Raw genomic sequence first — 56,018 nt, forward strand, 5'->3', positions numbered from 1 at the left:
CCGCCGGTGCACCTGGCGCAGGCGGCGCCGGCGGTGCGGGTGGTGCGGCCTGCACCTGGATTGCCGCACCTACGCTGGTGCGGATCCGCTCGGCGGCCTGGCTGCCCGAGGCGGTCAGCGCCAGCGCGGCGAGCGACACGGTGGTGATCCCGGCCAGCCCCGCGCCGACGCGGATGGGGGAAAGCTTCCGGTGGATCGAGAGCATGCGTAATCTCCCTTTGACGTCGTTGATCGTGTGGAGGTGACAAGCCGCCGAGACCGCGCCCCCATGCGCGGACTTGACGATCGCACGGCCATAGGCATGGCGCAGTGCCTGGGCGCGGCCGGCGAGCACCAGGGCATCGCAGGCCATTTCCTGATCGGCGCGGAAGGCGCGGAACGCCCGCCATGCGACCGGATTGAACCAATGGGCGGCCAGCACGATCAGCGCGGCCCAGTTGGCGATCAGATCGCCGCGCAGATGGTGGCCGAGTTCGTGGGCGAGCGCGAGATCGCGTTCGACCTCGTCGTACCGCTCGGAAAAATCGCGCGGAAACGCGACGTACTTGCGGAAGATGCCGAAGGCGAGCGGCCCGTGCGCGGCATCGGTCTCGATCACCCGCACCCGGCCCTCGGCCACGGTACGATCCACCCGCGCCCGCGAGAGCAGGTGGCGGCAAAAGCGGCGGTGCGCGATCAGGTGATAGCCGAGGAAGATCAGCGCGCCCGCACCCCACAGCGCAAGCACCAGCAGGGTGAGGTTCAGCCCCTCGGCCACCGGCGTCGGCGCAACCAGCGCGGCCGGCAGGTGATGGCCGCCGGCGCTCAGGTCGATGGTGAGCACCGCCCCCTGGTCAAGGTTCGCCGGTAGCTTGTCGGGGTTGAGCACCCCCATCGCCACCGCCGGCGCCTCGGCCGCCTTGCGGGTGAGCGGTGCGAGCAGCGCGCTCAGGTGCCATTGCCCCGGCAGCGGCGGCAGCAGCATCCGCAGGGCGGGCAGCACCCACAGCGCGTAAGCGAGCTGCGGCCCGAAGGCGCGGCGCACAGGGCCCCGCAGGGCGAGTGCCAGCAGCATCAGCAGCGTGCTCGCCAGCAAGGTCTCGATCCACCAGCCGATCATTGCTTCAGCTCCTTCAGGAGAGCTTCGATCTCGGCGATGTCCTGATCGGTGATGGCATCGCGTTCCGCCAGATGCGCCACCAGCGGGGTCAGCCGGCCGCCGAACAGCCGATCGATCAGTTTGCGCGATTCGCCCACCACATAATCGCCCCGCGCGACGAGCGGGCGATAGCGATAGCGCCGCCCCTCTTCCTCATGCGCGATGACGTTCTTGGCGAGCAGCCGCCCGAGCAGCGTCTTGACCGTGTTGGCGCTCCAGCCGCGATCGGCGGGCACCCGCTCGGTCACTTCCTGCGCGGTGAGCGGCGATTCCTCCCACAGAACCTCCATCACCGCATGTTCGGCTTCGCTGATTCGCTCGGTCATACACCCTCACTGACTACGCATGTAATCGTCTCGATTACGTCTGTAGTCAAGTAGGTGAATGCTGGGTGAACGCAGGCGCACGCCGCGAAAAGCGTCGGCCCCGCTTACACCTGCCGACGAAGGTTAACGCTGGTTGACCACCGTGTGGCACGGCAACGGGCAGGTACGCGATTCTGGCACGTCTTCTGCAACCTTCGCAGTACCCCAAAGCGTCCTACCCCAGACGCTTCAGGGCGGGTCGATGGTTCACCGGCATGGCCATCGACCCGCCCGCACCGGCCTCCCTTTCAGTCCCAGCCGCTGTCATTCCGGCGAAAGCCGGAATGACGATCGTTAGAGTCGTGACGTGACGTGCCGACAAACGAAAAGGGCCCCCGCCAACGGCGAGAGCCCTTTCATCGATCGGTACGAGCCCGCGCGTCAGGCCGAAGCCGCGACGCCCTTGTCGGCCATCAGCTGGGTCAGCTCGCCGCTTTCGTACATTTCCATCATGATGTCCGAGCCGCCGACGAACTCGCCCTTCACATAGAGCTGGGGGATGGTCGGCCAGTCGGAAAAGGTCTTGATGCCCTGGCGGACGCCCTGGTCCTGCAGCACGTCGACGCTCTCGAACTCGACGCCGAGATGGTTGAGGATCGCCACCGCGCGGCTGGAGAAGCCGCACTGGGGGAAGAGGGGGCTGCCCTTCATGAACAGCAGCACGTCGCTGCCGTCGACCAGTTGCTGGATGCGGGCCTGGGTATCGTCGGTCATTGCTTACTCCTCGGGCGTCGCTTCGGTGGTCAGCTGGAGCGCGTGGAGCACGCCGCCCATCCGTCCACCCAGCGCCGCATAGACGGCCTGGTGTTGCCGCACGCGCGGCATGCCCCGGAACATGGGGGCGACGACGCGCGCTGCATAGTGGTCGCCGTCGCCGGCCAGATCGGTGATCTCGATTCTGGCATCGGGAATGCCGGCGCGGATCAGCGCCTCGATCTCGGCAGCGGCCATCGGCATGTTACTTGGATTCCATCAACTGGCGGCGCGCCTCGACGGTCTGCTCCTCCAGCGCGCGACGCACGGTAGCATCGTCGATCTCGACATTCGCCGCGAGCAAGTCGCCGAGCAGCTTGCGGATCACGTCCTCGTCGCCGGCTTCCTCGAAATCGGCCTGGACGACCGCCTTGGCATAGGCGTCGGTCTCTTCGGGCGTGAGGCCCATCTTGGCGGCGGCCCACTGGCCGAGCAGCTTGTTGCGGCGCGCAGTGATGCGGAACGCCATATCCTCGTCGCGCGCGAACTTCTCCTCGAACGCATGCTCGCGATCGTCGAAAGTGGTCATCATATGCCCCTTGCTAAACTCGGGCCCGAGATAGGAGGGCGGGGCCGCGCTGGCAACGGGGGTGGTTGCGGATGGCGGGCTTGGCGCGCCGCCCTACTTCACCAAGGCACGGTTTATCGACTTCGACGCCGAGGAGGGGCGGCACCTCCAAACCATCGTCATTCCCGCGAAGGCGGGAATCCATTCGCCTGTGCGCTGGAGGAAAGAACCGCGGCTTCAGCGCCAATGGATCCCCGCCTTCGCGGGGATGACGCGGATATTGCGACGATTGGGCGAGTCCAACAGCGACGGGAAGGATAGAGGTGCGGACGATTGTTGGGGTCACACGTTTAGCGCGATGGCGATGAGCCCGGCAGCAATCAGAAACGGCGCCAGAAACGCCGCAACGCCGCCGAACCAGCCCCATTTCCGGTAGGCGCGCTCGATACCGAACTCCCAGCAGAATTCGAAAACAGCTCCAATGACCTCCGCCATGCCAACGCCCCCGGACCGGGATGAGCCGAACCCAGCCCCGACTAGTTCAACCGACGACAATCAACGCAATGCCGAACAGCGCAAGTCCACTCCAAAACACGGTAGCAGCCCAGAAGGCAACTGGAGCCGATCGCCTCCCGGTATCAATCGCTGGCCCTGCTCCATTGCTGAGATACATGTTACCAGACGCGAATCCTGCTCCCAAGACCATCACGGAAAGAAGGAGAATTGCGGCACCAGCGATGGCGGACATGGACATGCCAGATCATCGCGCGCCAATGCTATGAAGGCAAGCTGGCGACTGAAAATCGGGCGCTGGTTCGCCCCTACTCTCCCACCCGCACCACCACCTTCCCGATCACCGCCCGCGCCGCCATCTTGGCGATCGCCGCGCCGCCTTCCACAAACGGAAACACTTCCGTCACCCGCGGCGCGATCTTGCCGTCGCTCCACAGCCGGAACAGCGTGTCGACATGCGCGCGGTTGGCCCCTGGGTCGCGCGCGGCGAAGGCGCCCCAGAATACGCCGCACACGTCGCAGCTCTTGAGCAGCGTCAGGTTGAGCGGCAGCTTGGGGATGCCCGCCGGGAAGCCTACCACCAGATAGCGCCCCTCCCAGCCGATCGCGCGCAGCGCCGGCTCGGCATAGTCGCCGCCGACCGGATCGTAGATCACGTCCGCACCCTTGGGGCCGACCGCCGCCTTGAACGCCTCGGCCAACGCCTTCGAGGCCTCCTTGTCGAGGGGCCCGCGCGGATAGACGAGCGTCGCATCCGCCCCCGCCGCGCGCGCGGCCTCGGCCTTTTCCTCGGAGGAAACCGCCGCCACCACCGTCGCGCCGAACGCCTTGCCCAGTTCGATCGCCGCGAGCCCTACGCCGCCCGCAGCACCCAGCACCAGCAGCGTCTGGCCGGCCTTCAGCTTGCCCCGATCGAGCAGCGCATGGATCGTCGTCGCATAGGTGAGCAGCAGCGCCGCGCCGTCCTCGAAGCTGCGGCCTTCGGGCAGGCGGTAGAGCTGTGCCGGGCTCAACACCAGCTTCTCGACCAGCCCGCCATGGCCCGGCACCGCGATCACCCGGTCGCCCGGCGTCCAGTCGGTGACGCCCTCGCCTACCGCTTCCACCACGCCGGCGATCTCGCCGCCCGGCGCGAACGGGCGGCGCGGCTTGAACTGGTAGCGATCCTCGATGATCAGCACGTCGGGATAGTTGATCGCACAGGCCCGCACGCCAACCAGCACCTGGCCCTTGCCCGGAACGGGATCGGCCACCTCTTCCAGGCTTAGAGTATCAGGTCCGCCCGACGCCTTCGACAGCAACGCCTTCATGTCCGCCTCCTACAGCGATCCACGGGCGTTCATGCGCAACCGCGGATTCGAATTTCGAAATCGCGGTATCTTGTGCCAGCGTCATGCCGATCTCGTCCAGCCCCTGCATCAGGCAGTCGCGGCGGAACGGGTCGAGTTCGAAGGCGAAGCGATCCTGGAAGTCGGTGGTGACGGTCATCGTCTCCAGGTCGACGGTGATTTCGTTGGCCGTCGCCACCTGCACCAGCCGGTCGATCGCCTCCTGCGGCAGCACCACGGTGACGATGCCGTTCTTGAAGGCGTTGCCCGAGAAGATGTCCGAGAAGCTCGGCGCGATCACCGCCTGGATGCCCATGTCCGCCAGCGCCCAGGCGGCATGCTCGCGGCTGGAGCCGCAGCCGAAATTCTCGCCCGCCACCAGGATCGGCGCGCCTGCATAGCGGGGATCGTCGAACAGGTTCCCCGGCTCCGCGCGCACGCTCTCGAACGCGCCCTTGCCCAGCCCCTCGCGCGTCGTGGTCTTCAGCCAGTGCGCGGGGATGATGATATCCGTATCGATGTTCTTGGCGCCCCAGGGATAGGCGCGGCCCGAAACCTGCTGGATCGGCTCCATCAGCGGCGCTCCGCCGACACGGTGTTCAGATACATGGACACAGCTTTCCTAACGAATGGCCGGCGGCCATCCCCAATTTCCGGCAATCGGCCGCCCGCGTCAGCGCGGTGCGACGACGGTCCGCTCGAGCGCCGGGATGGTCTTGATCGGCGTCTCCGGCCGCGGATAGGCACCCGCATAGGCCGCGGCGACACCGCTCAGGATCGTTCCGGCAATCAATGCGACGAGCGCCTTTTTCACGGCGTCTCTCCCCTTCACTATTACGCCTGGTCCGCCATCAACGCGCGAACGTCCGTCAGGTGCCCGGTCACCGCCGCCGCCGCCGCCATCGCGGGCGAGACGAGGTGGGTGCGCGATCCCGGCCCCTGGCGTCCTACGAAATTGCGATTCGAAGTGGAAGCACAACGTTCTCCGGCGGGAACCTTGTCCGGGTTCATCGCCAGGCACATCGAGCAGCCCGGCTCGCGCCACTGGAAGCCCGCTTCCAGGAAGATGCGGTCGAGCCCCTCTTCCTCGGCCTGGCGCTTGACCAGTCCCGAGCCCGGCACGATCAGCGCCTGGCGGATGCGGTCGGCCACCTTGCGGCCCTGCACCACCGCGGCGGCGGCGCGCAGGTCCTCGATCCGGCTGTTGGTGCACGATCCTATGAAGATGTGCTCCACCGGAATGTCCTGCATCGCGGTGCCGGGGGTGAGGCCCATATAGTCGAGCGAGCGCTGCGCGGCGGCGCGCTTCGAGGGATCGTCGAAGCTCTGCGGATCGGGGACGACGCCGGTGATCGGCACCACGTCCTCGGGGCTGGTGCCCCAGGTGAGCGAGGGCGCGATGTCGGCCGCGTCCAGCGTCACCACCTTGTCGTACACCGCGTGCCTATCGGTCGGCAGCGTCTTCCAATAGGCGACGGCGCGGTCCCATGCCTCGCCGGTGGGAGCGAGCGGGCGGCCCTTGAGATAGGCGAAGGTCTTTTCGTCCGGCGCGATCAGGCCCGAACGCGCGCCGCCCTCGATCGACATGTTGGAGATCGTCAGCCGCCCCTCGATCGAGAGGTTGCGGATCACCTCGCCGGTGAATTCGATGACATAGCCGGTGCCGCCGGCCGCGCCGATCTTGCCGATGATCGCCAGCACCACGTCCTTGGCGCTGACCCCGTGGCCGAGCGTGCCGTCGACGCGGACTTCCATCGTCTTCGATTGCTTGAGCAGCAGCGTCTGCGTGGCGAGCACATGCTCCACCTCGCTGGTGCCGATGCCGAATGCCAGCGCGCCGAGCGCGCCGTGCGCCGAGGTGTGGCTGTCGCCGCACACCAGCGTGGTGCCGGGCAGGGTGAAGCCCTGTTCGGGCCCGACGACATGGACGATCCCCTGCCGCGCATCGAGCGCATCGATATAGGGCACGCCGAACTCGGCGACATTGCCGCGCAACGCGGAGAGCTGGCCGGCGCTGGCAGAGTCCGCGATCGGTAACGCGTTGCCGGCGGCATCGACGCGCGGGGTGGTCGGCAGGTTGTGATCGGGCACCGCGAGGGTAAGATCGGGACGACGCACCTTGCGATCCGCCGCGCGAAGGCCGGCAAAGGCCTGCGGGCTGGTGACTTCGTGGACGAGGTGCCGATCGATATAGATCAGGCAGGTGCCATCGTCCCGGCGCTCGACGACATGGTCGGCCCAGATCTTCTCGTACAGGGTGCGCGGTTCACTCGACATGCGCGGCGCTTTAATCGAATCGTGCGTGGATGCAAGGCTGGGGGACATTTTCTGCTGCCGCCGCCGCGCACCTATCGGCTCGGTCGCCAATGTCGCAGCGCTTTGGGAAGCACAGACAATGGGGCGGCAACATCCCATCGCGCCCCTTGCAAGCGTTGGCGCACCGGTTGCATAGCGTCTCGAATAATCGGAACGGGGGCGGGCCAGTGGAAGACGAAGAAACACCGGCGGATCACGACGGCGCCGCGCTGCTCTACGACTATTTCAAGCATCTCACCGGGCTATGCCTGTTTTCGCTGGGCGGGGTGGCAGCGCTGACCGACAAGGTGGCGGGACGATCGCTGGTGCTGCTGATCATCACCTTTCTCGTGATCGGGCTGGCGGGCCTTATTTCCTTCACGGCGACCGGAAGCATCGTGGACTCGCGCGCCAAGGGCAAGCCGATCCGGCGCGACATCACCTATTGTCGCCATGCGGCGCCGCTGATGCTCTCGGTCGGCCTCGGCATGTTCCTCTACCTGTTCGTAACCGCGCGCGGCCACTGAGCGGCGGGCCCAGGCGGGCCGGTTACTGCGCCGCCCCCCCGCGCAGATAGCGCTGCACCGCCTCCACCTCGTCCGGCCGGAGCGCGTGGAGGTTTTCCTTCACGATCGTCCCCATGAAGCCGACGTTGCGCCCCCCTGCACCGACGCCCTCGTGGAGCAGCCGCTGGAACTCCGCCGGCGCATAGCTGGCCGCCATCGGCGCCAGCGGCGGCACGGTGTTGCCGTCATGGGCACGCAGCTCGGTAAGCGCATGACATTCCGAGCAGAGCACCTGCGTCAGGTACCGCCCCGGATCGGCGGGTCGCTTGGCCACCCCATGCGCCTCCGCCACCACGCTCGGCCGGGTCGCGCCGGTCAGGATCTTCCAGCGGCCGACGGGTCCGAACCAGGTGGTCGCCTGCACGTCGTCGGGCGCGGGCCTGAGGCTGCGGACCCAGGCGATGATCCGACCGACATCGTCGTCGGCGAGATAGGTCATCGACCAGGCGGGCATGAGGAAGACCGTCCGCCCTTCCTTGGTCACCCCCTGACGGATCAGCCGGGCGAGTTCGGCATCCGAATAGCGCGCGGCGCTGCGGGCGATCGGCGGCGGGGCAACCTGGCCCTCGCGCCAGTCGACGGGCGTCCACACCGCGCCCTTGCCGTCGCCATGGCAGCTCTTGCAGCCGGTGAGGGTCGCAAGCCGCGATCCCTCCGCCAGCGACGCCGCGTCGTGCGGCACCGCAATGGGTCCAAGCGGCACGGCATGGCTGCGGCGAAGCACCCATTCGGAGGCGCCGTACAGCCCGCCCGTACCCAGCACCGCGAGCGCCGCCGCGCCCAAGCCACTACGCGCCCAGATCCGCATCGCCATTCCCCTGCCCCACGTCCCTGTCCCGCACGCGGGAGGGGGACAGCGTGGCTATGCCAAAGCGGGGCGGGGTTCGCCAGCGTCGCTCAGAACTTGAACCGCACGCCGGCCCGGTACACCCGGACGATCTGGTCGTAGAGCGCGGGATTGTTGAAGATGGTCGAACGCGCGGGATCGCGATCGAACAGATTGTCGATCTTCCCGTACAGCGTCACGCCCTTCACCACGTCGAAGGTCGCGCCCACATCCAGATAGAAGGCGCCGCGGATGCGCAGACCCTCGATCGGCAGTTCCCAGGTGCCGCCGATCTTCCACGCCCAGACCGTGCCCGAGGTGGTATAGTCGGTCACTCGCACCGCGCCGTTGAGGTTGGCGTGGCCCAGCTTCTCCGAATTGAGGAAGGGCAGGTTCGCCTCGAAGAACGCTTCCTTGACGCTGTAGGCGCCCCTCCCGTTCTTGTAGTTGCCGGCATACCAGTTGTTGCCGGTGCTCAGCAGCACCGGATCGTTCGGATAGTCGCCGCCCGGCGCGGTCGCGTCATAGCCGGCACCGTACGGATCGGCGCGGACCTTGTAATATTCGTGGCGGAACTCGCCGCCGAACGCGATCGACAGCGGCCCCGCCCACAGGTCCACCGGCGAGCCCGAGATGTTGATGCTCGCCACGTCCTGGGTCTGGCGGGTGCGCTGGTACGGGCCCTTTTCGGGCATAATGTAGGACAGCGCCGCAGCCGAGGGGGTGCCCCCGATGATGTTGAGCGGCTGGCAGCCATTGGCCCGCGCGAGCGCGTCGCGGCAGACGATCGCGCCGTTCAGCGTGGTCGCGTCGATCGCCGATTTGAGCGAGCGCCCGGCATCGACATTGCCCGAAAGGTCGCCGCCCTCGCAGAAGCCGGGGAAGCAGCCGAGGATCGTCCCGGCCGCGTTCTTCGCCGGCACGCCGTTGGAGCCATAGCGGAACTGGAAGGGCTGGCCGCTCTGGTCGAAGACGATGCCCTGCAGCGGGCCGGCGGTGATCAGGCCGTATTTGGTGAAGGTGGTCGATTGCGCCCAGTCGCGGACCAGATATTGCGGCGAACCATCGTTGAGCACGCCGCGATTGACCAGCGTGCGCTGGGTGAACCAGGTACGGCCGTTGGCGAGCTTGGTGCCGAACTCGCCGCCGCCGATGCCTTCTTCCTTGTCATATTCGGCACTGCCGACCAGGTGGAGCCGGTCGCCCAGCGCGCTGGTGCCCGCGGCGAGCTGCACCAGCCTGGTGGCATCGTCGCCGTAGGTGGTGATGCCGCCCTGGATGTTGCGGCGAATGCCCTTGAAGTGGGTGTCGGTGATGAAGTTGACCACGCCGCCCACCGCGTCCGATCCATAGGAGGCCGAGGCACCGGCGTTGACGATGTCGACCCGCTTGACCAGCAGCTGCGGAAACAGGCTCACGTCCGGCACACCCGTCACGTTGGCGCCGACGACGCGCTGCCCGTCGAGCAGGGGCAGCGTGCGGATCGTGCCCAGGCCGCGCAGCGAGAAGGAACTGAGCCCCTGTTGCCCGCTCGCGGTGCTGAAGGTGTTGACCTGGGTGCCCGACGAGCCCTGCAGCGACGGCAGCTGGGCGATGGTGGTGAACACGTTGGGCTGCGCATTGGCAGCGATCTGCTCGTCGCCCAGCCCGGTGGTCGGCGTCGGCGCGTTGGAGCCGCGATGCGCGAGCCGGTGACGATGATCTCGCTGGCCTGCGCGTCGTTGGGCGCCTCGCGCATCTGCGGCGGCGGCGGCGCCTGGCTCTGGGCATGCGCGGCGAAGGGCATGCGCGGCGAAGGGTACGCAGGGCAGCCCCGCGGCGATCAGTTGCAGCGATGTCGTGCGCAGCAAGGCGCGGCGGCCGCGCGCCGGGACGAGCGGCGACCTCAGGACATATGCATCCTGTCGCAGTGCAACAGATGCACTACGGCTGCCGAGCGGCTCCTCTCCAGTCCAATCTTTTGCCTCGTCTTCGTGGCCGCACTCCAGGCCGTTCCGAGGTAAGTCCACTCGCCCCGCAACTAGGCCGGGATCGAAGGATGCTCACGTTAACATAGGCAAGCTATTGTTCAACGCTGCGCGAGTCAATAGTCCGTGTAGAGTAGGCGAAAGCGGCATCGCGCCGGTGAGAACTGCGCGCGACCGCGGGGTTATTGGTAGGCGTCAGCCGCCCCGTTCCTTTGTCGGGAGATAGTCCGGATCGTGCACGAAGGGCAGTGGATCGCCCGTACGCAGCGCGTCGAGCACGACGGCGAAGTCGGTCCGGCAGCGAAAGCCCAGAACGCGATCGGCCAGGCCCGCATCATAGACTCGGCCGATCGTCGCCGGCAGCGTCCAGCCCCGCGCGGCGTAGAGGGCCGCCGCATCGGGGAACAGGCGGGCGATCACGCCCGGCGCATCGGCCTTGAGCGCGGCCGCATCGGCGGGCGAGAACGGCGTCGGCGCCGAAACGACGAACACGCCATGGCCGATCGCGGGCGCCCGCTCCAGCGCCCGCAGGTGCGCGCGCGCCGCATCTTCCACCGTCAGCCGGCGGTGGAGCAGTTCGTTCGCCTTCAGATTCTCGCCCGACGGCGTGGCATGAGTATCGTCGTCCTCGGGGAAGAAACGGCTGGTGCGCAGCACCACCGTCGCCAGCCCGTGCTCGGCATGCGCGATCCGGCACAGCCCCTCGGCGGCGAGCTTGGTGACGCCGTAGATGTTGCGCGGCGCGAGCGGGCCGCTGGTCTCGTCCAGCCACACCGCCGAATCGCCGCCCTCATCGCGGATCGCCTGACTGATCATCAGCGAGGTGGTGGAGGTGAAGACGAATCGGTCATGCCCCGCCGCTGCCGCGCATTCGAGCAGGTTGAGCGTGCCGGTGACGTTCACGTCGATAAAGGTCTGGGCGGGGTAGCGAACGATGTCCGGCTTGTGCAGTCCGCCGGCATGGATCACCGCCTCGATGCCGTGCTCGGCGAACACCCGATCGACCAGCGCCCGATCGGCGACCGAGCCCAGCACCTGGGTGTCCGCACCCGGCGCCACATCGAGCCCGATCACCTGATGCCCTGCCCGCCGCAGCATCGGCGCCATGAAGCGTCCCAGCCAGCCCGACGATCCGGTGAGCAGCACCCGCATCAGGGGCGGCCCCCATATTTCCGCGCCAGCACCGCGCAGACGAACAGCTGGAGCTGGTGGAAGATCATCAGCGGCAGCACGATCAGGCTCACCGCGCCGCCGGGGAACAGAATCGTCGCCATCGGGATGCCGCTCGCCATGCTCTTTTTCGAGCCGCAGAAGACGATGGCGATCTCGTCTTCCTTGCTGAAGCCGAGCCTGCGGCTGCCGAACATCGTCACCGCGATCACGATGCCGAGCAGCACCGCGTTGAACGCCAGCACCAGCGCCAAGTCGGTGAGCGATACCCGACCCCACACGCCTGCGACCATGCCTTCACTGAACGCCGCATAGACGACGAGCAGGATCGATCCGCGGTCGACTACCATGGTCAGCGCCCGGTGCTTGAGGATGAAGCCGCCGATCAACGGTCGCGCCGCCTGCCCCGCCGCGAAGGGCAGCAGGATCTGCATCGCGATCGATTCGAGCTGGCCGAGCGAGAAGCCCGCCCCGCTCCCGTGCGGCAGCAGCAGCGCCACCAGCAGCGGCGTGATCAGCACCCCGACAAGATTGGAAAGCGACGCGCTGCACAGGGCCGCCGGCACGTTGCCGCGCGCGATCGAGGTGAAGGCGATCGACGACTGCACGGTGGAGGGCAGCAGGCACAGGAACAGGGTGCCGAGCAAGATGCCTCCCGGCAGCAGCTGCCCTGCCAGCGCATAGGCGCCCACCCCCAACAGCGGAAAGAACAGGAAGGTGCTGAGGAACACGGTCAGCTGCAGCCGCCAGTTGGTCAGCCCCGCCCAGATCGCGGAGGGCGCCAGCCGCGCGCCGTAGAGGAAGAACAGCAGCGCCACCGCGATGGTCACCGCCTCGTCGGCGATGCTCGCCCAGATGCCCCGCGCCGGGACCAGCACCGCCAGCCCCACCGTGGCCAGCAGCATCAGCAGATAGGGATCGATCCAGCGACGAAGGGCAGCCATGCAGGTACTCGCATCAGGGAAACCGCGCCCGCCCATGCGCGCCGCCTTTCCCGGGTGCAAGCGCTCAGGCTGCAGCCGGCATGTGGCGCCGCTGCAACGGCTCGTCTGCGTCCGCCCAGTCGGTACGGCGGCGAACGAAGGGGTTGAGGAACAGGAAGGGCAGCTTCACGAACAGCAGTTCGGAATGGATGAAGCTGTCCACCGCCCGCTCCCACCAGCGCGGTTCGCGCTTGCCGTTGGCGCGCAGCCAGCTGTCATAGGGCGCCCAGTGGCTCGGCTCGTCCTTCTCGATGATGCGGAAGATGCGGGTGAGCACCTTGTCGCCGAGCACCGCCGGATGGTTGAGCAGGATATGGACCTGGCGATGCCCGCGCTGCTCGGTCAGCGAGATCACCCGGCAGAGCTTCTCGAACTGGGCATCGTCCTCGATCAGCTTTTGCGTGTCGAGGGCGTCGATGGTGCGGCGAAACATGATCTCGACGAAGCGATCGATATGGCCGCAGGTCCGGTCGACGGTCAGCGGCATCCGCCCCTGCAGCTCGAACCAGCGCTTGAACATCTGATAGTGCTTGCGCTCGTCGGCGCGGTGCTTCTCGATCGCGGCGATCAGCGCGCGATCGTCCGGCGCGCGGGCGCGGACCGCCTCCAGCACCCGATCGATGCTCGTATAGCCGCGATGCTCGTTGTAGATGTAGATCGATCCCAGCAGATCGAGATAGCGGCGGCGGAACGCGGTCAACATGGCAGGCACGCGATGCACCTGAAATATGGCGGCAATCAGTCGTTCTTGACGAAGAACCGGTCGATCACGTCCTTGGCCAGCCGCGCCGGGCGCTTGGTCTCGGCATCGAGGCAGCACCAGCTGGACTTCACCTCCGCCAGCACCTCGGACCCGCGGCGGATGACCGTCTCGTAAAAGGCGCGCGCGCCCTGCACCTTCTCCAGCAGCACGGTGGCGACCACGTCGTCCTCCAGAAAGGCCGGGCGGCGATAGGTGATCTCGTGCTTGAGCGCGACCCAGAGATGCTCGGCCACCGCCTCCACCGGGGCCAGTGCCTGCCAGTGGCTGACCACCGCCGCCTGTACCCATTTGAGGTAGGAGGCGTTGTTGACATGCCCCATGAAGTCGATGTCGTCCTGGGCGACGTCGACCCGGAATTCGAAGGGAATCGCGGTGTTGCTCACCCTGGCATCATAGACCATCGGGGGCGGACAAGCGACCCGGCGCCAAGGATTTTCCTGCGCCGCCCGATTGCTCGCGCCAGCCCGCGCATGCCGTAGCGGCAGGCGATCAGGCCGGGCCGATTTCCAGCCGCTTGGCCAGCGTGTCGCGGCGCGCGTCGAGTTCGTGCCGGGCGCGTTCGATCAGCTCCAGCTCGGTGGCCTCGAGCAGGTCGTCGACCACCCCGCGCAGGTGCCGCCGCATCGCCGAACGGGCGGCATGCGGATCGCGAGCGTGCAGCGCATCGAGGATCGGGCGATGCTCGTCGACGCGCGGGTTCACGCCGTTGCGGCGGGCGCGATCGAACATGTTGGCGCAAAGCGGCGAGCGGGTGCGCAACTCCCACAGATACTCCACCACGCTGCGGATCGCCGAGTTACCGGTCGCATTGGCCACCGCGATGTGGAAGCGGTGATCGGCATCGAACAGCGTCGCATTGCCGGTCGCAGGATCGGCCATTTCCTTGGCGATCTGGTCGAGTTCGGCCAGTTGCTCCGCGGTGATCGACACCGCCGCCAGCGCCGCCGCCTCGCCTTCGAACAGGATGCGCGCCTCGGTGAGGTCGAACGCGCCGATGTCGAGGTTCAGCGCGTCCTCGCGCAGCCCGCCCGAATTGTCGCGGTGGGTGACGTAGAGGCCCGAGCCGTGCCGCGCCTCGATCCAGCCCTTCATCTCGAGCGCGATCATCGCCTCGCGGATCGTCGGACGGCTGACCTTATACTCCTCGGCCAGATCGCGTTCGCCGGGCAGACGCGTGCCCGGGGCCCAGCGGCCCGCCTCAATGCCATCGGCGATCGACGCGGCCACGCGCTGGTAGAGTTTGCTTCGGTTGAGTTTCATCACCCTGTCTCATAGGCGAGCGGCGGCTTTTCGCAAAGCCTTTGGCCTTACCAATCAGTCCCGGAAACGATCGGGCCGGTAACGGTCGGGATCAATGGCAGGTACCTCGCGCAGCAGCAGCCGGCAGGCCAATAGGCTGGCCGCCGGTGCGGTCTGGATGCCGAAGCCCCCCTGCCCCGCGCACCAGAAGAAGCCGGGCGCGACCGGATCATGGCCATAGACCGGCCGCCGATCGGGGGCGAAGCTGCGCAGGCCTGCCCAGCGATGCTCGAGCGCGGCAACCCGCCAGTCCACCACGTGCTCGAAACGGTGGATCGCAGTCGCCACGTCGATCTCCTCGGGGGCCGCGTCGCAGGGCGTGCTGTCCACCTCGTCATGCGGGGTCAGCCATAGCCGTCCACCCGCCTCGGGCTTGAAGTAAAAGCTGCCGCCCAGGTCGCTGACCAGCGGGCAGCCGGCGGGCGGCGCCGGATCGGTGCGCAGCTGCACCATGGTGCGGCGATAGGCACGGATGCCGACCGGGGGGACCCCGGCAAGCGCGGCGATCCCGTCCGCCCAGGCGCCGGCGGCATTGGCCAGGAGATCGGCCATGAACGTGCCAGCGCGCGTTTCCAGCCGCCAGGCGCCGCCTTCCCGGACCGCCCCGGTCAGCCCTGCCGAGCAATGGAGGACCGCCCCCGCCGCCTTGGCGCGGGCGAGGAAATGCTGATGCAGCGCCGCCACGTCGATATAGGCGCAGCCGGGCTCGTGGACGCCGAGCGTCCAGTCGTCGCGCAGGCCCGGCACCATCGTGCGCGGATCGACGGCGTGGAGCGCGACCCCACTGTTCTCGAACGCCGCGAGAAACATATCAACCTTCGCCTGGTCGCCGCTGCGCGCCAGATGCAGCTCACCCAGCGGATCGAGAAAGCCGCCGTCGCGCAGCGCCGGGCCGGAGGCAGTGGTCAGCGGCTGGATGTCCGGACCGCCATAGGTTTCGGACCAGAAGGCAGCAGAGCGTCCGGTGGCGTGATAGCCCGGCCGCTCCTCCGCCTCGAGCAGGAGCACCCGGGCGTGCGGCGCCAGCGCGGCGGCAAGGCTCGCGCCCGCGATGCCGGCGCCGACGATCGCAACGTCGAAGCGAATCACCGGCGCGCCGCCCGCGTTTCGAGAAAGCCGTCGATCGCGCCCAGCGCGCGGCTGCGCACCGGATCGGCCTCGCGGAGGATTTCATGCGCGCTTTCGGGGCCGAAGCGCAGCAGCTCGGCATCGGGCAGACGCGGGGCGATGCGGAGCGCGGCACGCGGGTCGACCAGCCCGTCCGCATCGGCGACGAGGAGCAGCAACGGCGTCCGCACCGCCTCGATCGGCCCGGCCTCCAGCTCCGCCATCGAACGGAACGCCTCGACCAGCCATTGCCAGGAGGGGGCGCCGGTCAGCAGCGCGGGGTCCTGCGCCTGCCACCACAGCTCGTCGGCATAGCGATCGGGATCATGGGTGAGCAGGTTGGCGCGCGTCTCGGTGGTGTAGGGCTTTTCGTTCCCCTTCCAGGCCGGGCGGCGCTTGTCGCCGAGGCCCGCGAGCAGCCGCGCCATCGTCGGCGCCATCCGCCCGAGCGCACTGCGCACGCCCAGCATCGGCGCGATCAGCACGGCCGCATCGGGGGCGATCGCGCGATCGACCAGCCCGCGCAGCACCAGATGGCCGCCCATCGAATGCCCCATCACCACGTGCGGACCGGGCGTCTCCGCCTTCCACGCGTCCACGAACGCCCGCAGGTCGCCGATATAGGCCGCGAAGTCGCCGATATGGCCGCAATCGCCGCGCGGCGTCAGCCGACCCGAGCCGCCCTGCCCCCGCCAGTCGAAGGCGGAGACCGTCCAGCCCCGGGCATGCCAGTGGGCGAAGCTCTCCAGATACTTTTCGAACACGTCGCCGCGCCCGGTCTGGAACAGGATGCTGCCGCGCCCGCCGGCGGACGGCCAGTGAAAGCGGCGGAGCATCCAGCCATCGGGCGCCGGCCAGCGATCGACGCGCGCATCCGCGGGGATCTGACGGGAAACATTCCGGGAAACTGCCATGCCGCGTGGTTACGGTTTCGTAAGCGGGTCCGTCTACCCATTTGGGCCATGGGGGCGATCTTCCAGGCATGTCTGCTCGGTGCGCTTGCGCTGATCCTGGTCTCCGCCGGGATCGAGGACGTGCGGTTCCGCACCATTGCCAACGCGAAGAACACCGCCGTCGCCCTCGCCGCGCCCCTATGGTGGTGGGCAAGCGGGATGGCGCCGTGGCCGGATGTTGCCATCCAGATCGGATGTGCCGCGCTGGTCTTCGCGTTGTTCGTCGGCGCCTTCGCGCTGGGCATGATGGGCGGCGGCGACGTGAAGCTGATCGGCGCGCTGGCGCTGTGGCTGCCGCTGGCACCGCTGCTGCGCATGCTGGTGCTGATGTCGCTGCTGGGCGGCGCACTGACCCTGCTGATGCTGGTGGACAGCTGGATTCGCCGGCGTGGGTCTGCGGCGATCGAGGTGCCCTATGGCGTCGCGATCACTCTTGCCGCCCTGATTATCCTTTGCGAACCGATTCTTAACCGAATTGGATGATGCTTAACGCCGCCAATACCGGGTCGGCCAATGATAGTGTGAAAAGGCGTGATGCAGGATGGACGCACGTAGGCTCTTGTTGCTCGTAGGTGCGCTGGTGATCGCCGCGATCACCGCGTTCATGGCGCGCAGCCTCGTCGTGGGCACGCCCGCGCCGGTCGCCGGCGCGATGCCGAACGGAGTCGCCGCCCCGCCGCCGCCGCCGGTCAACACCACCGAGGTCCTGGTCGCCAAGCGCGCGCTGCCGGTGGGTACCATCCTCGATCCGACCGCGCTCGAATTCCGCGCCTGGCCCAAGGATCTGGTGCAGGGCGCCTATTATGTCCGCGGCCAGAGCGATCCCGCGAAGTTGCAGGGCACGGTGGTCCGCTTCGCCATTCCCGCCGGCCAGCCGGTGACGCAGGGCGCGCTTGTCAAGCCGGGCGACCGCGGCTTCCTCGCCGCCGCCCTCGGCCCCGGCATGCGCGCGGTGACCGTGCCCGTCTCGGCCCAGAGCGCGGTGGCCGGCTTCGTCTTCCCCGGCGACCATATCGACCTGATCCTGACCCAGACCGTCTCCGGCGACGGCCCGCCGCTGCGCGCCTCGGAAACGGTGCTGCGCAACCTGCGCGTGCTCGCCACCGACCAGCGCACCGACCGGCAGACCGACGACAAGGGCAAGACCGTCGTCATCGGCTATTCCACCGTCACGGTGGAGGCTACGCCCAAGATCGCCGAGAAGATCGCCGTCGCCCAGACGGTCGGCACCCTCTCGCTGTCGCTGCGCTCGCTCGCCGACACGCAGGGCGACCTCGAGGAGGCGATCGCCAGCGGCGCGGTGAGCGTGCCCGACGATCCCGCCAAGGAGAAGGCATTCCTCGCCCGCGCCGCCAGCCGTCCGCAGGACGATGGCGACAGCTATGTCACCGGCGCGGATGTGTCGCGCTTCCAGCGCCGCACGGTGCCGGCCAAGGAGGGGCCCCCTCCGGGCATGGCCTCGGTCGGCCCGGCCCCCGCCCCGGGCTATGCCGCCGCCGCCCCGCAAACGACCGGGCCGATGGTGCGCGTGGTGCGCGGCAGCGATGCGAGCCTCGTCCCCGTGAGCGGAAAGAACTGAGATGCAGCGCACCCTCCCCCTCGGCCTGGGCGCCCTTGCCATACTGCTCGCCGGCCAGCCCGCGCTCGCCCAGAAACAGCCCGCCAAGCCGGTCGCGCGCATGGCGCAGTTGCCCGCCGGCAGCCAGCGCCCGAGCCGCGAAGTGCTGCTCTCGATCGGCGAAGGCGAACTCGTCACCCTGCCCGCCGCCGCCGCCAATGTCTGGACGTCGAACCCCGGCGTCGCCGATGTCTATGTCGCGAGCAGCCGCCAGATCCACCTCTATGGCAAGGCCTTTGGCGAGGCGACGGTGTTCGCAACCAACGCCGCCGGGGCGGTGGTTTATTCCGCCAATGTCCGGGTCAGCCAGAACATCAGCAGCATCGATGCGATGATGAAGGCGGCGATGCCGGATTCGGACATCACCGTCACCACCGTCGGCCAGATCGCGGTGCTGAACGGCACGGTCCGCTCGCCGCAGGACAGCGAGCAGGCGCAGCGGCTGGTCACCGGTCTGCTCAATCCCGGCGTGAACACCAGCGATGCCAATGCCGCGCTGAAGATCGGCGTGGTCAATCGCCTGCGCACCGCAACCCCGCTGCAGGTGCAGCTGCAGGTGCGCTTCGCCGAGGTGAGCCGCAGCTTCGTCAAGAACCTGAACGTCAACCTGACCAACCGCGACCATGGCAGCTTCCTGTTCGGCATCAACCAGGGCAAGCAGGGATCGATCACCACCTGGACCGGCGACACGCAGGATGCCGCCAGCGGCGCGGTGAAGGGCAACAAAGTCTTCACCTTCCCCAGCCCCAGCACCGGCAACACGCTGCTCGGCGCGGCGGGCCATTTCCTCGGCACGGACCTGCTCGCCAGTCTCGATTTCGGCGAGACGATCGGCCAGGTCTCCACGCTCGCCACGCCCAGCCTCACGGCACTTTCAGGAGAAACGGCGAACTTTCTGGCGGGCGGCGAGATCCCGATCCCGATCGCGCAGGCGCTCGGCACGACGACGGTGGAATACAAGCAATACGGCGTCAGCCTGGCCTTCACTCCCACCGTGCTGGCCGATGGCCGCATCTCGCTGCACGTCCGGCCGGAAGTGTCGCAGCTGTCCTCCTCGGGCGCGGTGACCTTGGCCAACACCACCATCCCGGCACTCACCACCCGCCGCAGCGAGACGACGGTGGAACTGGGTTCCGGCGAGAGCATGGTGATCGGCGGGCTGCTGCAGAACACCCACAACAACTCGATCAGCAAGACGCCCGGCCTGGGCGACATGCCGATCCTCGGCGCGCTGTTCCGCTCGAACGGCTTCCAGCGCAACGAGACCGAGCTGGTGATCGTCATCACCCCCTATCTCGTCCGCCCGGTCAACGCGAACCAGATCCGCCTGCCGACCGACGGCTACAAGGCGCCGAGCGACTTCGACCGGATCTTCCTGGGCGAGCTCGCCGGCGGCAAGAGCGGCGCCGAGCGGCCGATGCCGCGCATCGCCCCGCCCAGCGCAGCCCCCGCCGCCGAAGCGCCCGCGCCGATCACCCCGCCCTCTTCCGGCCGCAAGTCCAGGGGCGCCGCCGCCGCGCCGGGCTTCGGCCTGTGATGCGCCCGCTGAGGAGAACCGCGATGTTCCCGCGCCCCGTTCTAGCCATCCTTGCCCCCTCGCTGCTGCTGGCCGGGTGTGCCGGCTATAATGGCGGCCTCGATTCCGTGCACCAGCCGGTCGTCAGCCGGCAGGACCTGACGCTGGACCTGCAGGCAGAGAATGGCCGCCTCGCCGCGGGCGAGGGCCAGCGGCTCGCCGACTGGATGGCGGCCATGGACCTGCGCTACGGCGACCGCATCGCCATCGACGACGGCCTCGACGGCAGCACCGCGCGCACCGATGTGGCGGCCGCCGCCGGGCGCTACGGCCTGATGCTCGCCGATCGCGCGCCCGCCACCCCCTCACCCCGTGCGGCCGGCACGGTGCGCGTGGTGCTGACCCGCACCACCGCCAGCGTACCGGGCTGCCCCGATTATTCGCACCCGAGCATGATGACGGCGGACGCCAGCACCAGCTCGAACTTCGGCTGCGCCACCGCCGCCAACCTCGCCGCGATGATCGCCGATCCGGCGGACCTCGTGCGCGGCGCGCCCGGCGCCCCCCTTTCCGATCCGCAGACCGCGACCAAGGCGGTCGGCGCCTATCGCGCCGCGGTGCCGTCGGGCGGCGGCGGCCGGACGGTGAAGAGCGAATCCGCCGGGGGGCCGAAGTGAACGCCCCCTTCCATCCCGCCCGTGCGGCAAGCCGCGAACCCTTCACCGCCTTTGTCTGCGACGAGGCCACCGCCGAGCTCATGCGCCCGATCGCGGTCGAGCTCGGCTGGTCGCCCGAAAAGGTCAACAAGGGCGGCCTGCGCAACGCGGTACAGACACTCGCGGTCTCGGCCAGCCCCAACGTGCTGTTCGTCGACCTTTCCGAATCCGGCGACCCGCTCAACGACATCAATGCGCTCGCCGAGGTGTGCGAACCCGGCACGATCGTGCTGACCGCCGGCGCGGTGAACGACGTGCGGCTGTACCGCGACCTGATCGCCAGCGGCATCCAGGACTATCTGCTCAAGCCGATCCATCCGGACATGCTGCGCGACGCCTTTCTCCAGGCGCAGACCGCGCTGGCCGCGCCCAAGCAGGTCGAGGCGAGTGTCGGCCATCCGCACTGCACGGTGGCGGTGATCGGCACGCGCGGCGGCTGCGGCGCGACCAGCATCGCCGCCTCGCTCGCCTGGCTGATCAGCGAGCGGCAGGCACGCACCACCGCCCTGCTCGACCTCGACGTCCATTTCGGCACCGGCGCGCTGGCGCTCGATCTGGAACCCGGCCGCGGCCTGACCGACGCGATCGAGAATCCCAGCCGCATCGACGGGCTGTTCATCGAGCGCGCGATGGTCCGCGCCTCGGAACGGCTGGCGGTGCTCTCGGCCGAGGCGCCGATCAACGCGCCGCTGCTCGGCGACGGCGCCGCCTTCTACCAGTTGCAGGAGGAGATGCGCGGCGCGTTCGAGTGCACCGTCACCGATCTGCCGCGCCAGATGCTGGTCCATCACCCGCACCTGATCGCCGACGTGCAGGTGGCGGTGCTGGCCACCGAACTGACGCTGGCTGCCGCGCGCGACGCGATCCGCATCCTCAGCTGGTTCAAGTCCAATGCGCCGCAGACCCAGGTCTTCATCGTCGCCAACAAGGTGCCGCAACCGGCGCTGCTGGAAATCAGCCGCAAGGATTTCGAGGGCTCGATCGAGCGCCAGGTCGATTTCGTCGTGCCGTTCGAACCGAAGATTGCCAGCCAGGCCGCCAAGCTCGGCAAGACCATGGCGGAAGTAGGCCGCACTCAGCGCAGTCTGGCGCCGCTGGGCGAGCTGGCGCGCCTTGTCCTCGAGATCACCGATGCGGGCGAGGACGGCGCCGCCAAGGCGACCGCCAAGGGCGGATCGCTGCTCAGCAAGCTCGGCGACCTCAAGGCGCTGATGGCGAGCAAGAAGAAATAGACCGGCGATGGCACTGCTGCCGCTCCTGATGGTGGGCCTGGGCGCCGCGGCGGTACTCGGGCTGTTGTGGCTGGCGCTGTCCGGCCCGTCCGCGCAGCGGGCCAGCGCGCGGCGGCTCACCTCGCTGCGCGACCGCCATCTGGTGAGCGCGACCGGCTCGAACGCGATGGAAGCACAGCTCCGCCGCATCTCGACCACCCCGGCAAGCGGCCTCGAACTGACGCTCACGCGGCTGCTGCCCAACCGGGAACAACTGGAAAAGCGGCTGGCGATGACCGGCAAGAGCTGGACGCTCGGCCAATACGGCCTCGCCACGCTGGGCGTCGGCGTGGTCGTCGCGGGGCTGCTGCTGGTCGAGGGCACGCCGGTGCTGCTCGCCCTGGTGTTCGGTGCCTTTCTCGGGCTCGGCCTCCCGCACCTTGTGGTGAGCCAGTTTATCAAGCGCCGAATCGCCAGGTTCACCGCCGCGTTTCCGGACGCGATCGACCTGCTGGTCCGCGGACTGCGCTCGGGCCTTCCCGTCACCGAGACGATGGGGGTGGTAGGCCAGGAGGTCGACGGCCCCGTGGGCGAGGAATTCCGCGCGATCATCGACAAGATGAAAATCGGCCGTACGCTGGATGCGGCGCTGCAGGAAACCGCCGATCGGCTGGGCACACCGGAATTCCAGTTCTTCACCATCACCATCGCGATCCAGCGCGAGACCGGCGGCAACCTCGCCGAGACGCTGAACAATCTGTCCGACGTACTGCGCAAGCGCGCGCAGATGAAGCTCAAGATCAAGGCGATGTCGTCGGAGAGCAAGGCATCAGCGCTGATCGTCGGCTCGCTGCCGTTCATCGTCTTCGGCCTCGTCTGGTTCATCAACAACACCTACATGATGCATTTCTTCACCGATCAGCGGCTGATCGTCGCCGGCGGCGGCGGGCTCGTGTGGATGGCCATCGGCGCCTTCATCATGGCCAAGATGGTCAATTTCGAGATCTGACGGCGATGGAACCCACCGGCCCCACCCTGCTCGGCATCGACGTCACCTGGGCGGCGACCATCCTCTCGGCCATCGCCGCCTTCTCGGTGCTGGTCGCCATCTATGCCGCCACCACCGTGCGCAGTCCGATGTCGCGCCGGGTGAAGGCGCTCAACGAGCGGCGCGAGGAACTCAAGGCCGGCATCGCGGCGACGCCCTCCAAGCGCCGGGTCAAGCTGGTCCAGCGCAGCGACACCACCGATCGTATCCGCAACCTGCTGTCGTCGCTCAAGGTGCTGCAGGACGAGCAGCTGACGGTCGCCCAGCTGAAGCTCCTCCGCGCCGGCATCCGGCGCCGCGAATGGGCGGTGGGGGTGATCTTCGGCCGGCTGATGCTGCCGATCCTGATCGGCGGGCCGATGCTCTACTTCGTCTACGGCACCGACGACTTCGCCGACTGGTCGCCGCTCAAGGCCTATGGCCTGGTCGCGGGCAGCTTCCTCCTCGCCTACAAGGCGCCCGACCTCTACCTCAAGAACCGCATCCAGAAGCGAACCGACGCGATCCGCAAGGGCCTGCCCGACGCGCTCGACCTGCTGGTGATCTGCGCCGAGGCGGGCCTGACGGTGGACGCCGCCTTCGGCCGCGTCGCCAAGGAGCTGGGGCGCGCCTATCCGGAGCTGGGCGAGGAATTTTCCCTGACCGCCATCGAGCTCGGCTTCCTCACCGACCGACGCGCCGCCTTCGAAAATCTGGCGATGCGGATCGACCTGGAGGCGATCCGCGGCGTGGTGACCACCATGATCCAAACGGAGAAATACGGCACCCCCCTCGCCTCGGCACTCCGCGTGCTGTCGGCCGAGTTTCGCAATGAACGCATGATGCGGGCGGAAGAAAAGGCCGCCCGTCTGCCGGCGATCATGACGGTGCCGCTGATCCTCTTCATCCTGCCGGTATTGTTCATCGTCATCCTGGGCCCGGCGGCCTGCTCGATCAACGATGCACTGATGCATTGATGCATTGATTCTGCCGGAACCTACACCGGACTAACAGGTTGTGGGCGGGACGCCTGGAGCCCGACCCATGAATGACTTGCCCTACACTACACCGCTGCAATTCATCGGGCTCGCGCTCGCGCTGATTGCGGGGCTGCTGCTGGGGCTGGCCAGCAATCGCAGCGGCCGCCGCTGGCGGGAACGCTACGAGGCCGAGCGCGACGCGCATCAGGCGCTGAGCGAGGAACTCGCCGCCGCCAACACCCGCATCCGCGACCTGGAAGCAGCCAATTCGCGGCTCGAGCGCAGCCTTGCCGATCGCCGCCCCGCGCCCGTCGCCGATCCGGCGCCGAACAAGCGCGATTCGGCGATCCGCAGCTGGTTCTATGGCGGCACCGATGTGCTCGCCCGCATCCGCGGGATCGACGAGCATCGCGAGCGCCAGCTCAACCAGCTGGGCATCCAGCATTTCCGCGACATCGAGAATCTGCCCCGCGAAGACGAGCTGCCGCTGGAAGAGCGACTCGGGCTGGCACGCGGCACGATCGTGGACGAAAACTGGCGCGAACAGGCAGCCCTGCTCCGCGCCGGTCACACTGACGAGCATGCCCGGCGGTTCGGCCACCACGCCTGACACGATAGGAAAAATTTAATCCGATAGGGCCCGGGCATCATGCCCGGGCTCTTTTGCGTGTGCGAAATGCGCCACGTGATTTCGCTTACGAAATCTTAAATTCATATACGATATCATTAGTATTTTCAGTACCTTGCCTGAGTTTCTGAAACTCGGCCTCCCGCCCCACTCGCGCGGCGAAATTTGCCCTCATCGGCCGCTGGATAGTCCGACAAGTTACATAATCACGTCTTGAATAGGTCATAGGTTTGTCTCCAACTGGCTTGACAATTGGTCAGGCCTCTATGACTGTCGCGGCCGTACCGGGCGTTAGTTCCGGACGCACAAAACAGCGCACCACAAGCAGGGTACGCCAATTACTTCGAGGGGTGGTTAGATGCCGTTTCACACACATGTCGGGGCGCGCCGCGCCCGTTCCGGTCGCAAGTTGGTATTGCTCTCCGCAGGCTGCGTAGCCGCGCTCGCACTCGCTGGTCCGGCCTTCGCCCAGACCAGCGATGGCACCGCCGCCGCACCCGCGCAGGACGAACAGGGCGGCGAGATCGTCGTCACCGGCTTCCGCTCCAGCCTCGCCTCGGCGCTCGACGCCAAGCGCAAGGACATCCGCATCACCGACGGCATCTCCGCCGAGGATATCGGCAAGTTCCCCGCCCAGAACATTACCGAGGCGATCCAGCGCATCGCCGGCGTCCAGATGTCGAACATCAACGGCCGTGGCTCGACGATCAGCATCCGTGGCCTGGGCGCGCAGTACGCCCGCACGACGATCAACGGCCAGACCTTCGCCAGCGCCGATTTCAAAGACGGCTTCCGCTACGATATCATCCAGACCGACCTGGCCAGTGCGATCCAGGTGGTCAAGTCGCCGACGGCGGACATGGACACCGGCGGCCTGTCGGGCACCGTCAACATCGATACGGTCAAGCCACTTGCCTATAAGGGCCCGCGCTTCATCGTCGGGGTGAAGGGCTACAACTCCGACTATCGCGGCAAGGAAGTGACGCCAAAGGTCAGCGGCGCCTATATCGACAGCTTCGCCGGCGGCACGCTCGGCGTAATGGCGAACGTCAGCTTCCAGAAGCTGAAGGATCGCGGCGACTATGTCTTCATCAAGAATTGGTACAATGCCGGGGTCATCGATCCCGAGGTGCGCGTCCCGGGCAACCTGCGCTATCGCCGCATCGACCGCGATACCGAGCAGCTGATGGCCAGCGGCGCGATCCAGTGGAAGCCGAGCGAGAATTTCGAGGCGCTACTCCAGGGCGAATATTCGCGCGATCACACCCGCTACACCACCCGCCAGTTCGTCTTCGGTCGCTGGGCGGCGAGCGCGGTCAAGGTGAACGGCAAGGCCAACGGCATCGCCAACAACATCACCATCAGCAACTTCAACGTCGACAACAACACCCAGCCCGAACTGCGCAACCTGAAGACGCAGGCCTATACCGGCACGATCAACTGGCAGCCGGGCGATACCTGGAAGGTCCACGCCGTCGCCCACTACACCAAGGGCAATGCGGCGCTCTACGAGTGGGCCTCGATCGACGAAGTGAGGTTCGCGCAGGGCGGCACGCTCGACATCTCGAACCCGCAGAACATCAAGTGGACCACCCAGAGCCTCACCGACGGTTCGGTGTGGAACAACGCCAACCGCACCTGGTTCGCGTTCGTCGACGGCGCGACGCACATCCAGACCGCCAAGGACAAGGCCGCGCAGGTCGACGTGACCAAGGAGCTCGGCTGGAACGGCATCCAGTCGCTGGTGGTCGGCGCCAAATACCATCATGAGAGCTTCTCGACCCGCGCCTTTCGCCACGATCGCGACGGCGACGTCAGCGATCCGGCGAAGTTCCCCGAGTTCAACTTCATCCCGGATCTCGGCACCACCGGCCAGCTGGTCAGCAACTTCCTCGACGGCGCGATGTCGATCCCGCATTCGTTCCTGTCGACCAACGCCGCCGAGTGGCAGCGCGTGCTGGCCTCGAAGGGCATCACCGTGCCGGACGTGCCGGACTGGCCCAGCACCTATCGCGTCGACCGCTACATCCCGTCGGTCTATGCGATGGCCAATGTCGACACCAATGTCGGCGGCATGGCGCTGCGCGGCAATCTGGGCGTGCGCTACGAGCACACCCACCAGAACGTCACCGCCAGCCTGACCGACGGCACCGGCAGCGAATCCGCGCTGCTCGGCCTGCAGCACATCGTCCAGGATTACGGCAACGTCCTGCCGAGCGCGAGCTTCGCCCTCGACCTGACGCCCAAGCTGGTCGCCCGCTTCGCCGCCGCCAAGGTGCTGGTGCGCCCGCTGCTCAACAGCCAGACGCAGATGGCGGACACCATCAGCACCGGCATCTCGCAGCAGAAGCGCCCCTTCACCAGCGTCTCGGCGGGTGAATCGCGCCTCAAGCCGCTGACCGCGAACCAGCTCGACCTCAGCCTGGAATTCTACCATGGCCGCGGCAACTCGGTGAGCATCGCCGGCTTCTACAAGGCGGTGAAGAACGGCACCTTCACCCAGTTCTACTGCCCCAGCTCGTATAACGGCGTGGCGCTGAACGGCGTGGTGACGGACTGCCAGTCGGCGGACCTGAAGAGCGACTACAGCTTCAGCCGCGTGCTCAACGACAACCGCACCATCCACATCAAGGGTGTCGAGTTCGCCGCTTCGGAGAATTTCGACGCGATCCTGCCGGTCAAGGGCTTCGGCGCCACCGGCAACATCACCCTGGTGGATACCAATGCCAGCGCGCTGGGCACCGGCTTCAACCTGCGCGACCTGTCCAAGTTCACCGCCAACATCACGCCCTATTGGGAAAACGAGATGTTCAGCGTGCGTTTCTCGGTAAACCATCGCAGCTCGTACAAGCAGGATGCGGCGAGCAGCTTCTTCGTGAACGGCGGCGAGACCCATGTCGTGCGCGCCCGCACCCAGATGGACCTGGCGCTGGGCGTCACGCCGAACCAGTGGCTGGGCTTCACGGGTGGCGTGATCAACCTGAACAACACCCACGAAGACGCCTATCAGACCACCGCCGACACCTTCCAGATGGCCAGCCGCACCGGTCGCACCTTCTACCTGTCGGCAACTGCGAAGTTCTGATCGACGGACACCGGGTTATCCCCGGGAACGCCCCTCTTCCGCAAGGAAGGGGGGCGTTTCTCGTTCGGGGCTCCGGCGCCGCGGCTGGACCGAAAAGCACGGTGGACGCATGGTGGCACCAGACGAAGCGCGCGCTGCGTGGCGCCGCCGGATGCCATGGATGGGGATGCTCATGCGACGACGTCAACTGCTGTGCGCACTATCTGCCGGGTGCGCCCTCGGCTTGCTGCCCGGGCCCGGGCGCACGCAAGCGCTTCCGGCCGTGCCTCGCCGCCGCGTCATCATCGACAATGATTTCTCGGGGGATCCGGACGGGCTGTTCCAGCTTGCCCACCACCTGGCCTCCCCTGCGACGGAGGTGTCGCTGATCATCGGATCGCACATCCATGTCGGCGACTTTCTCGATCGATCCTCGACGCAGGCCGAGAATGCTGTTCGTGCCGTCCGGGAGATGATGGGGCACATGCGGCTGCCCCGCCAGCCAGAGGTGCTCGCCGGGCGCAATGCCGCGCCGCGCCCCGATGCCGCGCCCGAAGCGACGCCGGCGGTCCGCCGCATCCTTGCCGAGGCGATGCGCGACGATACCGATCTTCCGCTGTTCTACGTGGCCGGGGCAGGCCTCACCGAGATTGCCGAGGCGTTGCGGCTGGAGCCGCGGATCGCGCGCAGGCTGACCCTCGTCTGGATCGGCGGCGCCGAATACGCCGCGCTCAACCCCAGCCTGCCGCCGCGCACGGACCCCGAATACAACGCCACCATCGATCTGGCCGCGACACGCACCGTGTTCAACGAGTCCGCCGTGGAGATCTGGCAGGTGCCGCGCGACGCCTACCGGACCATGCTGATCAGCTTTGCCGAACTGGATGCCGGCCTGGAGCAGGCGGGCGCCCTCGGGCGCTATCTGCGCGCCCAGCTGCGCCGTGCCGTGGAAGCCACCGGAACGCGCGGCGAGACCTATATCCTGGGGGACAGCCCGCTGGTGACGCTGACGTCGCTCCAGTCCTATTTCGAGCCGGACGCATCGTCCAGCCGCTACCTGATCCGGCCCACGCCCCAGATCGACGAGCGGGCGGGCTATGCAGCGGTAGCGGGAACGCGCCCGATGCGGGTCTATACCAGCATCGACACCCGCCTGACCTTTGCGGACATGTTTGCGAAGTTCCGGCTAGTCAGCGCCCCCTGATCGCGGGGCGCGCGCCGATCGCTTCAGCCAAGTACGGCCGCGGTATAGTTCTCGACCACCTCGGCCAGCACCCGCCCATCGCCGTCCAGCACCAGCGCGCGGTGCCGCAGCACATAGGGGGCGATGCCGGTGAGCACCTGCTCCAGCGGTTTGCGATGGGGCTTGAGCGGGCGAATCACCGCGCCGAACGGGGTATCGCCCTGCTCCAGCGCGGCGTTCATTTCCGGGGTGAGCCGGGCGGGCACGTACCAGTTCTCGGCGACCGAGAAGGGCACGCCGCCGCAGCGGAGCACGACGCTGCGATACACCACCCGCTCCTCGGGCCCGACGCCCAGCCGCATCCGCTGCTCGGCCGTCGGCTCCTTGCGCGCGGTGCGGTCCACCTCGGCGACGATGGGGGCGCCGCAGCGGCGCTCCAGCACGGCGGTGGCGGTAGGGCTGGCGAGAAGCTCGCGGCTGAGTGCCGCCGCATCGTCCGTCACCGCTGCTACCGCCACTACCAGCATCACTTTCCTTTTATGGCCGCCTGCGCTGCCGCGAGCCGCGCGATCGGCACGCGATAGGGCGAAGCCGAGACATAATCGAGCCCCGTCTGCTCGCAGAACGCGATCGAGGCCGGATCGCCGCCATGCTCGCCGCAGATGCCGAGCTTGATGTCGGGCCGGGTCGCGCGGCCGCGCTCGGCGGCGAGCGCGATCAGCTGGCCGACGCCCTCCACGTCCAGGCTGACGAACGGATCCTTGGCGTAGATGCCCTTCTCGACATAGGTGGTCAGGAAGCGCGAGGCATCGTCGCGGCTCACGCCCAGCGTGGTCTGGGTGAGATCGTTGGTGCCGAACGAGAAGAAGGCGCCGACCTCGGCGATCTCGCCCGCCATCAGCGCGGCGCGGGGCAGCTCGATCATCGTGCCGACCAGATAGTCGATCGTGCGGCCCTTCTCGGCGAACACCGCCTGCGCCGCCTTGTCGACCACCGCCTTCATCAGCTCCAGCTCGCGGCGGGTGCCGACCAGCGGGATCATCACTTCGGGCACCGGCGCCGCGCCGGACTTCTCCGCCACCGCGATCGCCGCCTCGAAGATCGCGCGCGCCTGCATCTCGTAGATTTCGGGATAGGTCACGCCCAGGCGGCAGCCGCGATGGCCGAGCATCGGGTTGAACTCGTGCAGTTCGCCCGCGCGGCGCTTGAGCGTGTCGACGTCCACCCCCGCCGCGGTCGCGACCTCGGCGAACTCGGCCTCCTCGTGCGGCAGGAATTCGTGGAGCGGCGGATCGAGCAGCCGGATCGTCACCGGCAGGCCGGCCATCACCTCGAAGATCTCCAGGAAGTCGCTGCGCTGTTCGGGCAGCAGCTTCTCCAGCGCAGCGCGGCGGCCGGTCTCGTCCTCGGCGAGGATCATCTGGCGCACCGCGGTGATGCGGCTCTGTTCGAAGAACATGTGCTCGGTACGGCACAGGCCGACGCCCTCGGCGCCGAACTCGCGCGCAGTGCGGCAGTCGAGCGGCGTCTCGGCATTGGCGCGCACCTTCAGGCGGCGGACTTCGTCGGCCCAGGTCATCAGCGTGCCGAAATCGCCCGACAGCTCGGGCTGCACGGTCGGCACCTGGCCGGCCATCACTTCGCCGGTGGCGCCGTCGATCGTCACCATGTCGCCCTCGCGGACCTCACGGGTGCCGACACGCATCACCTTGTCGCGCGCGTTGATCGAGAGGCTGCCCGCGCCCGAGACGCAAGGCCGCCCCATGCCGCGCGCCACGACCGCCGCATGGCTGGTCATGCCGCCGCGTGCGGTGAGGATGCCGCGCGCCGCGTGCATGCCGTGGATGTCCTCCGGGCTCGTCTCGACGCGGATCAGGATCACCGAATCGCCGGCATTGGCGCGCTTCTCCGCCGTATCGCTGTCGAACACCGCGTAACCCGAGGCCGCGCCTGGGCTGGCGGGCAGGCCCTTGGTCAGCACGTCGCGCGGCGCCTTGGGATCGAGCGTCGGATGGAGCAGCTGGTCGAGCGCGGCGGGGTCGACGCGCAGGATCGCCTCCTCCCGCGTGACCAGCCCCTCATTGGCCATGTCGACCGCGATCTTGAGCGCCGCCTTGGCGGTGCGCTTGCCGCTGCGCGTCTGGAGCATCCACAATTTGGCGCGCTCGACGGTGAACTCGATGTCCTGCATGTCGCGGTAATGGGTCTCGAGCCGGTCGAACACCGCCGCCAGTTCGCCATAGACCTCGGGCATCGCCTCTTCCATCGAGGCGGGCTTGGCGCCTGCCGCCTCGCGGGCGCGCTTGGTGAGATATTGCGGCGTGCGGATGCCGGCGACGACGTCCTCGCCCTGCGCGTTGATCAGGAACTCGCCGTAGTAAGCCCGCTCGCCGGTGGAAGGATCGCGGGTGAACGCCACGCCCGTCGCCGAGGTGTCGCCCATATTGCCGAACACCATCGCCTGGACGTTCACCGCCGTGCCCCAGTCGGCCGGGATGTCGTTCAGGCGGCGATAGACCTTGGCGCGCTCCGACTGCCACGATCCGAACACCGCGCCGATCGCGCCCCAGAGCTGGTCGTGCACGTCCTGCGGGAAAGGCTTGTTCCACAGCTCCTCGACGATCGCCTTGTACTCGGCGACCAGCGCCTGGAGATCGCCGGCCGACAGCTCGGTATCGAGCGTGAAGCCGCGATCTTCCTTGGCGATCTCCAGCGCTTCCTCGAACCGGCCATGGTCGAGGCCGAGCACCACATCGGCATACATCTGGATGAAGCGGCGATAGCTGTCCCAGGCGAAGCGATCGTCGCCGCTGGTCGCCGCCAGCCCTTCCACGGTCCGGTCGTTGAGGCCGAGGTTGAGCACCGTGTCCATCATGCCGGGCATCGACACCCGCGCGCCCGAGCGGACCGAGACGAGCAGCGGATCGGCCGCGTCACCGAATTTCTTGCCCGTGATGCCCTCGATATGGGCGATGCCGTTCGCGACTTCGGCCTTCACGCTTTCGGGAAAGGTCTCGCCTTCCTCATAATAGCGCGTGCACATCGCCGTGGAGATGGTGAAGCCCGGCGGCACCGGCAGCCCGATCGAGGCCATCTCGGCAAGGTTCGCGCCCTTGCCGCCGAGCAGAAACTTGTCCCCCGCACCACCGTCCGAAACACCACCGCCGAAGCGGTACACATATTGCGTCATTCTGATCCCCTTCCGATCGAAAGCGCCGCACCATCGATAGGTGCGGCGCTACCGCGCTTGCGAAGAGGGAGGAACTGCTGACTACGTTGTCGGTAGCAGATTATTTCGGAACAATGGCAGTTTCTGGCCAATTTACCAGTGATTAATCGTACAATTAGACCGGTTATCCCTCGATCTTGGCGAAGTCCGCGACCTTGTGCACTGCATCACGCATCCGCGCGAGCAGGCCCAGGCGCGCGGCACGCTTGACCGGATCGGCATCGTTGACCGTCACGGAATCGAAGAAGGCGTCGATCGGCGCGCGCAGCGTGGCGAGCGCGGCCATCGCGCCCTCGAAGTCCTCGGCGACGATCGCGGCAGTCGCCTTGGGCTCGGCCGCGTCGAGGGCGGATGCGAGTGCGGCCTCGGCGGGTTCCGCGTCGTAGGCGAACCCGGACGCGTGCTGCGCGGTTTCGCTCCCCTGCGAAAGCAGGGGTCCAGGGTTGGACGGACCTTCGCCACCCTGGGCTCCTGCTTCCGCAGGAGCACTGGCAGTGGCGACACCTTCCTTCTTGAGGATGTTCGCCGCGCGCTTGTAGCCGGCGAGCAGGTTGGCGCCGTCCTCGGTAGTGACGAACGCCTGCAACGCCTTCACCCGCGCGAGCAGCCGGACGAGATCGTCCTCCCCGCCGAGCGCGAACACCGCGTCGATCAGGTCGTGGCGAACGCCCGCCTCGCGCTGCTGGACCTTGAGGCGGTCGGCGAAGAAGGCCGTTGCGTCCTTCACGGCCGCGACAATTTCGTCGATCAGTTGCTGCCATGTCGATCCCGCAGGCCCCTGTAGGGGTTGAGCAAGGCTGGCTTCGAGCGCAGCTTTCAAAGCCTTGCCATTGGGAACGATGTTACCAGGAACAAAGCTTAAGCTATCAAACTCAAGATGTTTCCGACTGAAAGGGAGTGCCGCCCCCATCGCCTTCGCGAGTGCATAGTGCAACGGCAATCGAGTACCGTTAACCTGACAAAGCGCAAGAATACCAAGCGACGCGCGGCGCAACGCGAACGGATCTTTTGAGCCCGTTGGTTTCTCGTCAATTCTAAAGAACGCGGCAATCGTATCCAGCTTGTCCGCCAGCGCAACCGCCACCGTCACCGGATCGGTGGGGACGTCGTCGCCCTGCCCGACCGGCTTGTAGTGATCGCGGATCGCCGCGGCGACCGCCGGGTCTTCCCCTTGCGCAGCGGCGTAATAGCCGCCCATCAAGCCCTGCAGCTCGGGGAACTCGCCGACCATGCCGGTGACGAGGTCCGCCTTGGCGAGCCGCGCGGCGCGTTCGGCGAGGGAAGCCAAATCAAGCCCCTCCCCTTCAGGGGAGGGGTTGGGGGTGGGGGCTGAACTGGGAGCGAGTCCGCCGGTCGAGGCGGAGTCCCCCACCCCAACCCCTCCCCTGAAGGGGAGGGGCTTTATAACACCACTCTCCACCAGCCAGCGCGCGAGCTTGGCGACGCGCTCGACCTTGTCGGCCACCGTGCCCAGCTTTTCGTGGAAGACGATCTTCTCGAGCTTTCCCGCCTGCGCCTCCAGCGGCACCTTGAGGTCCGTCTCGTAGAAGAAGCGCGCGTCGCTCAGCCGGGCCGCCAGCACCTTCTGGTTGCCCGCGACGATCTTCTCGCCGCCATCGGCCGCGTCGATATTCGCCACGCAGACGAACGCGTTGGCCAGCTTGCCCGCGCTATCGCGGCACACGAAGTATTTCTGGTTCACCCGCGCGGTGAGCTGGATCACCTCGGGCGGTACCGCCAGGAACGCCTCGTCGAAGCGGCCGAGCAGCGGCATCGGCCATTCGGTGAGCCCGGCATTCTCGAACAGCAGGCCCTCGTCCTCGATCAGGCTGAGCCCGGCCTTCTGCGCCGCCATCTTGGCGCCCAGCGCGATGATGTTCCGCCGCTCGGCCCCGTCGACGATCACATGGGCGTCGCGCAGCTTTTCGACATAGTCGTCGGCCGAACCGATGGTGATCGCGCCGGGATGGTGGAAGCGGTGTCCCACCGTCGCCGCGCCGCTCGTCACGCCGGCGATCTCGCACGGCACCACGTCGCTGCCGAACAGCGCGACGATGCCCTGGAGCGGGCGCACCCAGCGCAGGCTCTCGGTGGAGAGCGAGTCCGCGCCCCAGCGCATCGACTTGGGCCAGGGGAAGGCGCGGATCACCGCGGGGATCGCGGCGGCGAGGACCTCGGCCGTCGCGCGGCCGGGCTTGTCTACAATCGCGAACAGCACGCCGTCGCGCTCGACCAGCTGGTCGGCGGTGAGGCCGGTCTTGCGGAGAAAGCCTTCCAGCGCCTGGGGCGGCGCGCCGACGCGCGGGCCCTTGGTCTCCTCGGAGACGGCGGCGGTCTTGGCGGGCAGGCCCTTGAGGATCAGCGCCAGCCGGCGCGGCGTGGCGTAGGAAACTACCTCGGCGGCCTTGAGGCCGGCCTTGTCCAGCTCGGCGACGAACAGGCGCGCGAGATCCTCCCGCGCCTTTTCCTGCATGCGGGCGGGGATTTCTTCGGAGCGAAGCTCGAGGAGGAAGTCGGTCATGATTTCTTTTCACGCGAAGGCGCGAAGGCGCGAAGGAAGGAAGGGGTTTCGAGCAGAGGCGCGAAGGACGCAGAGGAGGCAGAACGCGCTGCGGCGCCAGCCGCCCCAACAGCCACCGGCTTGGCGGACGTTGCGGAAAAAAGGCCGCTGGCGCGGCGGAGGCGCCGCCCCCTCTGCGCTCTCTGCGCCTCTGCGCGCAAAACCTTCTTCGCGCCTTCGCGCCTTCGCGTGAACGAAAGGAGCATCACGCCGCCCACCCAGGGTACGCGGCTTCCCATTCGGGGCTCTTCTTCTCGATCCACGCCGCACAAGCCCCCTTCGCCAGATCGCGCACCCGGCCGATATAGGCCTGGCGCTCCGCCACCGAGATCACGCCGCGCGCGTTCAGCAGGTTGAAGATGTGGCTTGCCTCGATCGCCTGCTCATAGGCCGGGATCGGCAGCTTGGCCTCCAGCGAGCGCTCGCACTCGGCCGCGGCCTTGCGGAACAGGTCGAACAGCGCATCGGTATCGGCGATCTCGAAGTTCCACTTCGACATCTCGCGTTCGTTCTCCAGGAACACGTCGCCATAGCTCACGCCCTCGTCGTTGAAGGCGAGATCGTACACGCTGTCCTTGTTCTGGATGTACATAGCGAGGCGTTCGAGCCCGTAGGTCAGCTCGCCCGCCACCGGCTTGCAGTCGAACCCGCCCATCTGCTGGAAATAGGTGAACTGGGTGACTTCCATCCCGTCGCACCACACTTCCCAGCCCAGGCCCCAGGCGCCGAGCGTCGGCGATTCCCAGTCGTCCTCGACGAAGCGGATGTCATGGCGGGTGAAGTCGATGCCGATCGCGGCCAGCGAGCCCAGGTACAGCTCCTGCAGGTCGGGCGGGCTCGGCTTCAGGATCACCTGATACTGGTAGTAATGCTGGAGCCGGTTGGGGTTCTCGCCATAGCGGCCGTCGGTCGGGCGGCGGCAGGGCTGGACGAAGGCGGCGTTCCACGGCTCCGGCCCCAGCGCGCGGAGCGTGGTGGCGGGGTGGAAGGTGCCGGCGCCCATGCGCATGTCATAGGGCTGCAGGATCAGGCAGCCGCGCGTGCTCCAATAGTCATGGAGCGTCAGGATCATGCGCTGGAAGCTGAGAGGTTCGGACAAGTTGGTCACCCTGTGAGGTTTAGGGAGCGCTTTGGCGCAGGGCGCACAGGGGGTCAACCGGTGCCCCTCACCCCAGCCGTCATCCCGGTGCCCACAGACCCTCCCCTTCATCGTCATCCCGGCGAAAGCCGGGATCCATTGGGGTCACCGGTTCGGCGCCATCCCAGCCCGCATGGCGTCTGGATCCCGACTTTCGTCGGGATGACGACGTTCGGAAGCAGCGGCACCCGTTGACTCCCCCATCCCCGCCCCGCCAAGCCACCCCCATGTTCCGCGCCTTCCTCCTCGCCGCCCTCCTCCTGCTCGGCAGCTGCGGCGCCGCCCCGCGCGATGCCAAGCCCGCGCTCTGGGCGGTGCGCGAGGGCGGCACGACCATCTATCTGTTCGGCACGGTGCACCTGCTTCGGCCGGAGCTGCGCTGGTTCAGCGGCCCGGTGCGCAGCGCCTTCGAGCGCTCCGACACGCTGGTTCTCGAGCTGGTGATGACGCCGCAAGCGGAGACGCAGGCGCTGCTCGACAGGCTCGGCCGCACCCCCGGCGATCCCAAGGTCGCCGCGCTGCCCGCGCCCGAGCATGCCAGGCTGGCGGACGCGCTGCGCGCGGCAGGCCTCGCCCCCACCGCGCTCGACCGTGACGAGCCCTGGCTGGCCGCGGTCACCTTGTCGCTGCTGCCGCTCCAGAAGCTGGGCTTCGACGACGCCAACGGTGCCGAACAGGTGCTGGAGGGCGCCGCGCGAAAGGCCGGCAAGCGGGTGCTGGGGCTGGAGACCGCCGAGCAGCAGTTCGGCTATTTCGACCATCTCTCCGCCGCTGCGCAAGGCCGCCTGCTCGACGACACGCTGCGCGGCCTGCCCCGCACCGAACCGCAGACCGACGCGATGCTCGCCGCCTGGAGCAGGGGCGATGCCGACGCGCTCGCGCACCTGCTCAACGCCGACCTCGCCGCCAATCCCGAACTGCGCGACACCCTGCTGCTTCGCCGCAACCGCGCCTGGGCGGCATGGATCCGCGCGCGGCTGAGAACCCCCGGCACCGTCTTTATCGCGGTCGGCGCCGGGCACCTCGCCGGGGGGGACAGCGTGCTGGCGCTGCTCCAGCAGGGCGGGCTGAAGGTCGAGCGGCTGCAATAAGCCCGTGCCTTGCGATTTCCTCCCGTCTCGACTATAGGCGCGCGCTTGCCGGCACAGGGTCATCCCTGGAGGCCTGTATCGGCATGCACGTTGAAACATTTAGCGCATTGGAAATCGACACATGAGCGACACGCTTACGCTGTCGGCCGAAACGCGCGACCGGGCTGGCAAGGGAGCCTCCCGGGCGCTGCGTCGTGAAGGCCGCGTCCCCGCCGTGATCTATGGCAACAAGCAGGATCCTGCGAGCATCCACGTCAACGAGCGTGAGCTGCAGAAGCTGCTGAACACCGGCCACTTCTTCAACTCGGTGATCATGGTCAACGGCGAGCGCACGCTGGCCAAGGACGTTGCCTTCGACGTCGTGACCGATCGTCCGCTGCACGTCGATTTCCTGCGCATCTCCGAGCACGCGACCGTGCACGTCGAAGTGCCGATCGTGTTCGTCGATGAAGAGCTGGCACCCGGCCTGAAGCGCGGCGGCGTGCTCAACATCGTCCGCCACGAGCTGGAGCTGGTGGTCGACGCAGCGGAGATCCCCGAGCAGATCGAGATCTCGCTCAAGGGCCTCGAAGTCGGCGATTCGCTGCACATCTCGGCCGTGACCCTGCCCAAGGGCGCGACCCCGGCGATCACCGATCGCGACTTCACCATCGCAACCGTCGTTGCCCCGTCGGCGCTCAAGTCGAGCGACGGCGAAGCTGCGGACGCAGCGGAGGGCTGATCGCCCTTCCCTTTGCGGGTTCAAAAGATCGCCTCCGCATCTTAGGTGCGGGGGCGATTTTGGTTTTGGGGATTGGATGATGCAGCTCTGGGTGGGTCTCGGCAATCCGGGGCCGCAATACGCGATGCACCGTCACAATGTCGGCTTCATGGCGCTCGACGCGATGGCCGAGGTGCACGGCTTTTCCGCACCGAAGAAGCAGTTCCAGGGCTGGACCCAGGAAGGCCGGATCGGCACCGACAAGATCGTGCTGCTCAAGCCAGGTACGTTCATGAACGAGAGCGGCCGGGCGGTGCGCGCGGCGATGGACTTCTACAAGCTTGCGCCGGAGGACGTGACCGTCTTCCACGACGAACTCGACCTGTTGCCGATGAAGGTGAAGGTGAAGCGCGGCGGCGGCACCGCGGGGCATAACGGCCTGCGCTCGACCGACGCGCATCTGGGGCCGGACTTCCGCCGGGTGCGCCTCGGCATCGGCCATCCGGGCCACAAGGACCGGGTGACCGGCTATGTGCTGGGCAACTACGCCAAGGCGGAGATCGAGCCGCTGACCGACATGCTGGGCGCGATCGCCGCGGAGTCCCCGTGGCTGGCCGCGGGCGACGACGTGCGGTTCATGAACGAGGTGGCGCGGCGGATGCAGGATTGAGGCGCGGGCGCCGGCTTTTGGGTGGAAAGCGGACCTGAGATTCAGGCGCCGGATTTTGGCAAGCTGAACTTCCGGCCTGCAAAAAACTCACCGAAGAGCGTTCGAACCTGTGCCGTGCTCAATGCTCGCTCCGGAGAGGGGCGCAGAATGAATTGCTTGACGCGCTCCCAAATCGACCCATTGGCGTCGCCCATCTTCACTTGCCGATCGCTGTAATCCGTCGTCATTTCGGCCGCAAACGATGCAAGGGTGAAATAGCTTCCTCTTCTAGTGCTTACGGACCAGAGATCACCATGCCGAACAGCTTCGATATAGTGCCGTGGCCCTTGAGCGAGCTTAGCTGTTTGTCCCGATGCCAGACGAGGCAGGCCTTCCAAAGCTGCCTGAAGGTCGCTCTCTGTTTCAACCGCGATTTGTAATCCGTCCGCGAGAGCGAGCGTTGTGGGTTGCACTTCAGCTACAAGAACAGCGGTCATGTTATCAGCATGTCACGACGGGGCGAATGTCCGCAAGTGGGCGAGAACTGCCCCCAACCACCTCCAAAAGAAAAGGGGCCCGGTCGCCCGAGCCCCCTTCCCGCTATCGCTGAAGCAGCGCGTTACTGCTTGCGGCCGACCAGTTCGCCGACGATGCGGGTGTCCGCGCCGTTGATCGTGCCGGATGCGCCGAACACCACGCCGATGTTCGCGCCCTGCAGGCCGTAGAAGCTGCCGGCGATCGTGCCGGTCACCGGACTGCCGCTGTTGAAGCTGCCGTTGAACTGGTTCTGGCCGATCGGGATCGCAGCCTGGGCGCTCAGCGTGGCATAGGCGGTCTCCGCGCCGGTCGCCGGCACGGTCGTCAGGTTGAGCGTGGTGGTGACCAGGCCGGTGGCGAAGTTCACGGTCACCGTCGCGGTGCCGCCGACGCGGTTCAGCGTCGTCGCGCCGTTCGCCACGCTCACGGCGCGGCCGACGATGCGGGTGGTGTAGCTGGCGGTGCCGGTGGTCGGCACGTCATAGGTCAGCGTCGAATAGCCCCACACCGAATAGGTCAGGCGCTTCTGGCCGGTGGTCGAATCGCCGCGCCACCAATTGGCGTAGCTCACCGTCGTCAGCGAGCCGAGCAGCGCGTCGGTCGCGGTGGTGATCGCCTTGTTGCTGGTGTTGTTGAGGAACTCGAGCTGGGCGAAATTGCCCGCCAGCGCGTTGGTCGCGGTGCTGGTGCTGCGGAACGAGAATTCCGGCACGGTAGCAGCCGGCGTTACCAGGATGTTGGTGTTGGTGAAGCGCGATTCCTCGGCCGCTTCGTTGAACACATAGGTGCCCGTCGTCACGTCCGGGGCGGTCGCCAGCTTGACGCGGGTGGTCAGCGTCTCGGTCGCGGTCACGCCCAGGGTGACGGCGCCCGCCGTCGGATCGCCGGTGTAGCTGGTGGTCGCGTTGAGCGTGGCGAACTCGGCCGCGGCAGTCAGCGGGAACGCGGCGTAGGTCGGGGTGGGCGTGGGAGTCGGCGTCGGCGTGGGGGTTGGCGTGGGGGTCGGGGTCGACGAGGAGCTACCACCGCCGCAGCTGGCCAGCGCGACCGCGGCCGCAGCCGTACCCATAATGAAAATACGGCGAATCATACGAAAACTCCTCGTGAACCTGCGCGCGGCAGGAAAGACCGTGTTGCCCCTGTACCCCAGATGAACGGCCCTGCGTCAAGGCTAGACGCTGGCGGAGACGCGTCGCACTGGAAAAAGCCGCCGCCTGCGCGTATCGAGCGCGCAACATCGCCGGCACGCCTGCCGGCCCCTTCACGACAGGATCGAACTAAATGGGTTTCCGTTGCGGCATCGTCGGCCTGCCCAATGTGGGCAAGTCCACGCTTTTCAACGCGCTGACCGAGACGGCGGCCGCGCAGGCAGCCAATTATCCGTTCTGCACGATCGAGCCGAACGTCGGCAACGTCGCCGTCCCCGATCCGCGGCTGAACAAGCTGGCCGAGATCGCCGGCTCGCAGAAAATCATCGAGACGCAGCTCGGCTTCGTCGACATCGCCGGGCTGGTGCGCGGCGCCAGCAAGGGCGAGGGCCTGGGCAACCAGTTCCTCGGCAACATCCGCGAGGTGGACGCGGTCGTCCATGTGCTGCGCTGCTTCGAGAATGACGACATCCAGCATGTCGACAACCGCGTCGATCCGATCGCCGATGCCGAGACCGTCGAGACCGAGCTGATGCTCTCCGACCTCGAAAGCCTCGAGAAGCGTGTGCCGAACCTCGCCAAGAAGGCGGCGCAGGGCGACAAGGAGGCCAAGGCCGCCGCCTCGGTGCTCGGCCAGGCGCTGGAACTGCTGCGCGACGGCAAGCCCGCGCGGCTGACCGTCCCCAAGGACGAGGACGAAGCGCGCCACCTGCGCATCGCCCAGCTGCTCACCGCCAAGCCGGTGCTCTACGTGTGCAACGTCAACGAGGAAGACGCCGCCAACGGCAACGATCTTTCCGCCAAGGTCTTCGCCAAGGCGGCGGCCGAGGGTGCGCAGGCCGTCGTCGTCTCGGCGGCGATCGAGGCCGAGATCGCAACCATGCCGCTGGACGAGCGCGGCGAGTTCCTGGGCGAACTCGGCCTGGAGGAAACCGGCCTCGCCCGCGTGATCCGCGCCGGCTACACGCTGCTCGACCTGCTGACCTTCTTCACCGTCGGCCCCAAGGAAGCGCGCGCCTGGACCGTGAACCGCGGCGCCACCGCGCCCAACGCGGCGGGCACCATCCACAGCGATTTCGAGAAGGGCTTCATCCGCGCCGAGACGATCGCGTTCGACGATTTCGTCAGCCTGGGCGGCGAAGCCAAGGCGCGCGAGGCCGGCAAGCTGCGCGCCGAGGGCAAGGCGTACATCGTGCAGGACGGCGACGTGATGCACTTCCTCCACAGCTGAGTCCGCGCCACACGAAAAAGGGCTCGCACCGAAGGAGGGTGCGGGCCCTTTTTCTTGCGCGCGCTGGCGACAGCCCTCAGCGCGGGGCGAGTCTGGCCGCCAGAGCGGCATTGCCCTGCCCCGCCGCCACGCTGGCTGCGGTGCGTCCGCTTGCATCGGCGATCGCCGGATCGGCCCCGGCCGCGAGCAGCAGCTCGATCTGCCGGGCGCGCCCGAACAGCGCCGCCATCATCAGCGCGGTCTGCCCGGCCTTGTTGCGGGCGTTGACGTCGCACCCGGCCTTGAGCAGCCGCGCGGCGATCGCGTCGTCGCCCTTGAAGGCGACGCCCATCTGCGCGGTGTTGCCCTGGCCGCCATCGGCCTGGCAGGGATCGGCGCCGGCCGCGATCAGCGCCTCCAGCGCCGCCGCCTGGCCGTTATAGGCGGCGAGGATCGCGGGCGTGAAACCGCGGGCGTCGCGGGCATTGGGATCCGCCCCCAGCCGCACCAGTTCCGGCACCAGATCGGCCCGGCCGGCGCGCGCGGCTTCGAACAGCAGCGCCTGGCGCCGCTCGGGCGACGGCAGCTCGGCCGCGGCCGTCTGGGCGGCTGCCATCGGCACCGGGGCCAGCACGGCCCCGGCCAGCAGAAACAACAAGAAACGCATCACATGCTCCGATACCGCGAATGCCCGGGCCGGTACGTGCCGGCCCGGGTCTTCGGGGGGACCTCAGTTGGCGGCCAGCTGCTCGGCGTGCGCCGCGCGATATTCGGCGACCGCCTTCTCCACCTCGGCCAGCGGCACGTTCACCGCCTTGGCGAGCCGGGTGCCATAGTCCTTGTCGGCCTGGTAGAAGTAGCTGACCATGATCGTCCGCGTGCGCGGCGACACGACCTTGCCCAGATCGCCCGACAGGTTCTTGATCAGATCCGCCTTCTCCGCCGCCGGCAGCGCGCGGTAGAAGACGCCCGCCTGGGCGAAGTTGCTGCTCTTGGCGATCGGCTTGACGGCGACCGTCGCATCCACCGCATAGGGGGCAGCGCCCGCCTCGGCCGGGGTGGTCTTCGGGGCCAGCGCGGCGGGGAAATAGTTCACCCGCGAGGCCCGGCCCGAGGCGTTGAGCTGGCCGTCCTGGCTGTTGTTGACCACCGTGACGCGCGGCTTGTTGACCGGCAGCGCCAGCGCGTTGGCGCCGATGCGGTAGCGCTGGGTATCGGCATAGCTGAACAGCCGGCCCTGCAGCATGCGATCGGGGGAGGCCTCGATGCCCGGCACCATGTTCGACGGCGCGAAGGCGGACTGTTCGGTCCATTCGAAGAAATTGTCCGGCACCTTGTTCAGCGTCATCTCGCCGATCTTGCGGAACGGCACGCCCAGCCATTCCTTGGTGTCGTCGAACGGGTTGTAGTCGAGCTTGGCGAAGTCCTCAGGCCGCATCACCTGCACCATCAGGTCCCAGCTCGGATAATTGCCCTTGGCGATCTCGGTGTAGAGATCATGGGTGTGATAGTCGAACGCCTGCGCGCCGGCCTGGGCCGCGGTGAGGTTGTGGACGCCCTGGCGGCTGATCCAGCGGAACTTGGCGAACACCGTCTCGCCCTTGGCATTGACCAGCTTGAAGGCATGGACGCCGTTGCCGTCCATCGTGCGGTACGAGGCCGGGGTACCCAGGTTCGAATAGAGCTGGGTCAGCATGTTCGTCGATTCGGGTGTTGCCGAGAAGAAGTCGAAGAAGCGGTTCGGATCCTGCCGGTTGGTGACGGGATCGGGCTTCAGCGAGTGCACCATGTCGGGGAACTGCATCGCGTCGCGGATGAAGAAGATCGGCAGGTTGTTGCCCACCAGATCCCAGTTGCCCTGATCGGTGTAGAATTTGGTGGCGAAGCCGCGCGGGTCGCGCAGCCATTCGGGGCTGTCCTTGCCGTGGATCACGCTGGAGAAGCGCACGAACACCGGCGTTTCCTTGCCCGGCTGGAACAGCGACGCCTTGGTGAGATCGGAAATGTCGGCGGTCGCGCGGAACACGCCGTGCGCGCCGGTGCCGCGGGCATGGACGACGCGCTCGGGCGTGCGCTCGCGATCGAAGCGGGCCAGCTTCTCGATCAGATGCGAATCCTCGAGCAGCACCGGGCCGAGATCGCCCGCGGCCTTGGAATTGCGGTTGTCGCCCACCGGCGCGCCATTGTCGCGGGTCAGCACCGGCGCGGCACCGGCCTCCGCCTGGATGGGGGTATCGGCCTGGGCGCTGACCGGCGCCGGGCCGGTCGTCATGCGGCCGGAGACCTGGGTCTCGGTCTGGGCGGCGGCTGCGGCAGGCACGAGGGCGCCGCCGAGCAACGCGGCCATCGCCGCGCCGCTCCGGGTGGAACGAAGCATGAGGAAACTCCCTTTCTGGTCGGCGGCGGCGCGTCCGGCGCACCACATCACCTCGAGACATCTATGCAGGCGCGAGGACGGCAAGGGGAAACGCAAAGACGCGTTCACAGAAATCGAGCGGGCCGCTCAACGAGGGAGGAGTCGCCAGCTTGCACGGCGTGCCCCGCACCCCCTATACGTTCCGCATGTCCGAAGACCTCTTCGCTGCGCCCTCCGTCCCCTCCGGCACCTATGACGCTTCGTCGATCGAGGTGCTCGAAGGCCTGGAGCCGGTGCGGCGGCGGCCGGGCATGTATATCGGCGGCACCGACGAGCGGGCGCTCCACCATCTGGCGGCCGAAATCCTCGACAATGCGATGGACGAGGCCGTTGCGGGGCACGCCAACCGCATCGAGGTGACGCTGGCGGCGCCCAACCGCATCACCATCGTCGACAATGGCCGCGGCATGCCGGTCGATCCGCATCCGCGCTTTCCGGACAAGTCGGCGCTCGAGGTGATTCTGTCGATGCTGCACTCGGGCGGCAAGTTTTCGGGCAAGGCCTATGCCACCTCGGGCGGCCTGCACGGCGTCGGCATCTCGGTGGTCAACGCGCTGTCGGTGGACACGGTGGTCGAGGTCGCGCGCGACAAGCAGCTCTACCGCCAGCGCTTCAGCCAGGGCCAGACGCTCGGGCCGCTGGAGAAGCTGGGCGGCACCCCCAACCGGCGCGGCACCAGCGTCGCCTTCACCCCCGATCCCGAGATTTTCGGCGAGATGCTGTTCAAGCCCGCGCGGCTGTACAAGCTCGCCCGCTCCAAGGCCTATCTGTTCGCGGGCGTCGAGATCCGCTGGAAGTGCGATCCCTCGCTGATCACCGATGATACGCCTGCGGAGGCGGTGTTCCAGTTCCCCGGCGGCCTTGCCGATCACCTGAAGGAACAGGTGGGAACACGCGAATGCGCCACCGCCGATTTCTTCGCCGGCACCCAGGAATTCCCCGAGTCGCAGGGCCGCGTCGAATGGGCGGTCGCCTGGCCGCTGTGGAGCGAGGGCAGCTTCAGCTGGTACTGCAACACCATCCCCACCCCCGATGGCGGCACCCATGAACAGGGCCTGCGCCAGGCGCTGGTGCGCAGTCTCCGCAGCTTCGCCGATCTCGTGCACAACAAGAAGGCCAAGGATCTGAGCCCGGACGACGTCGTCACCGGCTCCGAGGTGATGCTGTCGGTGTTCATCCGCGAGCCGCAGTTCCAGAGCCAGACCAAGGACCGGCTGACCAGCCCCGAGGCGACCGCACTCGTCGAAAAGGCGGTGCGCGACCATTTCGACCATTATCTCACCGACAATATGGAGCGCGGCAAGGCGCTGCTCGGCTATGTGCTGGAGCGGATGGACGATCGCCTGCGCCGCAAGCAGGAGCGCGAGGTCAAGCGCAAGTCGGCCACGACGGGCCGCAAGCTGCGCCTGCCCGGCAAGCTGACCGACTGTTCGGCCGACAGCCCCGAGGGCACCGAGCTGTTCATCGTCGAGGGCGATTCGGCCGGCGGCTCGGCCAAGCAGGCGCGCGACCGCAAGACCCAGGCGATCCTGCCGATCCGCGGCAAGATCCTCAACGTCGCCAGCGCCACCTCGGCCAAGATCCTCGCCAACCAGGAAATCGCCGACCTGATCCAGGCGCTCGGCTGCGGCACCCGCAAGGACTGCGACGCCAGCCAGCTGCGCTACGAACGCATCATCATCATGACCGACGCGGACGTCGACGGCGCGCATATCGCAACGCTCTTGATGACCTTCTTCTTCCAGGAGATGCCGGACCTGGTGCGGAAAGGACATCTCTACCTCGCCCAGCCGCCGCTCTACCGCCTGACGGTGGGATCGAAGAGCCTCTACGCCCGCGACGACGCGCACCGCATCGAAATCGAGAAGACCGCGTTCAAGGGCAAGAAGGTGGAAGTCAGCCGGTTCAAGGGTCTCGGCGAGATGAACCCGAACCAGCTCAAGGAAACCACCATGGATCCCAAGACGCGCGGCCTGCTGCGCGTGACGCTGCCGCAGGAATATGAGGAGCGCGCCGGGGTAAAGGACCTGGTCGACCGGCTGATGGGCAACAATCCCGCCCATCGATTCGCCTTCATCCAGGAAAATGCGGCACGACTGGACGACGAGGTCATCGACGCCTGAGCGGGCTACCCTCAAAACCTGTCGCTTTCCGAAGATCGATCCGCCACGACAACGAAATATCACCGGCAACTACTCGACATCCCTACATTCTTGTGTTTGATTATTGCGATGTACTGATCTTTGGGAGAGTCGAGATCATGCGTCTGATTTCTTTGGCTGTCGTCACTGCTACTGCGCTGGCCTCGCAGGCACAGGCGCAGGATGTCCAGCAAGGTCATGCGATTGTCGTTACCGGCAGCTCCCTCAAGGAAACCGAGCGGCAACTGCGTCTATGTCTGAGCGGACAATGCGATCCCAGACAGGACATCGACGCCTCGCTTGCCCATGCCGAGAACCTGTTCCTTGCCGGCAATTATGCGGCAGCACGGGAGACCCTTGCCAAATCGGTGGATCGCAACGAGCGTCACCGCCGCACGCTGCCGGTGGAGGTTTCCGATCTGCAGCGTGCCTATGGGCGGATGGTCGACGTCAGCGGCCAGCCCGATATCGGCCGCATCGTCCAGATCGACGCGCTCGACAGCCTCAAGGCCGGGTTGGGGCGAAAGGATTATCGCGTATTCCAGCAGCGCATGCTGGTGGCGGACCAGTTCGCCCAGGCCGGTCGCATCCGTCTGGCCGAGGATATGTACGGCGCGGTCGAGCGGAAGGCGGCTTCCGCAGGACTGCCTCAGGTGTCCGCCTATGCACTGCTTCGTCGCGCCAAGCTGCTCGGCTCGGTCTCTCAGCTTCGGCCTGCCTACCGCTCGCAGTATCGAGCGGCACTGGGCCGCCTGGAGAAGTTGAAGGGCGAGGAACTGGCACAGTTCCGGGTGGCAGCCGCCGTGCTGCGCGCCCAGGATGCCGCGCGCCAGAACGATCCGTCCAAGATCGACGCGATCGTCGCGACGATGGACGTCAGCCAGCTGAAGCGCCCTTATCTGATCTACGCACCAGTGATCGAGTTGCAGCCCGCCCCCAGCCGGATGCCTGTCAGCGGCGCGGGCCGTCCCGCGGAATGGGCCGATGTCCGGGTCACGGTGCGGCCCGACGGCCGAGTCGACGGTTATGAGATCCTGCGTCAGTCGGGCGGGATCGACGAACGGCTGATGGGCAAGGTCACCGACAGCATCGCCCACCGACGCTACACGCCCTACACGCCGGGCAAGGGCAAGCCGCTCGCCTATCGCGTTGAGCGTTTCTCGTTCGTGAAGGACTGGTGGACCGGCGAGAACAAGATGTCGGGTAATTCACGTGTCCGGATGCAGAACGTGAACGCACGGCTCGCCTGGCTGGACCTCACGCCCGAAGAGTCGCTGCCGGCGAGCAAGAGCGCGGGCGGCTGACGCCCCCGCGCGCCCTGCATCAATAGCCGACGCGCAGCGACGCCCGGACCGTGCGCGGGGCGCCCGGATAGACCCAAAGGCTGCTGTACGAGCTCATCGCGTAGCGGGCATCGAACAGATTGTCCGCTTCCAGGCGCAGCGTCATCCGGCGCGACAAGGCGTATTCGGCCGCCGCCTTGGCCTTGACGTAGCTCGGCAGGATGAGCCCGCTGCCGTCGATAGCGCCGGCGCGATCGCCGACATAGGCGAGTCCGCCGCTGATCGACGGCCCGCGCCCGTCCGCATCGAGGAAACTGCCAAGGACGAACAGCGTGCCCGCGTGCGCCGGCACGTCCAGCACGCGATCGGTCGCGAAGCTGCGATCAAGGGTGCGGGCATGGGTCCAGGCGTAGTTGGCGACGAGCTGCCAGTGGCGCCCCAGCCTGGCCGATCCGTCGAACTCGATACCATGGCTGCGCAGCCGCCCGACCGGCGCGTTGAAGTTGGGATCGACCGGATCGTTGGTGAGGATGTTGCGCTTCTCGATGGAGAACCAGCTGGCCGACAGCGCCACGCCCGGCAATCGCACCGAGGCCCCGAGCTCATAGCCCTTGCCCGCCTCCGGCGCGAAACCGCTGCCGTCCCTGCCCGTGCCGGAATTCAGCACGAAGTTCTCGCCCCAGTTCGCATGCAGCGCGAAACGGGTGTCGAGCCGATACTGCGCACCCACGCGAAAGTGCACCGGATCGTCGACCGCGCGGCCCACCGCACCGGTGCGGACGTTATGGATGCGCTGGCGATAGGGGTCGTAGCGTACCCCGCCGCTGAGCGTGACCCGGTCCGCCACCTCCCACAGATCCTGCACGTAGAACGTTGCTGCCCAGCGCTTCTCGCGATTGTCGGTGAACGGCAGCAGCGGCAGTGCGGTGCCGCCATAGACCGGCGCGAACACGTCGATCGCATAGGGAGCCGCCGCACTCGGACTGCGGCGGAGCAGCAGCTCGTGATAGTCGAGCAGATAGCCTTTGGCGCCGAAGCTCAGCTGGTGGCGTCCGACACGCCCGGCCAATTCCATCCGCGCCGACAGATCGTCGACCGTATAGCCTCGCTGGCGGCGCTGGCGCCACAGCGTCGTCCCGTTCACCAGGCGCGACTGGTCCGCCGAGAATCCGCGCAACGAGCCTGTCCGCCAGGCCACGCCGCCGTTCAGCGCCCAGCCGCCACCCAGCGCCACCTCGCCGGTCAGCTGGTGGCGCTCGTTGCGGAAGCGGGTGACGCCATTGGCCGGCTCGCCGAAATAGCGGCTGCGGGGCAGGGCGTTGGCATTACCTCCGATCGCCGGCATGCCCCGGTCGAACGGCGTATCGAAGCGGGTGATCTCGCCGACATAGGTGAGCTGTGCCGAGTCCGACGGCCGCCAGGTGAGCGAGGGCGCCACCACCCGCCGCTTGAGCGTCACGAAGTCGCGCCACCCGTCGCTGTCTTCTCCGGCCGCGACCAACCGCGCCGCCAGCGTCGTGGTGATCGGCTGATTGACGTCCACTTCGACGCGCCGCGTATTAAACGAGCCATAGGTGAGCGTCGCGGTCCCGCTTGCGATGGCGCCCGGTGTTTTGCTGACCAGATTCACCCGGCCGCCCGGGTCGGCATCGCCGAACAGCGCTCCCATCGGGCCCTTCAGCAGCTCGATGCGTTCGGTCGTGGCGGGATCGCGCGGCGGGGCCATGCCGCGATTGGCGAGGAAGCCGTCCACATAATATTCGGCGCCGCCATCGGGCGTGCCGAGGAAGCCGCGAATTGCGAAATTGTCCATCACGCCGCCGCGATTGTTCTGGTTGCTGACGCCACTGATCAGCTCCAGCGCATCGGACAGGCGATAGGTCCCTGCGGCAGTGAGCAGGTCGCGCTCGAGCGCACGGCTCGACTGCGACATGCGCTCGGTCGCCGGATCGGCCGAAAGTGTGCGCTCGGTCCGTGCCGCCCTTGTGCCCAGTACGACGATTTCCTGACCGGCCGAATCTGGGTCGGGTTCCCGCTCCTCGGCGGCGGCGGGAAGGATCGCGCCAAGCGAAAGCAAGGCGGCCGTGGCGAGTGTCACGCGCAAAATGGGTTGCCCTTTGTGTAATGTTGTATCATTGCGCTGCAATATGAAGCAGACATTGTCAACCGGTGACAGCGCCTCGCCCCGCCCCCGCATCCGCTCGATCGACGCCCTGCGCGGGCTGGTGATGCTGCTGATGCTGGTCGATCACACCCGCGAATCCTTCTATTCGACGGTGCCGGTCCCCGATCCGCTGGGCACCGACACCCCGACCGCGCTGTTCCTCACCCGGCTGACCGCGCATTTCTGCGCGCCGGTGTTCGTGCTGCTCACCGGGCTGGGTGCCTGGCTCTATGCCGATAAGCGCGGCGGAGCGGCGGCGGCAGCGGACTTTCTGTGGAAGCGCGGGCTGTTCCTGGTCGTGCTGGAGGTGACGCTGGTCAACTTCGCCTGGGGCTTCGATCTCACCCCACCGATGCTGTATTTGCAGGTGATCTGGGCGATCGGTCTCGCGATGCTCGCGCTGGCGGTGCTAGTCCACCTGCCCCGCCCGGCGCTGATCGCGATCGGGCTGGGAATCGTGCTGGGGCACAACCTGCTCGACGGCCTGCACGTGGCGGGCGAACCGGGTCATGCGATATGGGCGGTGCTGCACGAGCGCACCGTGTTCGAGCTGCCCTGGGGCCAGCGCCTGCGGATCAGCTATCCGCTGCTGCCCTGGATCGGCGTGATCGCGCTCGGCTATGCGCTGGGCCCCTGGTTCGCCGCCACGGTCGATGCGGCGATGCGGCGACGGCGGCTGGTCACGCTCGGCCTGGCGGCGCTGGCGCTGTTCGTGCTGCTGCGTGCGACCAATATCTATGGCGATCTCCACCCCTGGCGGGCGGGCGCGGATGCGCTCGGTACCGCGCTCCAGTTCGTCAACCTCACCAAATACCCGCCCTCGGCCGATTTCGTGCTGGCGACGCTGGGCGTAGGACTGATCGTGCTCGCCGGGTTCGAGCGGCTGCCGGATCGCCTCACGGCGCTGCTGGCGGTGCTGGGCGGGGCACCGCTGTTCTTCTACCTGCTCCACCTCTACCTGCTGAACGGGCTGAACCAGCTCGGCCGGCTGCTGCTGGGCGTGGCGGGGCCGGTGAGCGTCCCCGATGTCGCGGCGCTGTGGCTGCTGGCAGCGGCGGTCGCGGTGCCGTGCTGGTTCGCCACCCGCGCCTTCGGCCGGATCAAGCGGCGGAGCAGTGCGTGGTGGATGCGCTACCTATAGGTCGCCGCGCATCCGCCGCTGGTGGTATTTCACCCGCACGGTGACGCCCAGCACCATCAGGAATAAGGCGAGGCCCAGCACCGCCGCGGGCACCGCGACGGGCATCGGCAGCACCCGGGCCCGCAGCGCCGCCAGCAGCGCGCCGAGCACCGCCAGCCACACCGCGCCCATCCGCAGCGGCCGCGCGATCTGCTTCAGCTCGGCCTTGTAGGCGGCGCGCTCGGCGGGATCGTTCAGGTTCGGCGGGGTCGGCATGTCCAGTCTTCCTTGAGCAGCCCGTAGAGCGTCGTGTCGCGGATGCCGATATGGGTTTCCCATTCGGCCCGCAGCACGCCCTCCAGCCGGAATCCCAGCCGTTCGAGCAGCCGGCGCGAATACACATTGTCCGGGTCCGTGTCCGCAAAAACCCGCCGATAGCCCTCTGCGAGGAAGAGCTGGTCGAGCACCAGGGTCAGCGCCTCGGCGGCGATGCCCGTCCCCCAGTGCGGGCGGGCGAGCAGATAGCCGATCTCGCTCACGTTCTTGCGCTTCTCGTTTACCGCGACGAAGCCGATCGCCGCATCGTCGCCAGCCCGCGTGATCGCCCAGTGGCGCCAGCCTTCCTCGTCCTCCTCGGCGAACCAGGCCCGGGTCTGCGCGAGATCCGCATGGGGCGCGTGGCTCCACCAGCGCATCAGCTCCACATCGGCATAGGCAGGGTGGAGCGCGTCCGCATCCTCCGCGACGAGAGGACGCAGCCGCAGTCGAGCGCTGGTCAGGACGGGCGTGTCGGGCGCGTCGCCCTCCGGCTCAGCGATTGCCACCGATCAGGTCGCCCAATCCGCCCAGCACCGAACCCTCGCCGCGATTCTGCCCGCCGCCGCTCGCCGCCGCCATCATCCGGCCGGCAAGCCGCGCGAACGGCAGCGACTGGATCCACACCTTGCCGGGCCCGCGCAGCCGCGCGAAGAACACGCCCTCGCCCCCGAACAACATGCTGCGCACCCCGCCGACCGAGACGAGGTCGAAATCCACCGACGGCGTCAGCGCGGCGAGGCAGCCGGTATCGACATGCAGTTCCTCGCCCGGCGCCAGCTCCCGCTCGACAATCGCGCCGCCCATCTGGACGAACACCCAGCCATCGCCGTCCAGCCGCTGCATGATGAAGCCCTCGCCCCCGAACAGCCCGGTCATGATCCGGCGCTGGAAGGCGATGCCCATCTGCACGCCCTTGGCAGCGGCGAGAAAGGCATCCTTCTGGCAGATCAGCGTGCCGCCGATGTCGGCGAGGCGCAGGGGCACGATCGCGCCGGGCACGGGCGAGGCGAAGGCAACCCGCGCCTTGCCGCTGCCCTGGTGGGTGAAGACGGTGGTGAACAGCCCCTCCCCGGTGACGAGCCGCTTGCCCGCCCCCAGCAGCTTGTCCATGAAGCCGCCGCCCTGGTTGCTGCCGTCGCCGAACACGGTCTGCATGGCGATCGGTGCGTCCTTCCACACCATCGCACCGGCTTCCGCCACCGCGCTCTCGCCCGGGTCAAGCTCGATCTCGACGAACTGCAGTTCCTGGCCTTTGATCTCGAAATCGATATCATCGGCATAGCCTTCGCGGCGCGTGTGCGACCAGGGGCTCATCGGCGGCATGCTTCTCTCCTCAACCTGCTGGCGGCAGTTGCTACACGAACAAAACGTCCGCGCGAAGTCTTGCTGCAATGCAACCTGCGGCTCGACCGCGCTTTGCTTTGGAGCTACAGGGAAGCCCATGACCGACCAGACCCTGCCGCATGTCTCCGTGCTCGTGGTTGCCTACCACTCCACCGACTTCATCCGGCAGTGCGTCGACGGGATCGCGGCGGCGGCACCGAATACGCCGTACGAAATCCTGATGATCGACAATGGCGGCGGCGATACCGAAGCGTTCGTCCGCGCAGAATTGCCGCAGGTCCGCATCGTTCCTTCCGAAGGCAATATCGGCTTCGGTGCGGGCAACAACCGCTGCGCGGCGCATGCGCGCGGCCAGTATATGATGCTGGTCAACCCGGATGCGGTGCCGCAGCCCGGCGCGCTCGACCGGCTCGTCGCCTTCGCCCGCGCGCATCCCGAGGCGGCAGCCTGGGGCGGCCGTTCCTACGACACGGCCGGCAAGCTCGATCCCGGCAACTTCCTGCCGCTGCCGACGCCGATGGACTTCGTCGCCTCGATCGTTTCCGCCCGTCGCTTGCGCCGCGGCGGCCTAGCGGAGGATGCGACCGAGCCTGGCCCGGTCGACGTGCTCAACGGCGGCTTCATGATGGTCCGTGCCGATGTCTGGCGCGAGATCGGCGGCTTCGACGAGAGCTTCTTCCTCTATTCGGAGGAAGTCGACATGTTCAAACGCATCCGCGAACGCGGTTATGCGGTACTGGTCGATCCCGGCGTCGCGGTGGTCCACGATGCCGGCAGCGGCCATTCCCTTTCCTCCAGCCGTATCATGTTCATGACGACCGGACGGATGCACTATGCCCGCAAGCATTTCACCAAGGGCGGCGCGCTCGTCACCGGCTGGGCGATCTGGCTCGCCGCGCTGAAATATCAGCTGCTCGGCAGCCTGCTGGCGCCGCTGTTGCCGAAGAAGCGCGAACGCCTGACCGCGGTCAGCCGCGCCTGGGCGCCGGTCGTGCGCGAACGGCGGCGCTGGTGGGCGGGATATCCCGCCAAGAAGTGATCGCGGGCTTCGCGCCCCGCAATCCGTGGGGGAGGAAGCGAACTTCCTCCCCGCTGGATTTACTGGCTGTTCTGCATCGGCGCCTCGGGCGCAGGCGTGGCCTTGGGCGCAGCGCCGCCCTTGAGCTGCGGCGGCGCGCCATAGCCCGGCTGGTACTTCACGGTTTCCCGCGCCTTCTTCAGCCGCTCGTTCAGCTGGGCGTCGGCTGCCTTGCTGAAGCGTTCGGTGCGCAGCGCGTTCAGCGCCACTTCGCGCGCCTGGTCGCCGGTCAGCGGCTGGATCGTGGTCGCGGTGATCACATTGGCGGTGATGCCCTGCTGGGTCGGCAGGATGAACATTTCCGCCGCCGGCAACGCCGCGATCTTGCCGGCGATTTCCGGCGGAAGTGCTGCGGTGTCGAGCTGGGTGGGCGCGCGGCGGAACTGCACGCCGTCGGCAGTCAGCTTGGCGGCGAGCTGGTCCAGCGTCTTGAGTGGCGCGAACTCTTTGAACTTGTCCGACGAACTGGGCGGCGGGAACACGATCTGCTCGATGCTGTAGACCTTGCGCTGGGCGAACCGATCCGGATGCGCGGCCTGATATTGTGCCACATCGGCATCGGTCGGCTGGCTGATGCCGCCGGCGATCTTGTCGCGCAGCATGCTCGTGAGGATCAGCTCGTCCGCACGGCGCTGCTGGATCAGGAAGGACGGCGTCTTGTCGAGCTTCTGCTCACGCGCGATCTTCGACAGGATCTTGCGTTCGATGATGCGCTGCAGCGCGAGCTGCTCGGCCAGCTTGCGGTCGGTCCCCTGCGGTACCGGCGCGGCCTGCACCTCGGCATTGAGCTCGAAAACGGTGATCTCATCGCCATCGACGGTGGCGACAACCTGCCCCTTGTCGAGCTTGCCTTCCTTGCTGCCACATCCGGAGACGGCGAGCGCGGCCGCGGCCACTGCCGTTACCAGGTACAATTTCTTCATGAAGACCTCCCTGCCGGCACGGAATTGCGCACGGCACAAACTTCTACTTGAACCTATTCGGACGGGCGGGCATCCGCAATAGCGTTGGCAGTGCAGCATGGCTCCCGCCCCGGGGGCCAGCCGCGAAGGCAGGGGGACAGCATGGCAGAAGCGACCGAGGCGGCGCACACGACGGGCAAGCGACTGAAAATGTGCCTCGCAGCGTCCGGCGGGGGCCATCTGCGGCAGATCCTGGATCTGGAGTCGGTCTGGCGCGAACACGATTACTTCTTCGTCACCGAAGATACGGCCCTTGGCCGCAGTCTCGCGGAGAAACATCCGGTGGAGCTGGTCGGCCATTATGCGCTTGGCCAGGCCCGGCTGGGCCACCCCTTCAAGATGCTCGGCGGCGCCCTGCGCAACCTGCGGCAGAGCCTCGCCATCGTCCGCAGGCACAAGCCGGACGTCGTAATCTCGACAGGTGCCGGCGCGGTCTATTTCACCGCGCTGTTCGCCAAGCTGTTCGGCGCGAAGTTCATCCATATCGAAAGCTTCGCCCGCTTCGATCACCCCTCCGCCTTCGGCAAGATGGTGAAGGGCATCGCCACGATCTCGATCGTCCAGTCGCCGGCGCTGAAGCAGATCTGGCCCGACGCCGAACTTTTCGATCCGTTCCGGATGCTGGACACGCCGCGCCCGCCCAAGCAGGCGCTGACCTTCGCCACGGTGGGCGCCACCCTGCCCTTCCCGCGACTGGTGCAGGCGGTGCTCGACCTGAAGCGTGCGGGCGGCCTGCCGGGCAAGCTGATCCTGCAATATGGCGATCAGGCCCTGACCGATCCCGGCATCCCCGACGTCGAGATCCGCCCCACCATCCCGTTCGACGAATTGCAGCTGATGCTGCGCGACGCCGACATCGTGATCTGCCACGGCGGCACCGGCTCGCTGGTTACCGCGCTGCGTGCCGGCTGCCGGGTGATCGCCTTCCCGCGCCGCTTCGACCTCGGCGAACATTATGACGATCACCAGGAAGAGATCGCCCAGACCTTCGCCGACCGCGGCCTGCTCCAGGCGGTGCGCGACGAACGAGAACTCGGCGCGGCGGTCGCCGCCGCCAAGGCGACGGAGCCCAGGCTCGCCACCACCGATCACACCGCGCTTGCCGCCCGGCTGCGCACCCTGCTGGCCGAATGGGGGGCGAAGCGATGACCGGGCCGCGGATCAGCGTCGTCATCCCGCACTACAACGATCTCGAGGGTCTGACGAAATGCCTGGAATCGATCGACCGGCAGACGATCGACCGCGGCAGTTTTGAGATCATCGTCGGCGACAACAACTCCCCTTGCGGCATCGCCGCGGTGGAAGCCGTGGTCGCCGGGCGCGGGCGCGTTGTCCCCGTGCTGGAAAAGGGTGCCGGCCCGGCGCGCAACGGTGCCGCGGCGGCAGCGCGCGGCGAAGTGCTCGCCTTCACCGACAGCGACTGCGTGGTCGCTCCCGGCTGGCTGGCCGGCGGCGTGGCGCAGGTCGCACCCGGGCGGTTCGTCGGCGGCCACATGTTCGTCATCAAGCCCGAGGGCCCGTTGAGCGGTGCCGAGGCGCTGGAGCTTGCGGTCGCCTTCGACAATGAGGGCTATGTGCGCCGCGCCCAGTACACCGTGACCGCCAACCTGTTCGTCATGCGGGCGGATTTCGAGCGCGTGGGCGAGTTCAGGACCGGCGTGTCCGAGGACATGGAATGGTGCCACCGCGCAATCGCGAAGGGCCTGACCATCGACTATGCCGCCCAGGCGTCCGTCGGCCACCCGCCACGGCGCGACTGGGAGGCCCTGCTGGTCAAGACGCGCCGAATCCAGCGCGAGCTGTACCTGTTCTACAAGGAGCGTCCGCAGGGGCGACTGCGCTGGCTGGCGCGCTCGGCCCTGCAGCCGGCGCTGCTGCCTTCGGACGCGGCCAAGATCCTCCGGACGTCCACCACGCAGGGCGCGCGCGCAAAGGCGCTGTTGACCGCGTGCCGGCTGCGGTTCTGGAAGAGCGGGGTCGGACTGCTCCAGCTGCTCGGGCGCCCCGCCTGATCGGGGGGGGGGCGTGCCGACACGCGCCGACACCCCGCCCCTTCGCGACTTCAGGCCGTGGCCAGCGCTTCTTCGAGCGTGCCGCTGTCGAGCCGAAGGCGGCCCACCATCAGCCACAGATAGACCGGCAGCGAATCGTCGGTGAAGCGGAAGCGCCGGACGCCATCCTCCATCTCGGCTTCCAGGCCCAGCTGGCCGGCAAGCGTGGCAAGTTCCTGCTCGACCTGCACGGCCGAGACCGGTGCGCCGGGCAGCAGATCCACCACCGTACGCGCATCGAACCAGCTGTCGACCGAGCGCGAGGCCTCCGCCAGCGCCGCGACCAACGGATCGTAGCGGCCGCCAACGAACTTGCGCATGTCGACCACCGTGCGCGGAGCCATGCGCCCCTCGATTTCGAGGATCGCCTGGTCGAGCGCCCGGCTGAGATGGCCGACATCT

The 56,018-nt window shown here is 67.5% G+C and carries 54 protein-coding genes and 1 pseudogene (1 of these 55 running past the window's edge); 21 read left to right on the top strand and 34 right to left on the bottom strand.

Annotated features, from left to right (window positions below; genetic code table 11):
• The 11 genes from KK7_RS0100005 to leuC form a co-directional block, all read right to left on the bottom strand.
• Positions 1 to 1,099, bottom strand: a 1,099-nt coding sequence (locus tag KK7_RS0100005; RefSeq protein ID WP_010542592.1) for a M56 family metallopeptidase, incomplete at its 3' end; no start/stop codon positions are given.
• A complete protein-coding gene (locus tag KK7_RS0100010; protein ID WP_010542593.1) occupies positions 1,096 to 1,464 on the bottom strand; it encodes a BlaI/MecI/CopY family transcriptional regulator in 369 nt (122 codons plus the stop codon). The genes KK7_RS0100010 and KK7_RS0100005, both read right to left, overlap by 4 nt.
• Positions 1,465 to 1,884: 420 nt before the next feature.
• Complete coding sequence (gene grxD, locus KK7_RS0100015; protein ID WP_010542594.1) at positions 1,885 to 2,217, bottom strand: Grx4 family monothiol glutaredoxin; 333 nt, start codon at positions 2,215 to 2,217, stop codon at positions 1,885 to 1,887.
• 3 nt (positions 2,218 to 2,220) lie between these two features.
• A complete protein-coding gene (locus KK7_RS0100020; RefSeq protein WP_010542595.1) occupies positions 2,221 to 2,460 on the bottom strand; it encodes a BolA family protein in 240 nt (79 codons plus the stop codon).
• Between the two features lies 1 nt (position 2,461).
• Positions 2,462 to 2,785 carry a DUF1476 domain-containing protein gene (locus tag KK7_RS0100025; RefSeq protein ID WP_010542596.1) on the bottom strand — a complete coding sequence of 108 codons (324 nt, stop codon included), beginning with the start codon at positions 2,783 to 2,785 and terminating at the stop codon, positions 2,462 to 2,464.
• 321 nt (positions 2,786 to 3,106) lie between these two features.
• Positions 3,107 to 3,259: a hypothetical protein gene (locus tag KK7_RS22760; RefSeq protein ID WP_157999967.1), complete on the bottom strand. Its 153-nt coding sequence runs from the start codon at positions 3,257 to 3,259 to the stop codon at positions 3,107 to 3,109.
• A gap of 46 nt (positions 3,260 to 3,305) precedes the next feature.
• Complete coding sequence (locus tag KK7_RS22765) at positions 3,306 to 3,518, bottom strand: hypothetical protein (protein ID WP_157999968.1); 213 nt, start codon at positions 3,516 to 3,518, stop codon at positions 3,306 to 3,308.
• Positions 3,519 to 3,585: 67 nt separating this feature from the next.
• Complete coding sequence (locus KK7_RS0100035) at positions 3,586 to 4,587, bottom strand: NADPH:quinone oxidoreductase family protein (protein ID WP_029622518.1); 1,002 nt, start codon at positions 4,585 to 4,587, stop codon at positions 3,586 to 3,588.
• A complete protein-coding gene (leuD, locus tag KK7_RS0100040; protein WP_010542598.1) occupies positions 4,550 to 5,179 on the bottom strand; it encodes a 3-isopropylmalate dehydratase small subunit in 630 nt (209 codons plus the stop codon). The genes KK7_RS0100035 and leuD overlap by 38 nt, the downstream gene beginning before the upstream one ends.
• Positions 5,180 to 5,278: 99 nt before the next feature.
• Entirely contained in the window at positions 5,279 to 5,419 is a 141-nt protein-coding gene (locus tag KK7_RS22770; protein ID WP_157105662.1) for a hypothetical protein, read from the bottom strand.
• A gap of 20 nt (positions 5,420 to 5,439) precedes the next feature.
• Entirely contained in the window at positions 5,440 to 6,882 is a 1,443-nt protein-coding gene (gene leuC, locus KK7_RS0100050) for a 3-isopropylmalate dehydratase large subunit (RefSeq protein WP_010542599.1), read from the bottom strand.
• Positions 6,883 to 7,088: 206 nt separating this feature from the next.
• Here leuC and KK7_RS0100055 point away from each other — a divergent pair, with 206 nt between their 5' ends.
• A complete protein-coding gene (locus tag KK7_RS0100055; protein ID WP_010542600.1) occupies positions 7,089 to 7,427 on the top strand; it encodes a hypothetical protein in 339 nt (112 codons plus the stop codon).
• A 22-nt stretch (positions 7,428 to 7,449) separates the two neighbouring features.
• Here KK7_RS0100055 and KK7_RS0100060 read toward each other — a convergent pair whose 3' ends face one another.
• From KK7_RS0100060 to KK7_RS0100100, 9 genes and pseudogenes are all read right to left on the bottom strand, one after another.
• The gene (locus KK7_RS0100060) at positions 7,450 to 8,280 is read right to left on the bottom strand and encodes a c-type cytochrome (RefSeq protein ID WP_237709097.1); all 831 of its coding nucleotides are present in this window, start codon (positions 8,278 to 8,280) and stop codon (positions 7,450 to 7,452) included.
• A 362-nt stretch (positions 8,281 to 8,642) separates the two neighbouring features.
• Positions 8,643 to 10,078 (bottom strand): annotated as a pseudogene (locus tag KK7_RS19820) (TonB-dependent receptor plug domain-containing protein); the annotation flags it as partial.
• A gap of 376 nt (positions 10,079 to 10,454) precedes the next feature.
• A complete protein-coding gene (locus KK7_RS0100070) occupies positions 10,455 to 11,411 on the bottom strand; it encodes an NAD-dependent epimerase/dehydratase family protein (protein WP_010542604.1) in 957 nt (318 codons plus the stop codon).
• Positions 11,411 to 12,373 (bottom strand): bile acid:sodium symporter family protein, encoded by a 963-nt coding sequence (locus tag KK7_RS0100075; RefSeq protein ID WP_010542605.1) that lies wholly within the window; start codon positions 12,371 to 12,373, stop codon positions 11,411 to 11,413. Before KK7_RS0100075 ends, KK7_RS0100070 begins: the two co-directional genes overlap by 1 nt.
• 64 nt (positions 12,374 to 12,437) lie before the next feature.
• A complete protein-coding gene (locus KK7_RS0100080; RefSeq protein WP_010542606.1) occupies positions 12,438 to 13,115 on the bottom strand; it encodes a hypothetical protein in 678 nt (225 codons plus the stop codon).
• A gap of 35 nt (positions 13,116 to 13,150) precedes the next feature.
• Positions 13,151 to 13,576: an acyl-CoA thioesterase gene (locus tag KK7_RS0100085; RefSeq protein ID WP_010542607.1), complete on the bottom strand. Its 426-nt coding sequence runs from the start codon at positions 13,574 to 13,576 to the stop codon at positions 13,151 to 13,153.
• Between the two features lie 88 nt (positions 13,577 to 13,664).
• Positions 13,665 to 14,435 (bottom strand): FadR/GntR family transcriptional regulator, encoded by a 771-nt coding sequence (locus KK7_RS0100090; protein ID WP_010542608.1) that lies wholly within the window; start codon positions 14,433 to 14,435, stop codon positions 13,665 to 13,667.
• A 54-nt stretch (positions 14,436 to 14,489) separates the two neighbouring features.
• Positions 14,490 to 15,563: an NAD(P)/FAD-dependent oxidoreductase gene (locus tag KK7_RS0100095; RefSeq protein ID WP_010542609.1), complete on the bottom strand. Its 1,074-nt coding sequence runs from the start codon at positions 15,561 to 15,563 to the stop codon at positions 14,490 to 14,492.
• The gene (locus KK7_RS0100100; protein WP_010542610.1) at positions 15,560 to 16,495 is read right to left on the bottom strand and encodes an alpha/beta fold hydrolase; all 936 of its coding nucleotides are present in this window, start codon (positions 16,493 to 16,495) and stop codon (positions 15,560 to 15,562) included. Before KK7_RS0100100 ends, KK7_RS0100095 begins: the two co-directional genes overlap by 4 nt.
• A 48-nt stretch (positions 16,496 to 16,543) precedes the next feature.
• On the opposite strand from KK7_RS0100100, the gene KK7_RS0100105 reads away from it, so the two are divergent.
• From KK7_RS0100105 to KK7_RS0100150, 10 genes are all read left to right on the top strand, one after another.
• Entirely contained in the window at positions 16,544 to 17,017 is a 474-nt protein-coding gene (locus KK7_RS0100105; protein WP_010542611.1) for an A24 family peptidase, read from the top strand.
• 58 nt (positions 17,018 to 17,075) lie between these two features.
• Positions 17,076 to 18,113 carry a Flp pilus assembly protein CpaB gene (gene cpaB / locus KK7_RS0100110; RefSeq protein ID WP_029622521.1) on the top strand — a complete coding sequence of 346 codons (1,038 nt, stop codon included), beginning with the start codon at positions 17,076 to 17,078 and terminating at the stop codon, positions 18,111 to 18,113.
• Between the two features lies 1 nt (position 18,114).
• Positions 18,115 to 19,689, top strand: coding sequence for a type II and III secretion system protein family protein (locus KK7_RS0100115; protein ID WP_010542613.1), 1,575 nt, complete (start codon positions 18,115 to 18,117; stop codon positions 19,687 to 19,689).
• 23 nt (positions 19,690 to 19,712) lie between these two features.
• Positions 19,713 to 20,345 carry a CpaD family pilus assembly protein gene (locus KK7_RS0100120; RefSeq protein ID WP_010542614.1) on the top strand — a complete coding sequence of 211 codons (633 nt, stop codon included), beginning with the start codon at positions 19,713 to 19,715 and terminating at the stop codon, positions 20,343 to 20,345.
• Complete coding sequence (locus tag KK7_RS0100125; protein ID WP_010542615.1) at positions 20,342 to 21,616, top strand: CpaE/TadZ family protein; 1,275 nt, start codon at positions 20,342 to 20,344, stop codon at positions 21,614 to 21,616. Before KK7_RS0100120 ends, KK7_RS0100125 begins: the two co-directional genes overlap by 4 nt.
• Before the next feature lie 7 nt (positions 21,617 to 21,623).
• The gene (locus tag KK7_RS0100130) at positions 21,624 to 22,604 is read left to right on the top strand and encodes a type II secretion system F family protein (RefSeq protein WP_010542616.1); all 981 of its coding nucleotides are present in this window, start codon (positions 21,624 to 21,626) and stop codon (positions 22,602 to 22,604) included.
• A 5-nt stretch (positions 22,605 to 22,609) separates the two neighbouring features.
• Positions 22,610 to 23,599 carry a type II secretion system F family protein gene (locus tag KK7_RS0100135; RefSeq protein WP_010542617.1) on the top strand — a complete coding sequence of 330 codons (990 nt, stop codon included), beginning with the start codon at positions 22,610 to 22,612 and terminating at the stop codon, positions 23,597 to 23,599.
• A gap of 67 nt (positions 23,600 to 23,666) precedes the next feature.
• A complete protein-coding gene (locus KK7_RS21405) occupies positions 23,667 to 24,212 on the top strand; it encodes a hypothetical protein (protein ID WP_010542618.1) in 546 nt (181 codons plus the stop codon).
• Between the two features lie 376 nt (positions 24,213 to 24,588).
• Positions 24,589 to 27,315 (top strand): TonB-dependent receptor, encoded by a 2,727-nt coding sequence (locus KK7_RS0100145; RefSeq protein ID WP_029622523.1) that lies wholly within the window; start codon positions 24,589 to 24,591, stop codon positions 27,313 to 27,315.
• A 262-nt stretch (positions 27,316 to 27,577) separates the two neighbouring features.
• Complete coding sequence (locus KK7_RS0100150) at positions 27,578 to 28,498, top strand: nucleoside hydrolase (RefSeq protein ID WP_237709098.1); 921 nt, start codon at positions 27,578 to 27,580, stop codon at positions 28,496 to 28,498.
• Positions 28,499 to 28,521: 23 nt separating this feature from the next.
• On the opposite strand, the gene KK7_RS0100155 is transcribed toward KK7_RS0100150, so the two are convergent.
• The 4 genes from KK7_RS0100155 to KK7_RS0100170 all read right to left on the bottom strand — a co-directional run bounded on the left by KK7_RS0100155 (position 28,522) and on the right by KK7_RS0100170 (position 35,338).
• A complete protein-coding gene (locus KK7_RS0100155) occupies positions 28,522 to 29,004 on the bottom strand; it encodes a chorismate--pyruvate lyase family protein (protein WP_010542621.1) in 483 nt (160 codons plus the stop codon).
• The gene (ppdK, locus tag KK7_RS0100160) at positions 29,004 to 31,667 is read right to left on the bottom strand and encodes a pyruvate, phosphate dikinase (protein WP_010542622.1); all 2,664 of its coding nucleotides are present in this window, start codon (positions 31,665 to 31,667) and stop codon (positions 29,004 to 29,006) included. The genes KK7_RS0100155 and ppdK overlap by 1 nt, the downstream gene beginning before the upstream one ends.
• Positions 31,668 to 31,830: 163 nt before the next feature.
• Positions 31,831 to 34,227: a glycine--tRNA ligase subunit beta gene (gene glyS, locus KK7_RS0100165; protein ID WP_010542623.1), complete on the bottom strand. Its 2,397-nt coding sequence runs from the start codon at positions 34,225 to 34,227 to the stop codon at positions 31,831 to 31,833.
• A 244-nt stretch (positions 34,228 to 34,471) separates the two neighbouring features.
• On the bottom strand, positions 34,472 to 35,338 hold the full coding sequence (locus KK7_RS0100170) for a glycine--tRNA ligase subunit alpha (RefSeq protein ID WP_029622527.1): 867 nt from the start codon (positions 35,336 to 35,338) through the stop codon (positions 34,472 to 34,474).
• Between the two features lie 293 nt (positions 35,339 to 35,631).
• Between KK7_RS0100170 and KK7_RS0100175 the strand changes: the two genes are divergently transcribed.
• From KK7_RS0100175 to pth, 3 genes are all read left to right on the top strand, one after another.
• Complete coding sequence (locus KK7_RS0100175; protein WP_010542625.1) at positions 35,632 to 36,495, top strand: TraB/GumN family protein; 864 nt, start codon at positions 35,632 to 35,634, stop codon at positions 36,493 to 36,495.
• Between the two features lie 121 nt (positions 36,496 to 36,616).
• Positions 36,617 to 37,216, top strand: a complete 600-nt coding sequence (locus tag KK7_RS0100180) for a 50S ribosomal protein L25/general stress protein Ctc (protein WP_010542626.1) — start codon at positions 36,617 to 36,619, stop codon at positions 37,214 to 37,216.
• A 79-nt stretch (positions 37,217 to 37,295) separates the two neighbouring features.
• Complete coding sequence (pth, locus tag KK7_RS0100185) at positions 37,296 to 37,865, top strand: aminoacyl-tRNA hydrolase (protein ID WP_010542627.1); 570 nt, start codon at positions 37,296 to 37,298, stop codon at positions 37,863 to 37,865.
• 41 nt (positions 37,866 to 37,906) lie between these two features.
• On the opposite strand, the gene KK7_RS22405 is transcribed toward pth, so the two are convergent.
• The gene (locus KK7_RS22405) at positions 37,907 to 38,341 is read right to left on the bottom strand and encodes a hypothetical protein (RefSeq protein WP_138983897.1); all 435 of its coding nucleotides are present in this window, start codon (positions 38,339 to 38,341) and stop codon (positions 37,907 to 37,909) included.
• Positions 38,342 to 38,463: 122 nt separating this feature from the next.
• Positions 38,464 to 39,471 carry a transferrin-binding protein-like solute binding protein gene (locus KK7_RS0100195; RefSeq protein WP_010542628.1) on the bottom strand — a complete coding sequence of 336 codons (1,008 nt, stop codon included), beginning with the start codon at positions 39,469 to 39,471 and terminating at the stop codon, positions 38,464 to 38,466.
• Positions 39,472 to 39,662: 191 nt separating this feature from the next.
• Between KK7_RS0100195 and ychF the strand changes: the two genes are divergently transcribed.
• On the top strand, positions 39,663 to 40,760 hold the full coding sequence (ychF, locus tag KK7_RS0100200) for a redox-regulated ATPase YchF (RefSeq protein ID WP_010542629.1): 1,098 nt from the start codon (positions 39,663 to 39,665) through the stop codon (positions 40,758 to 40,760).
• Positions 40,761 to 40,836: 76 nt separating this feature from the next.
• On the opposite strand, the gene KK7_RS0100205 is transcribed toward ychF, so the two are convergent.
• Together KK7_RS0100205 and KK7_RS0100210 are read right to left on the bottom strand one after the other, a co-directional pair.
• Positions 40,837 to 41,406: an ankyrin repeat domain-containing protein gene (locus KK7_RS0100205; RefSeq protein WP_010542630.1), complete on the bottom strand. Its 570-nt coding sequence runs from the start codon at positions 41,404 to 41,406 to the stop codon at positions 40,837 to 40,839.
• Positions 41,407 to 41,469: 63 nt separating this feature from the next.
• Positions 41,470 to 43,116 (bottom strand): catalase, encoded by a 1,647-nt coding sequence (locus tag KK7_RS0100210; protein ID WP_040597247.1) that lies wholly within the window; start codon positions 43,114 to 43,116, stop codon positions 41,470 to 41,472.
• A gap of 185 nt (positions 43,117 to 43,301) precedes the next feature.
• Here KK7_RS0100210 and parE point away from each other — a divergent pair, with 185 nt between their 5' ends.
• Positions 43,302 to 45,278 (top strand): DNA topoisomerase IV subunit B, encoded by a 1,977-nt coding sequence (gene parE / locus KK7_RS0100215; protein ID WP_010542632.1) that lies wholly within the window; start codon positions 43,302 to 43,304, stop codon positions 45,276 to 45,278.
• 137 nt (positions 45,279 to 45,415) lie between these two features.
• Entirely contained in the window at positions 45,416 to 46,600 is a 1,185-nt protein-coding gene (locus KK7_RS0100220) for an energy transducer TonB (RefSeq protein WP_010542633.1), read from the top strand.
• 19 nt (positions 46,601 to 46,619) lie between these two features.
• Here the strand turns inward: KK7_RS0100220 and KK7_RS0100225 are convergent, their stop codons facing one another.
• Positions 46,620 to 48,677 (bottom strand): TonB-dependent siderophore receptor, encoded by a 2,058-nt coding sequence (locus KK7_RS0100225; RefSeq protein WP_237709099.1) that lies wholly within the window; start codon positions 48,675 to 48,677, stop codon positions 46,620 to 46,622.
• Between the two features lie 49 nt (positions 48,678 to 48,726).
• On the opposite strand from KK7_RS0100225, the gene KK7_RS0100230 reads away from it, so the two are divergent.
• Entirely contained in the window at positions 48,727 to 49,884 is a 1,158-nt protein-coding gene (locus tag KK7_RS0100230) for an acetyltransferase domain-containing protein (RefSeq protein WP_029622533.1), read from the top strand.
• Here the strand turns inward: KK7_RS0100230 and KK7_RS0100235 are convergent.
• Genes KK7_RS0100235 through KK7_RS0100245 form a run of 3 tightly spaced genes read right to left on the bottom strand, consistent with a single transcriptional unit; the run spans position 49,879 to position 51,504 of the window.
• Positions 49,879 to 50,139: a hypothetical protein gene (locus KK7_RS0100235; RefSeq protein ID WP_010542636.1), complete on the bottom strand. Its 261-nt coding sequence runs from the start codon at positions 50,137 to 50,139 to the stop codon at positions 49,879 to 49,881. The genes KK7_RS0100230 and KK7_RS0100235 overlap by 6 nt on opposite strands.
• Entirely contained in the window at positions 50,118 to 50,687 is a 570-nt protein-coding gene (locus KK7_RS0100240; RefSeq protein WP_010542637.1) for a GNAT family N-acetyltransferase, read from the bottom strand. Before KK7_RS0100240 ends, KK7_RS0100235 begins: the two co-directional genes overlap by 22 nt.
• Positions 50,674 to 51,504: a TIGR00266 family protein gene (locus KK7_RS0100245; protein ID WP_010542638.1), complete on the bottom strand. Its 831-nt coding sequence runs from the start codon at positions 51,502 to 51,504 to the stop codon at positions 50,674 to 50,676. Before KK7_RS0100245 ends, KK7_RS0100240 begins: the two co-directional genes overlap by 14 nt.
• A 118-nt stretch (positions 51,505 to 51,622) precedes the next feature.
• On the opposite strand from KK7_RS0100245, the gene KK7_RS0100250 reads away from it, so the two are divergent.
• A complete protein-coding gene (locus KK7_RS0100250) occupies positions 51,623 to 52,564 on the top strand; it encodes a glycosyltransferase family 2 protein (protein ID WP_010542639.1) in 942 nt (313 codons plus the stop codon).
• Positions 52,565 to 52,623: 59 nt separating this feature from the next.
• Here KK7_RS0100250 and KK7_RS0100255 read toward each other — a convergent pair whose 3' ends face one another.
• Positions 52,624 to 53,526, bottom strand: coding sequence for an EpsD family peptidyl-prolyl cis-trans isomerase (locus KK7_RS0100255; RefSeq protein WP_040597251.1), 903 nt, complete (start codon positions 53,524 to 53,526; stop codon positions 52,624 to 52,626).
• Between the two features lie 141 nt (positions 53,527 to 53,667).
• On the opposite strand from KK7_RS0100255, the gene welK reads away from it, so the two are divergent.
• Entirely contained in the window at positions 53,668 to 54,714 is a 1,047-nt protein-coding gene (welK, locus tag KK7_RS0100260; protein ID WP_010542641.1) for a beta-1,4-glucuronosyltransferase WelK, read from the top strand.
• Positions 54,711 to 55,577, top strand: coding sequence for a glycosyltransferase family 2 protein (locus KK7_RS0100265; protein ID WP_010542642.1), 867 nt, complete (start codon positions 54,711 to 54,713; stop codon positions 55,575 to 55,577). The genes welK and KK7_RS0100265 overlap by 4 nt, the downstream gene beginning before the upstream one ends.
• Before the next feature lie 50 nt (positions 55,578 to 55,627).
• On the opposite strand, the gene KK7_RS0100270 is transcribed toward KK7_RS0100265, so the two are convergent.
• On the bottom strand, positions 55,628 to 56,018 hold the end of the coding sequence (locus KK7_RS0100270; RefSeq protein WP_010542643.1) for an ATP-binding protein. Its footprint extends 998 nt past the window's final position; the window shows 391 of its 1,389 coding nt (coding positions 999-1,389); the start codon falls outside the window, past its right edge; its stop codon occupies positions 55,628 to 55,630.

The organism is Sphingomonas elodea ATCC 31461 (assembly GCF_000226955.1).
In the GTDB taxonomy this organism is placed as follows: domain Bacteria; phylum Pseudomonadota; class Alphaproteobacteria; order Sphingomonadales; family Sphingomonadaceae; genus Sphingomonas; species Sphingomonas elodea.

Bases quoted from the DNA above. Each gene is read 5' to 3' on its own strand.
- KK7_RS0100010 (WP_010542593.1), bottom strand. From the start codon at position 1,464: ATGACCGAGCGAATCAGCGAAGCCGAACATGCGGTGATGGAGGTTCTG.
- grxD (WP_010542594.1), bottom strand. From the start codon at position 2,217: ATGACCGACGATACCCAGGCCCGCATCCAGCAACTGGTCGACGGCAGC.
- KK7_RS0100020 (WP_010542595.1), bottom strand. From the start codon at position 2,460: ATGCCGATGGCCGCTGCCGAGATCGAGGCGCTGATCCGCGCCGGCATT.
- KK7_RS0100025 (WP_010542596.1), bottom strand. From the start codon at position 2,785: ATGACCACTTTCGACGATCGCGAGCATGCGTTCGAGGAGAAGTTCGCG.
- KK7_RS22760 (WP_157999967.1), bottom strand. From the start codon at position 3,259: ATGGCGGAGGTCATTGGAGCTGTTTTCGAATTCTGCTGGGAGTTCGGT.
- KK7_RS22765 (WP_157999968.1), bottom strand. From the start codon at position 3,518: ATGTCCATGTCCGCCATCGCTGGTGCCGCAATTCTCCTTCTTTCCGTG.
- KK7_RS0100035 (WP_029622518.1), bottom strand. From the start codon at position 4,587: ATGAAGGCGTTGCTGTCGAAGGCGTCGGGCGGACCTGATACTCTAAGC.
- leuD (WP_010542598.1), bottom strand. From the start codon at position 5,179: ATGGAGCCGATCCAGCAGGTTTCGGGCCGCGCCTATCCCTGGGGCGCC.
- leuC (WP_010542599.1), bottom strand. From the start codon at position 6,882: ATGTCGAGTGAACCGCGCACCCTGTACGAGAAGATCTGGGCCGACCAT.
- KK7_RS0100060 (WP_237709097.1), bottom strand. From the start codon at position 8,280: ATGGCGATGCGGATCTGGGCGCGTAGTGGCTTGGGCGCGGCGGCGCTC.
- KK7_RS0100070 (WP_010542604.1), bottom strand. From the start codon at position 11,411: ATGCGGGTGCTGCTCACCGGATCGTCGGGCTGGCTGGGACGCTTCATG.
- KK7_RS0100075 (WP_010542605.1), bottom strand. From the start codon at position 12,373: ATGGCTGCCCTTCGTCGCTGGATCGATCCCTATCTGCTGATGCTGCTG.
- KK7_RS0100080 (WP_010542606.1), bottom strand. From the start codon at position 13,115: ATGTTGACCGCGTTCCGCCGCCGCTATCTCGATCTGCTGGGATCGATC.
- KK7_RS0100085 (WP_010542607.1), bottom strand. From the start codon at position 13,576: ATGGTCTATGATGCCAGGGTGAGCAACACCGCGATTCCCTTCGAATTC.
- KK7_RS0100090 (WP_010542608.1), bottom strand. From the start codon at position 14,435: ATGAAACTCAACCGAAGCAAACTCTACCAGCGCGTGGCCGCGTCGATC.
- KK7_RS0100100 (WP_010542610.1), bottom strand. From the start codon at position 16,495: ATGGCAGTTTCCCGGAATGTTTCCCGTCAGATCCCCGCGGATGCGCGC.
- KK7_RS0100105 (WP_010542611.1), top strand. From the start codon at position 16,544: ATGGGGGCGATCTTCCAGGCATGTCTGCTCGGTGCGCTTGCGCTGATC.
- cpaB (WP_029622521.1), top strand. From the start codon at position 17,076: ATGGACGCACGTAGGCTCTTGTTGCTCGTAGGTGCGCTGGTGATCGCC.
- KK7_RS0100115 (WP_010542613.1), top strand. From the start codon at position 18,115: ATGCAGCGCACCCTCCCCCTCGGCCTGGGCGCCCTTGCCATACTGCTC.
- KK7_RS0100120 (WP_010542614.1), top strand. From the start codon at position 19,713: ATGTTCCCGCGCCCCGTTCTAGCCATCCTTGCCCCCTCGCTGCTGCTG.
- KK7_RS0100130 (WP_010542616.1), top strand. From the start codon at position 21,624: ATGGCACTGCTGCCGCTCCTGATGGTGGGCCTGGGCGCCGCGGCGGTA.
- KK7_RS0100135 (WP_010542617.1), top strand. From the start codon at position 22,610: ATGGAACCCACCGGCCCCACCCTGCTCGGCATCGACGTCACCTGGGCG.
- KK7_RS21405 (WP_010542618.1), top strand. From the start codon at position 23,667: ATGAATGACTTGCCCTACACTACACCGCTGCAATTCATCGGGCTCGCG.
- KK7_RS0100145 (WP_029622523.1), top strand. From the start codon at position 24,589: ATGCCGTTTCACACACATGTCGGGGCGCGCCGCGCCCGTTCCGGTCGC.
- KK7_RS0100155 (WP_010542621.1), bottom strand. From the start codon at position 29,004: ATGCTGGTAGTGGCGGTAGCAGCGGTGACGGACGATGCGGCGGCACTC.
- ppdK (WP_010542622.1), bottom strand. From the start codon at position 31,667: ATGACGCAATATGTGTACCGCTTCGGCGGTGGTGTTTCGGACGGTGGT.
- glyS (WP_010542623.1), bottom strand. From the start codon at position 34,227: ATGACCGACTTCCTCCTCGAGCTTCGCTCCGAAGAAATCCCCGCCCGC.
- KK7_RS0100170 (WP_029622527.1), bottom strand. From the start codon at position 35,338: ATGATCCTGACGCTCCATGACTATTGGAGCACGCGCGGCTGCCTGATC.
- KK7_RS0100175 (WP_010542625.1), top strand. From the start codon at position 35,632: ATGTTCCGCGCCTTCCTCCTCGCCGCCCTCCTCCTGCTCGGCAGCTGC.
- KK7_RS0100180 (WP_010542626.1), top strand. From the start codon at position 36,617: ATGAGCGACACGCTTACGCTGTCGGCCGAAACGCGCGACCGGGCTGGC.
- pth (WP_010542627.1), top strand. From the start codon at position 37,296: ATGCAGCTCTGGGTGGGTCTCGGCAATCCGGGGCCGCAATACGCGATG.
- KK7_RS22405 (WP_138983897.1), bottom strand. From the start codon at position 38,341: ATGACCGCTGTTCTTGTAGCTGAAGTGCAACCCACAACGCTCGCTCTC.
- KK7_RS0100195 (WP_010542628.1), bottom strand. From the start codon at position 39,471: ATGATTCGCCGTATTTTCATTATGGGTACGGCTGCGGCCGCGGTCGCG.
- ychF (WP_010542629.1), top strand. From the start codon at position 39,663: ATGGGTTTCCGTTGCGGCATCGTCGGCCTGCCCAATGTGGGCAAGTCC.
- KK7_RS0100205 (WP_010542630.1), bottom strand. From the start codon at position 41,406: ATGCGTTTCTTGTTGTTTCTGCTGGCCGGGGCCGTGCTGGCCCCGGTG.
- KK7_RS0100210 (WP_040597247.1), bottom strand. From the start codon at position 43,116: ATGCTTCGTTCCACCCGGAGCGGCGCGGCGATGGCCGCGTTGCTCGGC.
- parE (WP_010542632.1), top strand. From the start codon at position 43,302: ATGTCCGAAGACCTCTTCGCTGCGCCCTCCGTCCCCTCCGGCACCTAT.
- KK7_RS0100220 (WP_010542633.1), top strand. From the start codon at position 45,416: ATGCGTCTGATTTCTTTGGCTGTCGTCACTGCTACTGCGCTGGCCTCG.
- KK7_RS0100230 (WP_029622533.1), top strand. From the start codon at position 48,727: ATGAAGCAGACATTGTCAACCGGTGACAGCGCCTCGCCCCGCCCCCGC.
- KK7_RS0100235 (WP_010542636.1), bottom strand. From the start codon at position 50,139: ATGCCGACCCCGCCGAACCTGAACGATCCCGCCGAGCGCGCCGCCTAC.
- KK7_RS0100245 (WP_010542638.1), bottom strand. From the start codon at position 51,504: ATGCCGCCGATGAGCCCCTGGTCGCACACGCGCCGCGAAGGCTATGCC.
- KK7_RS0100250 (WP_010542639.1), top strand. From the start codon at position 51,623: ATGACCGACCAGACCCTGCCGCATGTCTCCGTGCTCGTGGTTGCCTAC.
- KK7_RS0100255 (WP_040597251.1), bottom strand. From the start codon at position 53,526: ATGAAGAAATTGTACCTGGTAACGGCAGTGGCCGCGGCCGCGCTCGCC.
- welK (WP_010542641.1), top strand. From the start codon at position 53,668: ATGGCAGAAGCGACCGAGGCGGCGCACACGACGGGCAAGCGACTGAAA.
- KK7_RS0100265 (WP_010542642.1), top strand. From the start codon at position 54,711: ATGACCGGGCCGCGGATCAGCGTCGTCATCCCGCACTACAACGATCTC.